Here is a 57,671-nt window from a genome sequence, read left to right as displayed (position 1 = left end):
GCTAATTTGTTTTTTAATAACCGTTGAACTGCTTGATGCCATTGAGTTTCTGATCTCTTTTTTGATGGTTCCAGTTTATGTTTATTAGCTAAAAGCATATATAGTTATCCTCCTTTCTTATTTTAATCTAATTCTTGGATCTGCCACCGCATATAAAACATCGGCAAAAAAGTTCCCCATAATAGTTAAAAATGACAGAAGCATTGTAAATGTCATTAGTACTGGATAATCTCTAAAACTAAGTGCCTCAAGTTGCAACCTACCAATACCTGGCCAATTAAATATTTGCTCTGTTATAATAGCTCCAGAAAAAAGCCCAGGAAGTTCAAATGCTAGCAAAGTAATTGCTGGTAAAATGGCGTTTTTTAAAGCATGCTTAAATACAATAGTCCTCTCCTTTAACCCCTTTGCTCTTGCTGTTCTTATAAAATCTAATTTAAGAGCATCAATCATTCCCGATCTAAAATATCTTGTAAGTGAGCCTATACTTAAAAAAGTAAGTATTCCAACTGGAAGTATCATGTGCCTTATAACTTCTAAAACATATGATAAACCGGTAGATGTACTACCAGTATCTATCATTCCGCCTAAAGGTAAGATCTTGAGATCTACTCCAAAAAACTTAATCATCAAAAGACCTAGAAAAAAAGATGGAAAAGACAATGATGCAAATACTCCTAAAGTCACCAATCTATCGAAAAGCGAATGTTGTTTAGTTGCTGTATAAACACCAATCACCAATGCTATTGACCATGTAAGCGCTAGGGTAACTATGGCGATAATAAATGAGTTCCATATATATTGATTTATTAGTTTTGTTACTGATTCTAGGTACTTTAGCGAAAATCCAAAGTTACCTTCCATTGCATTTTTTACCCATATAAAATATCGCATTATTATAGGCTTATCTAACCCATAAAGCACTCTAAGTTCATGAGCTCTTTGAGCTGTAATTTGTCTATTTGAATCAATATAATCTCCTGGCATTAAGGCAAACAAATAAAAAATTATTACTGAAACACCTATGAGAGTTGGAATCATATGTATAAATCTACGCAATATATATTTTTTCATATAAACCTCCTAAAAATGTCTAGCTAAAAGCTAGACATTAAATGTTTTAGTTTTCAATTTTTAGTTTTGATAAATTAGTTGAAGAAACTCCAGAAAAATTATTATTATCTAATCCCTTAATTCTACTATTCCAAGCTTTTACACTTTTTCTATAATCAATTAATATAACTGGTGGATTATCTGTTAACTCTTTATATAATTTTTGGTAAATTACTTTTCTCTTTTTAATATCAACAGTACTTACGCCTTCACTGATTAATTTATCAGCTACAGGATCTGAATATCCCGAAACATTTTCAGAAGTTTTTTTCGATGAGAATTCTTCTACTGAATCATTTGGGTCAACTAAACCACTTGTGCGAACAGAGGCTAAATCATAATCACCTTTATTAAGTTTACCAACCAAAGTATTAAAATCCATAATTTCAGGTTCAAAATCCACACCAATAGCCTTATAATCTTCTTTTGCTATGGGAATAATTTCATCAGTGCTTTTTGTAGTTAAATATGAAAGTCTAAGTTTTTGGCCATTTTTCTCACGTATACCGTCACTACCAACTTTCCAGCCTGCTGCATCCAATAGTTTTTTTGCTTTTGATTGATCAAATTTGTATTTATTTATACCATCTTCATTATATGACCACACTAGTGGTGATGTAGGAATATTAGCTACTTGTCCATAACCTTTATACTTTACGTCAATAATTTTTTGACGATCAAGCCCATAAGTAAGAGCCTGCCTAACTGATTTATCTTTTAAATAAGATTTTTTATTATTAAAATAAATATAACCATAATCACTTACAGTACTTATCCTTACATTAGCAAAACCAAAGCTTTCTAATTCATCCACAGTATCCTTGTCTGTAGTAAAACCATCCTCATCCGTTTCTCCAGTTTGGAATAACTGTAAATTTGTGTCCTTTGATGTAACTTTGTAAATAAGATTTTCAATTTTAGGTTTTCCAGCATAATAATTATCATTTGCTGTATAACGAACTTCTTGTCCTGGAATATACTTATCAATCTTATATGGACCGGCTCCTAAAGGCGCTGCATATAAAGCTTTTAAATAATCTAGACTGCCCCTCTTATAGTCCTTACCATAATATGTCTTTGATAAAACCTGCCCTCCTAAAATAGTTAAATTAAGTGGGTTTACTTTTTCAGTAGTAATCTTAATTGTAAGTGGATCAACAACCTTAATACCTTCTATTGAATCCGATTTACCATCTTTATATGCCTCACTACCCTTTATAAATGAAGTTGAAATATCAATATATCCACTATACGCCGGATCATCCAAAATTGTTAATGTGAATGCAACATCATCTGCGGTTAAAGGTGATCCATCACTAAATTTTAATCCTTCTCTTAAATGGTACGTATAAGTCAAGTTGTCTGATGATATATTCCAGCTCTTAGCAAGATCTGGAATAGGATTACCTTTTGGATCTTGGCCAACGAGTGATGCAAAAATAGGATCAGTAGCATTTCCATCCCAGCCATTATCATAAAAATATGGTAAGAAAACTCCTCCTGGCTCCGATATAGCTGCAACGAATGTATCTGTACGTTGTTTTGCTTTATCTGGACTTTTGCTAGGATCCGTTGCCTTAATGTATTGATCTCCAATACTTGATACTTTTGATGCCTTCACATTTTGGTTTGAAGCTACTTTTGTCCCACATGATGATAAAAACATAACTGCACTAACAGATAAAATAATTGCGCTAATAAATCTTTTTTTCAATAAAAACACCCCTTTTTTAATATGTTGAACCTTGAATTATATATTGTAATTTTTTGGGCTAATTTTCCTTCCCGTAAAAATGGCAAACAAATAAACTAAAAAAAAATCTTCTCATAGATAAAACTAAGAGAAGATTTTAAAATTCTTTTAGTCTTATCTTTCAAAACAATCTGCTGAAATTGGCACCGATAAACTACTAGTTCCGGTTGTCAAGGATTCATAGGGTCAGTCCCTCATCCTTTCTTGATAAGAATTATATGTTATATTCAATTATAAAATATGCTAGTTTACGCCTCTAAATATTATAGATTTTATACCAGTTGTTCTTTTCCTACTATTTGTATATGTTTTGTATAATTTGCTATGTTTTTATACTACCTTAATTGTTTAATAAAGTCAATATCAATAGTATAATTTAAGCAATGGACTTTCTAACCCATATGATATACAATAAAATCTGTATAAATATAATAATATATTGTGTTTTACACACTAATATATTCCCTAGTAGGAGGTGTCTGTGATTAAAATTAAATCTTTACTTAGCATTTTGATTTCAAAAGTAATAATTAAATTATCCAAAACTTTGTTTAAAGGTGGCTCTAATTTTCCTGGAAAGGTGGCACTAAAATTAGATAAAAACATCCTTAGCACCGTTGCAAAGGATTATAAAATCATACTGGTAACTGGTACAAATGGAAAAACAACAACTACCAGTATGATTTACAATATGATTAAAAGTAACAATAAATCTGTTATTACAAACAGTACTGGTGCTAATCTTGAACCTGGAATAACTTCTTGTTTTATTGACAATTACAGATTTAATAAGGATACTTCAGAAAAATATGCAGTAATAGAAGTAGATGAAGCTAATCTTAAATTTATTACTGAATATTTAGTGCCAAAAATAATAATAGTAACTAATTTATTTAGGGATCAGCTAGATAGATATGGTGAGGTTTATACAACCTTAACAAAAATATTAGAAGGTATAGTTAAATCACCTGAATCTACTCTATTATTAAATGGTGATGAATCTCTACTTGGAGATTTAAAAGTTCCAAACCCACAACTATTTTACGGTTTTGAATGTTCTCCAAACAAAAGCACAGTAGTAGATATAAATGCTGATGCAAAATTTTGCAAGAATTGCAAAAATGCTTATTCCTATGAATTCATTACATATAATCATTTAGGAAAATTTTATTGTGAAAAGTGTGGTTATAAAAGACCAGCTCTTGACTATTTTGTTAATTCCATAGATGAACTAACTACTTCAAGTTCCTTAGTTAAAATAAATGATTTCCAGTACACAATTAATCAACCTGGAGTTTACAATATATATAATGGACTCTGTGCAGTGGCGGCTGCTAAAATTTTAGAAATAGATGAAGAAGTTATTAGTAGCGCTCTCAAAACTACCGCTAGTAGCTTTGGTAGACAAGAATCCATTCAAATAAATGGGAAAGAAGTTAAAATAATATTAGTTAAAAATCCAGCTGGTTACAATGAAGCTCTTAACACCGTTTCAATAGACCAGAGAAGTTTAAACTTATGTATGTTATTAAATGATAACTATGCAGATGGACGAGACGTTTCTTGGATTTGGGATGTTAATTTTGAACAACTTAAAAACCTAAATATTGCAAATACAATTGTTGGTGGATCAAGATTATATGATATGGCTGTTAGACTTAAAGTGGCAGGTCTTGATTACAGTAAATTTTCAGTATGTGAGAACCATGAAACTTTATTAAAAAGTATAGAAGATTGTCCTGGGGAAATTGTATACATACTTGCCACTTATACAGCTATGATTAATTTTAGAAAATTCTTACACGGCAAAAAGCTTATTAAGACTCTCTGGTAAGCTACATTTTAAATTGGTGGTGAAAATAATGGAACTTAACATTTGTCACTTATATCCTGATCTTTTGAATGTTTATGGTGATGTAGGTAACATATTAATACTAAAATATAGAGCTTCTAAAAGAAATATCGATGTGAATGTATATAATGTATCTCTTAATGATTCTTTTAAGGCTGATGACTACGACATAGTTTTTTTCGGTGGTGGACAGGATTATGAACAGTCCATTGTTTCAAATGATTTAATACAAACAAAAAAAGATGAAATTTTCAAATATATTAATGGGGATAAAGTATTCCTATCAATTTGTGGAGGGTATCAGCTTTTAGGTACTTACTACACAACACCTGATGGTGAAAGGCTAGATGGTCTAGGTATTCTTGATATACGTACAGACGGTGGAGATACAAGATTCATTGGAAATACTGTTATTAAAAATGAAGAGACTGGTGAAACCCTTGTTGGTTTTGAAAACCATTCTGGAAGAACTCACATTCATGATTCAAAACCCCTAGGTAAAGTTATTTCAGGCTTTGGGAATAATGGTTTTGACGGTTTTGAAGGTGTTATTTACAAAAATACTTATGGAACATATTTTCACGGTTCGCTTTTATCTAAAAACCCTGAACTTGCAGATAAATTAATTAAGACAGCTCTAGAATTAAAATATGGTGAAGTGGAACTAGAACCTTTAGATGATGAATTTGAAATTAAAGCAAAAGAATTTATCATCAATCGAGAAAATCAAAAATAACTAAAAATGCGGTAGCGCTTAGATGCATCTAAGTGCTACCGCATTTTATTCATTCTATCATTGGAACTACAAATTCGAATCTTGTAAACTTGCCCTTCTGTGTGTACATTTTCACAGTTCCACCTATGTTTTCTATTTCACCTCGCACTGCAGCGAGTCCAACACCTCTACCTGAAAGCATGCTCACTTGATTCTTCGTGGAAAATTTATCCATAAAGATAATTTCTAGTATTTCTTCTTGTGTAAATGTATCTATCTCATTTCTGGAATATATACCTTTTTCTATTGCTTTTTCTCTAATTATTTCATAATCAATTCCATTGCCATCATCTGAGATATTCATAATAAATTTACCTTCTGCTTTTTCTATGTAGCAACTTATTTCACCATATTCAGCTTTGCCAGCATAAATCCTGGCATCCGGTTCTTCAATCCCATGATCAATAATATTTTTAAATATATGTACAAGCGATCTTATGAATTTTGTGTACCTTTTCTTGTCAATATAAACATCATCACCATATATCTTAAAATCATCAATAACTTTATCAAGCTTTTCTGCCATGCTTTTAGTATAATCATTGTAACTGCCTATAATATGCTTTACATTTGTAAATTTCAAGTTGTTTATTATCACCAGCATGTCCTTCTGATCCTTACCCTGATATTTTCTCTTTATTTCTTCTTCTATATCGTTTAATCTTTCCTCACTAACAGCAATTAAATCCTCCTTTTCAAAATATCCGTCACCTAATGAACTATCAATGGTTTTAATATCTTTGCTTATAATCTTGTCACCGTTAACATTCTTTACAAATTCAACTATATCATAAATATTAACATTTTCCATATTGTCTAACATTACAGATAATCTGTCTTCTAGTTTATGTAACCTTTTAGATGTATTGTGCACGGAATACAATGCAAAATCACCTTTCATAGTATGCACAATCCTATATATCTCATATAATATTTGTTTTTTATCATTACAGCCATTTATTATTTCATAGGCTCCATCAGTGAAAAATTTCTTTAAATTTTCAAACGCACTGTTTACCTCTTCTTTGTGCTTTATTGTCTCAATTATTAATTTCACATTATTTTTTTCCTCGATATTTTTATTTTCTAAAATTTCTTTTTCTGTTATATCTGTTAAAATAATCATTATTGATTTTTGTGAAAGATTATTTATTACTTTCCACTGAATCTCAATGGACTTTTTGTTTATCTTTATTATTTGGGGTAATACAGATAGGTAGATTTTGTTTTTTGCCTTACTTGGCTCATTAAAAACATTTGAAAATACATCTCTCATAATTTGTATATTTTCATCTTCCATTGATAATGCTAGCATATCCAGTATATTTTTATTTTCAATTTTATTTCCGAATATTTCAATGCATTCCCTACTATACTCTGGGTATATATTAAGATCTTTACCAAACAAAAGAAATCCTTGCCCTGCATTATTTAGCAAATTTTTAATAGAAGAATTTTTTTGTTCTATTTCCATTGAGTGAATTTTTTCTACTTCATTTGCTTTTTTCAGTATTAACTGTTGCTTGCTTAAAAGTTCTATCTCTCGTTCCTTTGTTTTAGACATCTCTATTAATAACTCACGTATACTAACTACTCCAGCACATTTATCATCTTCTAAAACTACAATAAAATCATACAAATCATCTTTGCTTCTATTCATAGCAATAAAACCTATTTTAGCCATATCACAAGAAATATCAACACATACAATATGGGATTTCATAATCAATTGAATATTCCGGTTCATATAAAGGGAATATCCGAATTGTCTTCCAACCTTTTGATAAAAATCAGTTCTCATTAAAAGTCCAACCGGTTTATCCACATCAGCTATTACTATGCCTTCTACTTCTTTATTGGCTTCAAAGTATTCATGAACAACATTTCCTTTTACTTCTATGGAAAATATAGATACATCCTGAACTAATTTAGCAATTGTTTCTCTCATAAAATCACCCTACCAATTTATTCACTAGTTAGAGCCTCTTCAATTGAAGTCAATACTTTTTCTTCATCAAATGGTTTTGTAATATAATTTTTTGCCCCATTATTTAAAGCATCAAGAATTTTATTTCCTTGACCAAGTGCTGTAATCATAATTACCTTAGCATCATCATAGCTATTCATTATCTTTTTTAGAGCAGATATCCCATCTAAATTTGGCATTGTTATATCCATAGTAACTATATCTGGTTTCAATTCTTCATATTTTTCATAAGCTTCATTACCATCTGCTGCTTCACCTATAACTTGATGACTTGATGTTTCGATTATTCTCTTAAGCTTCATTCTAGAAATTAAAGAATCATCAACAATTAGTATATTTGCCATTTTTAATTACCTCCATTATATAACTATTTATTTTTTCAAACTATTATTCTTTGCTTAAAATATAACTTGGGTAGAAATTATAATATCTATCTTACCGAAGCTTAAATGACATGGAATTTTGTACATTTTTTCCACACTTACTATTTTCCCTTTTTCACGAATTTCCTGAGGACATAATTCAAGTTCCATACCTACATTAGATAGGTTTGATAAAAACAAACCATTTTGGCAATTAATAAATTCACCTAATGAGTCCTTTGCCATATCATTCATTTCAGCACATTCTTCCTCTGCATAAATAGAAGCAAATTTAGACATTGTTTTTTCATCTCCAGCAAACCCAGTAAATATATGCAGTGGACCCTGAATTTGTTGCATAGCAATATATTCGTAATTATAGGATGATATCATTTCTGACTTTTCAATCATAATTTCTCCATCGACGAACCTAATTAAATTCCTAATAAAGAGTTCTAAATATTCATAGTAGGTTTCTTTATTTAAATTATCTTCTACTTTAAAAAACATACTAACAATTTTATCTATGTCATTATTTTTTAATATTGCTATCTCCTCAGAAGTAAAACGCGAGTCTTCTTTATATTTAATTAAAACATCTTCATATTTTTCAAAAGTAAAATACCCTTTGTCAATTAGTCCTTGTCCTAATAAAACATTGGACTTTTTTTGTGAATGGAGTAGTTCTTCCAATTTTTCTTCTGTTAAATACCCTTCCTCTATAGCTAGTTCTCCAAACCTACTATCTTTTATTGTCTGCATACTAATGACACTGTTAACTTGCTCAGCGCTCATATATCCAAAATCAATAGCCAAAACTCCAAGTTTTACTCTTATAGCTTTTTGAGCTTCCAATACATCTTTAAGTTGTTCACCTGTAATTATTTTTTTCTCTAGCAAATAATTTCCGAAATACTGATTAAACATATTAACGCTCCCTTCAATTTAACCCCTTAAGCATATTTTTTTAAATAGTTAATTGGTATGTTAGTTCCTTTTATATAGACATCTTATGTTATATGTTCACATAAATATTAATGTATTATCATGTTGAGTTATAGCATTAAATTGTTAATTACAAGTAAAGTTTTAATTTACTACAAAATTTTTACTTATTGTTTGATAATTTAAATAAAAATAGCACCAAGATGGCTTTTTAATCCCATCTTGGTGCTATTTTTGTAATTACATCACTATAAATATAAGTTTATGTCACACTATAAGATTCCTTCAGAGTCTTTGTTTTTTTCCAAATCATTTAATGTACTATGTTTTACTCCATAAGTGAAATAAAGGATTATTCCCATTGATAACCATATAAGGAATCCTATCCAAGTTACGAGTTTTAATTTACTCAATAACACTAGACAGCATACTACTGTTATTGCAGGTAAAACTGGTACCCCTGGACAGCTGAATTTTCTTTTAAAGTTTGGCATTGTTTTTCTAAGTACAATAACTGCAAGAGAAACAACTATAAAACTCACTAGCGTACCTGTGCTCAAAAATTCAACAATTATATCAAGAGGTAAAACTCCAGCTATTAAAGCTGCAACAATACCAGTTATAGCAGTTGCTATATAAGGTGTATCATGTTTTTCGTGTATTTTTGAAAATGCCTTTGGGATTAATCCATCTCTAGACATAACCATAAATACCCTTGTTTGGCCATATAAAACCGCTATCATTGTTGAAATCATTCCAAGGATTGCTCCTACTCCAACTAAAGCTGATCCCCAAGTGATTCCCACTCTTGCCAATGCTCCAGGTACTGCATTTTGTAGCAAAATTTCTTTGTATGGAACCATACCTGTAAGTACAAATGCAACTGAAATATAAAGTACAGTTACTACTGCTAAACATATAAGAAGACCTCGTGGTACATCCCTATTGGGATTTTCAGCCTCTTCAGCTGTAGTTGATATTGCATCAAAACCAATATATGAGAAGAATATACTTGCTGTACCTGCAAAAATACCTTTAAATCCAAAGGGTGCAAATGGTTTATAATTTACAAAATTAATATGAGATACTCCAAGAAACAAAAATAAAACTATAACAAATAATTTTACACATACAATAGTATTATTTACACGTGAGCTCTCTTTCACTCCACGATACAACATATATGTTAAACTTAATGTTATCAAAACCGCTGGTAAATCTAGAATTCCACCCTTACTTGGTGAGGCAGTAATCGCATGAGGAATATTAATTCCTACATTTTGTAGAATACCTACTAATGTTCCTGACCACCCAGAAGCTACAGCACTACAGGCAACTAGATATTCTGCAGTTAGACACCATCCAACTATCATAGCTATAAATTCTCCAAATGCTATATATGCATATGAATATGTACTTCCTGATACCGGAAACATAGTTGCTAGTTCCGAATAACAAAGTCCACATAGACATGCAACTATGCCTGCTAAAACAAAAGAAACAATAATTCCAGGCCCTGCCATATGAGCCCCTGTACCCGTTGCTACAAATATTCCAACTCCCACTACTGCTCCAATTCCTAGAGCTGCAATATCTCTTGCCTTAAGATTTTTTTTCAAATGTGATTTTTTTGCACTGTCAAGCATACTTTCCAATGTCTTTTTCCTAAATATGTTCAATTGTAAAGCCTCCTATATTCTTTAAGTTATCATATGTATTATCAAAAGTATAATTTTATTATCATTTTAATAAATTATGTAACTCTCATTATATAAGTATTTTTATGAATTTTAAAGGGTATTTGCACTTATTAGTTAATATTTTCACACATTTTAGTATAAAACGTTTTCATTTTGACATTTTCACATAGATATAACACTTATCTATTATTAATAAATGGGATTAACAATTGGTAACATACCGCTAATTGTTAATCCCATTTATTAAATATATTTTATATTACTCTATCTTCCATATCCATTTTCATGTGAATTTTGCCATTTCCACGCTGTTTCAATTATTGTTTCCAATGAATTAAATCTAGGTTTCCAATTAAGTTCTTCCATTGCTTTCTCTGAAGAAGCTATCAATATTGCAGGGTCACCTGCACGTCTTGGAGCTATTTCAGCATCAATATTAAGTCCAGTTACCTTTCTCGTAACATCCACTACTTCTTTTACTGAAAATCCCTTACCATTTCCAAGGTTATATGTAGCACTATCTTTGCCACTTTTTAGTCTTTTAAGAGCTAGTAGATGTGCACTTGCTAAATCAGTTACATGAACATAGTCTCTAATACATGTACCATCAGGAGTTTTATAATCATCTCCAAAAATATATATTTTTTCTCTCTTTTTAAGTGCTGCTTGAAAAATTAATGGTATAAGATGAGTTTCAGGATTATGATCTTCACCAATTTTTCCATTAATATGAGCTCCTGCAGCATTAAAATACCTTAATGCTGTATATTTTATTCCATAGGCCCCATCGCACCATTTTAATATTTTTTCTACAGTAAGTTTTGATTCACCATAAGGATTTGTTGGGAATGTTTTATCACCTTCTAAAATAGGAGTATTTTCTGGTTCTCCATAAGTAGCTGCTGTAGATGAAAATACTATGTATTTTGTACCGTAATCTCTCATAGCCTCCAATAAACTTATAGTTCCTCCTACATTGTTAGCAAAATACTTTAATGGATTTTCTACGCTTTCACCAACAAGTGAATCAGCTGCAAAATCAATAACTGCTTCTATTTTATTTTCTTTAAATACCTTATCTAGTATTTTTCTATCCCTAATATCACCTACATATAACTTGCCACCTAAAACTGCATCAATATGACCTTTTTGAAAATTATCAAGAACTACTACATCTTCGCCATTTTCCAAAAGCTCTTCTACCATATGACTTCCTATGTAACCCGCTCCGCCACAGACTAATATAGACATGTTTTTTCCTCCTCAAGCTAACTAAAATATAGCTATACTTATAATTAATAGTACAAACTATTATTATAAGTATAGCACAATTTAACATATTTTCTTAATTCTAATTAGTTAAGCTTTTGTAACTTTCTATCAATAAATCATTGTCTTCTCCTGAAACTTTTATGGTCATACCATCGTTAATATTTCCAGATATAATTTCTCTGGCAATTTTAGTTTCAAGATTATTTTCAATATATCGTTTTAGTGGTCTTGCTCCATATACAGGATCATAACCTTCATCAGCCATAATTCTTTTTGCACTATCTTCAATTGTAATTTTTATGTTTTTCTCTCTGAGTTTTGTTTTTATATCTTCAGTAAATATATCAATAATTTTTACTATTGCCTCTACATTTAATGGTTTGAACATTATTATATCATCAAGCCTATTTAAAAATTCAGGTTTAAATCTGGACTTCATGTCATTCATTATGTTCTTTTTAACTTCTTCACTAATACCATCCCTAACATCATCATTAGTCAAATATCTGCTTCCTATATTAGAGGTCATTATTATTATACTGTTTTTGAAATCTATAGTTTGCCCTTTACTATCGGTAAGCCTTCCATCATCTAAAATTTGGAGAAATATATTAAATACATCATCATGAGCTTTTTCTATTTCATCAAATAATATTACACTGTATGGTTTTCTTCTTACAGCCTCTGTAAGTTGCCCACCTTCTTCATAACCAACATATCCTGGAGGTGCTCCAATAAGCCTTGACACAGAATATTTTTCCATATATTCTGACATATCAATTCTTATTATATTTTCCTCACTATCAAAAAGTGTTCTAGCTAATGTTTTGGCTAGTTCTGTTTTCCCAACGCCTGTAGGTCCAAGGAATATAAATGAACCAATAGGTCTTTTTATATCTTTAAGTCCAGCCCTCGCCCTTATAACAGCATTTGCTACAGATGTTATGGCTTCACTTTGACCTATAACTCGTTTGCTAAGCTCATCTTCAAGTCTCAGAAGTTTTTTCCTCTCACCTTCCAAAAGATTTGACACAGGTATTCCCGTCCATTTTGAAATAATATCTGATATTTCAACTTCTGTTACTTCTTCTTTTAAAATTGAATTTTCTTTTTTATCATGAATTAGATTTTGTTTTTCTTCTATTTCCTTTGTAAGCTTTGGTACTACTCCGTATTTAAGCTCTGCTGCTTTATTTAAATCATATTCTCGTTCTGCTTTTTCGATAAGCCCATTTGCTTCCTCGAGTTTTGTCTTTAATTCTTTGATCTCAGTTATTTTGGATTTTTCTTTTTCATATTTCGAAGTAAATTCTTTATCTTTTTCTTTTAGCTCACTTAACTCTTTTTCGATTATTTCTAGTCTTTTTCTGGAAGCCTCGTCGCTTTCTTTGCTTAGAGCTTCTTTCTCAATTTCCATTTGAAATATTTTTCTTTTAAGTGTATCCATCTCCGCTGGCATACTGTCTATTTCTGTCCTAATCATGGCCCCCGCCTCATCAATCAAATCTATGGCCTTATCTGGCAAAAATCTGTCCGTTATATATCTATTAGAAAGCTTTGCAGCTGCTATAATTGCTGAATCATGTATTCTTACTCCGTGATAAATTTCAAACCTTTCTTTTAATCCTCTTAAAATAGAGATTGTATCCTCAACAGTTGGTTCTGAAATTACAACAGGTTGAAATCTTCTTTCAAGTGCTTTGTCTTTTTCTATATACCTTCTATATTCATCAAAAGTAGTAGCACCAATACAATGCAAATCTCCTCTGGCAAGAAGTGGTTTTATTATATTTGCTGCATCCATTGCACCTTCACTTTTTCCTGCTCCAACAATAGTATGAATTTCATCTATAAATAATATTATTTTCCCGTTACTACTTTGTACTTCCTTTAAGACAGCCTTTAGCCTCTCCTCAAATTCTCCCTTAAACTTTGCTCCTGCTATAAGTGAACTCATGTCTAAAGAGAAAAGAATACAGTCTTTTAAACCATCTGGAACATCCCCCTTTACAATTCTCTCTGCAAGACCTTCAACAATTGCCGTCTTTCCAACACCAGGCTCTCCTATCAAAACCGGATTATTTTTGGTTCGTCTTGATAATATCCTTACAGTTCTTCTTATTTCCTCATCCCTTCCAATTACAGGGTCTAATTTATGCTTTTTTGCCTCACTTACAAGATTTATCCCATATTTATTTAAAGCGTCATAAGTTCCTTCTGGATCTTGTGAGTCAACTTTTTGGTTTCCTCTTACTTTTGATAGAACCTGCAGAAATTCTTTTTTGGATACATTATTGTTTTTTAGTATAACTGATATAGGCTCACTTCTACCAAGATTTAAAATTGCTAAGATTACATGTTCTGAACTTATATATGAATCTTTAAAATCCGTGGCTATTTTTTCAGCATCAACAAATAATTCATCATATTTTCTAGTTATATATATTGAAGAATTATCAGCACCTTTGCCAAGTACTTTAGGCATTCTATCTAATTCCTTTTGAATATCTATTTTTAATTTTTCTACATCCACACCCATTTTACTGAAAATATTAGGAATAAGACCATCTTCCTCAGAGACTAGTGCCATAAAAAGATGTATAACCTCTATACTCTGATGATTATTCTTTATAGCCACCTCTCTAGATTCATTTATTGCCTTTCCAACCTTAACTGTTAATTTTTCACTATTCATATATTCCATCTCCTAAAAAAATAATTTACAAAAAAATTAATTAAAGGTGTTAAACTAACACCCTTAATTATATACTAACCATTAAAATATAACTTAATAATTTTATTTTATTATAATTTTTCACTTAATTTTATTGCAAAAGAAAAATATTTTAGTGCTTCAGGAGTGTTTTCATTTTTGTAATATAAATTACCTAGTTCTAAATACCTATTATAAACCTGCTTCTTAGTACCTATTTTCAATAAAATATCTAAGGATAAATTCATATACATTTCAACCATTTGAAATGTTTCGGTACTACTTATTGTTACTGCCTTAAAGTAGTAGGCTTTCTCAATAAAAACATGATTATCCAAATCAATTGCATAATTTAATATCTTATCCGTAAGATCCCTTGCCTTATCAATTTTATTTATATCTATCAAAGTTTGTATTACATCAATCATAAAATTCACATAACCAAATTTATCCTCATCAGGATATAAATCCATTGCTTTGCCTATATATTCATAGGCATTTTCGCTTTTTTTTGTACCAATCATTGCTGATCCATATCTGTACAAGAAAATTGCTCTTTTTCTAACGTTATCTTCGCATAACTCCAAAGATAGCTTTTTATATTCCTCAAATTTATCATTATTCACTTTAATACAAAGAACAGCCAATAAATTATAAATTTCAGCCTTATAATCATCTCGATTCAGTTCATCCATGTAATCCATTAGCTTAACAACTATTTCATAAGATTTTTCATACTTTTTTATAAGTAAATAGCAGTTTGCCTCCTGATAAATGGCATTTGTAATCATCTTGTAATCTTTTGATCCGTTTAAAATTAAGTCTTTACGTACATTATTAAAATAACTTGCTGCTTGAAAATATTCATTTCCCATGTACAAATATCTTCCAATATCAAGATAATAAATTAATCTATTACTATCTTCGCCAGTTTTCCCACATAAATTATAGTATTTAGCAGTGTAACCTTGGCATGAATTAACATCTCTTATATCCAAATAATAATTAAATAATAAATGCATAATATTAAAAGCGATTGAATAATATCTATATTCTTCTGCGTATTCCAAGTTATATTTAAACATTTTTTCATGTTCAGATTTAATAGAATTAGAAAAGATATTATTCAAGTTTTCTTTTAATTGTTCTTTAATATCTTTTGTTAAATAGTCGATATCAATCTCCAATCTTTCTGCAACTAATTTTATTACCCAATCTTCTGGAACTATTTTTCCATTTTCAATGCAACTCATTTTAGAAATTGATATTTGATCAGAACATACATCCTTAAGAGTATATCCCTTGTATATACGTGATCTTTTGATTTTTTCACCAATAGATAGTATTTCCATGCCCCACTCACCTATCTTTTCCGCTTATATGTATTTAACTACTCCAAGTTGTTTAAATGCTTCAACGCCCTGGCTCAAATATTCAGCTGCTTGTTTATCATCACCATTGTCCATATAAAACTTACCAATAGTTATAGAAAGTTCACCTACATATTTTGTAAGGGATACTTCTTTTGCATAATCTAACGCCATAAGTAAAGTTTTTTCTGCATCTTTAATATTTTTATCCAAAATGTCCACTCTATATTTTAGTAAATAATATTTTATTAAGCTATCTGCGTTTTCCGTAGATATATTTTCCATTATCTCTCTAAGTACTTCTCGTGCATTTTCAACGTTTTTTAGCTTAATATAGTTATCACATATATTTGAGAGTGTTTCAATAATTGAATTTTTGTCACTTTTTATCCTGATTTCTTTGGCATTATTTAAGTGAATAAAAGATTCTTCTAAATTATCAAATTCATAAAATAATCTACCCAAATCATTTTCTATATCACCAACATATGCCATATCTTTATTTTTCTTAAATACATCAAGGGATTTTTTTGAATATTTTATTGCATTGTTTATATCCTGCTTTTTGATATACTCCTTAGATAATAGCAAAAGTGATTTGCCATACTCTTTGTTATTGTTTATTTCAAAAAATTTTTCTTTTGCAAGATAGCTGTAATTTATTGCCTTATCCATATTATCTAGCTTAAAATAAATAAGAGCTATATAATAATATATCTCACCAAGTAAAAAATCATTTCCAATATCATTTTCCTGGAAAACCTTTTCCGCCTGCTGAAAGTAACTACAAGATGAGTGATATGCTTTTAAATCAAGTGTTATCTTGCCAAGCTTCACATATGTGTTAATTACATCTTCTTGTAGACCGATTCTAATAAAAATAGCATTCGCGGCTAAAAAATACTGCTGTGCTAGTCCCATTTCATTTTGTTCTGTACTTATTATTGCTCGTAGATATAAATTTTTGGCCTTTCGACTATCCAAAGAATACTTTTCTGCATAATACATAGCACTTTCCAAAAATTGCTCACCTAGTTGGAGTTCATTGTTCAAAATATGCGATTCTCCGACATTTTCATAATAACTACATATTTTTTCCGCTTGAGTTTCTTCAGATTCCATTAAATATTCCACGGAAGTATTTAATGCTCCTGCTAAATATTCTAATAAATCCATACTCGGATTAGACTTACCTGATTCCACTAGGCTTATTTGACCTGGTGTTATTCTATCTCCAGCTAAGTCTTTTAGCGTCATACTAAGATCTTTTCTTCTTGATTTGATTTTTTCACCTAAAGACAGCATTTCCATATTTTATCTTCCTTTACCTTGGTATGCATTTGTAAAAAATAAGCATATTTTTTTATATCACAATAATATGTTCTATTATATCATAATTTCTTTGCTATTTACAAAACAAACCATGAATTAAATTAAATTATTTTTTAAAATATTTTACAGCTTATTAGTATTTTATCTATATTTTTACTAATATATTTAATATAATTATAAATTGTTTTTATAGAGTTATCTTAATATAATCAATCAATTATTTGATTATATTAATAAATTTAAATATTATTATTAAATTATTTAATTTAAGTATTGATTTATTTAATATATCATATTATAATAAAAATATAGAAAAGGAGATAGTAATTATGACCTATAAAGTAATAACTAAATGTCCTATATGTAGTTCAAAACTACATATTATTAAACTTAAATGTAACAAATGTGGTACTGTACTTGAAAATGACTTTGAGTTTTCTAAGTTTGAATGCTTAGAAGAGGAACATCTTAATTTCATGGAAGTTTTTCTAAAGTGTAGAGGAAATATTAAGGACGTAGAGAAAGAGCTTGGCATCTCATATCCCACCGTAAGATCTAAATTAGATGAAGTGGTTGCTGCACTTGGCTATTCTACTGAAGTTAAAAAGGCCACAACTAACAACAAAGAAATACTAGATATGCTAGAAAAAGGCGATATATCAGCCCAGCAGGCCATAAATTTGATGAAGGAAAATTAAAATTTGAAAGGATGTATTAAATATGAAAGAAGAAATTAAAAGAATTTTAAAAATGGTTGAGGATGGAAAAATCGATTTAGATAAAGCAAGTGAGCTCATTGAAGCTATTAACAACTCTTCTGATGTACCACAATTATCTGCATTAGGTAACCTAGATAAGATGCTAAAAGTAAAAGTTTTGTCGGCTACAAAAGACATTGTAAATGTGAACGTTCCTGTTAAATTTTTAAAAGCTATTGGAAATGCTGTTAATAACATTAAAATTCCAGGCATATCTGATGCAGAGGGTATAGATATAAAAATGATTATGGAAGCAATTGATTCAGGGCTTGAAGGTAAAATCGTGGATGTAAAAAGTAGCAATGGTGACATAGTTGAAGTGTCTATAGAATAACTATTTAAAACATGCTTAACTACAATGTTTATATGTATATGGGGGTAAGAATAAAGTTGAAAATATATATAAAATTAAATAGTGGAAAAAGTTTCAAAATACCAGCCCCGATAATCCTAGTAAAAGCCGCCCTGAGCTTTGGAGGCTTTGGAGTATCAATTGCCAGAAGATATATTCCAGAAAATCAAAAACAATACATTGATTGTATAGACTTTAGAGAACTAAAAAAAGGTTTTGATGTATTACGTAATTATAAAGGTTTAACCCTTTTAGAAGTACATGCCAGTGACGGAACAGATGTAACTATAATTATTTAAATTAGAATATCATGAAATTTTTTTAAAATTATTTTTATTGTTTGGAGTGTTTCTTTTCCTCACTTGAAAAATACACTCCAAACAATAAAAATAATAAACACCAAAACAAGAAACAAGGAAATTGGATTTGCAAAATTAACCGTCCAGCCAATTCCGCATAGTTATTGAAACTCCACTAGCTACGCTCCCTGGGTAAGTTCTTCCTCTAATCTATTGAAATATTCTTCCATAAATTCTAGCCGCTGCACTCCTATTTCTTTTGCTTTTTTTGTGTACAATTTATCAGGAATCTTTTTGAACTTCAATTCATATTCAATAAAAGGTGTATGTTTTGAAACATCTTTTAGCCTTCCATTCTCCACAGTATTACTATTTAAATAATCTTCAAGCGATTCATCTATTGTTAATCTTTGTCCAAATTGTCCTGCTAGCATAAATGTTCGAGCAATTCCAGTTGCACCAATAACATCAAGTTTATCAGCATCAAAAAGTATTTTTGCTTCTATGGTATTGGGTATGTTCCCTGTTCTAAATCTATGTGTTTTAATACAATGTTTTATCCTTTTGATTTTTTCTTTTTCATATTCTAAATTTCTTAATATTTCACCAGCCATGTCACTACCTAAAACGGCATGGTCAATTTGTCCTGTTTTATCCCCACTTTCTTCTACTCTTGCAATATCATGTAGTAATGCTGCAGGAAGCAAGATCTCTAAATCAACATTTTTCTCATATTTTGAAATTAGTAAGCATAGATTATATACCCTAAATACATGGTCTAAATTATGAGCTGAACAAGTTAATTTATCTTTAACAATTTCTATAATTTTTTTATGTTTCATCTCTGCATTCATTTGTATTTTCCTCCTGATGTTTGTATAATGTTTTTCTTTTTCTAATATACACTTTGTAGCTAGAAAATCATATTTTTTTAACGGAAACTCGACTCACGGAAACTCGACTCGCTGCGCTCTCTGAGTAAGTTCCACTATATCAAACATATGTTCTGTTGTCAAATTATTCTTATTTTGTGTTTTTTTATTTTAGTTCCACAAACTAATAACAAATAACAGAGTTAATATTGTCATAGCTATAAGTTTAAAATTTGAATATAATTATGTTATATTTATTAATGCAGTATACATAAATTTTTATTGATTGCTACAACAACATTATATTATGGGGGCTTATACTATGGATAAAAAAATTATTTTTCTAGATATTGATGGAACTTTGTTAGATGAACACGACGTCATTCCAGAGTCAGCAAAATTGGCATGTATTATGGCTAGAAAAAATGGACATTCAATTTATTTGTGCACAGGTAGATCTAAAGCAGAAATTTATGATTTTATCATGGATGTTGGATTTGATGGAATAATAAGTGCCGGCGGCGGTTATGTTGAAATTGGTGATAAAATGTTATATCACCAAAAAGTTTCTGATGAAAGTGTGTTGCATATGGTAAGTTACTTTAATGAACATAATATAGATTTTTATTTAGAATCAAATGGTGGTTTGTTTGCTAGCAAAAATCTGCTACCACATGTTGAACTTTGTATATACGGTGATTTAGATAACGATCCTATTGCCCAAGAAAGAAAAAATAAGCATCCGCATCCATTCGTCTCAGCACTAATATTAGGAGAAGAAAATTTATATCACGGTGATATAAATAAGGCTTGTTTCCTAGAGAATAAAGAAGTGTTATTTGAAGATATAAAAAAAGAATTTGAAGGTGAATTTAATATAATACAATGCACCATGCCTATTTTTGGACAAGGTAGTGGTGAGCTTATGGTTCCAGATATACATAAGGCATCAGCCATTAAAGTATTAATATCACATCTAGGAATTTCACAAAAAAACACAATTGCTATTGGTGACGGTATGAATGATGCAGAAATGCTAGAATATTGCGAGTTAGGTATTGCTATGGGTAATGCACAAAAAGGACTAAAATTAATTGCTGATGAAATCACAGATTCTGTTAATAATGATGGTATTTATAATTGCTTTAAAAAACATAGTCTAATTTAAAAACTATTTAATTTATATCTTACCAATATTAATATTCGATATCACCTTCTTAGTTCACTATATTGAATATTGATCCTATTTTCCTTCGAAAATAATAACACTTTATTACAACACTCTATAAAACCAGCTGTGAGATCATAAAAATGTTAAAATGTATTCACATAGCTGGTACAATTGATATGTGCTATAAAGGAGATGATATTAAAATGAGTGACAAAAATACTAATACCGAAGATACTACTGCTACCATAGAGATAGATAAAATTATAGAAAAAGATGCTACTATTAGAATGGATAAAGTTATAGAGAAAAATACTAAATTCAATGGGCTTAAAAAATGGTTTGGCAAATATATTATTACTTTTTCAAAAAAAGCTACAGAATATATTACTGCTTTAGCAAATTCAGTTGCTATAGGTGCTAGTTCTTCCTCAAAACAAATTAGCAAGTACACTACTACTTGTTCAAAGCAAATATCTAGAACTAAGTTTTCAGCTATAATGAATGCTAAGTATAATGAGATCTACGGTGAAATACGTAATGAATTAATGAAAATTACTAGTAGATTAGTTATTAAAAATGGCCCTGAAAAAGTGGACAAATTCAAAACATCGGATTACTCTGATACTACAGGAACTAAGACTCAAACCATAAAAAAAATTTGTGCTTCAATTGTATTTATTTTTAAAAAGATACTTGCCTTGGTTAAATGTGTTGTTGTGTTTATTTTAAATGCTGCTACTATACTTATTGTTTTCGTGGCAAGAATTGTTTATTTTACTGCTAAAGAAATTATTTTTTCCTGTAAGGAAATAATGCTGGCATTAAAAGATGCTGTTTATAATTTCAAGCGTTTTTAAAACCAATATTAAAACTCTCCTCCTCTAATCTTTAGGGATGCAAATAGACTTATACAAACAACTCCGCTCGCATCCCTAAAAATTTTAACTCTTAACTTATCATTTGATTTTCTATCCAACAGTTGTCAAATCCCATTTTTCATAAATCTTAGGCACATCACTTATGAGCCTTTTAGTGTAAGTTTCTTTTGGATTTAATATAACTTCATCTGCACTGCCATGCTCCACGAATTTACCATGTTCCATTATATATACAGCATCCGATACGTAATATGCAAGACCAATATCGTGTGTAATAAATACAATAGTCATATTATTCTCATCACGTAATTTTAACAGCATATCCAGTATGGTCGCTCTTGAACATGCATCAACCATAGATGTAGGCTCATCTGCAATTAGAATTTTAGGCTTCAATAAAAAGATTCTTGCAATCATTAGACGTTGCATCTGCCCACCTGATAGTTCAAACGGATACTTATTAGTAAGTTCCTGGAATTTTAAATTTACAAAGCCACAAGCCTCTGTCATAAATTCAGTCTTTTTCTCCTTTGACAGATGTTTTCCCCCCCTCATATTTATGCAGTCTAAAAGTACGGCATCTATCTTATAAAACATATTGAAAGCGGCGAATGGATCTTGAAATACCGCTTGTATTCCCCTCCAGTAATCCTTTTTCTTTTTATGGGAAGAGATATCTCTTATCTTTCCATCAAAGTATATCTCACCTTCTGTCACACTAGTAAGACCCAATATCATCTTAGTTATTGTGGTTTTACCACTTCCACTCTCCCCTACAATAGATATAACCTGACCTTTACAAAATTCAAAATCCACATGATCTACAGCAATTGTTTTTGTCTTTTTATTCCCAAATATTTTAGTTATACCTTTTCCACTTAGACAAGTAGCAGCTTTTTCGTTACTCATAAGCATACGCCTCCTTAAGTTCCTCTATTGAATATAAACAACGATACATTCTGCCATCACTAAAATTCCTTTCCTCAACCTTTTGAATGCTACATTCCGTTCGTGCAAGTTTGCACCTTTTCGCATATCTGCATCCCTCTGGCGGATGCTTTAAATTTGGTGGAGTGCCAGAAATCACAGTAAGTTTTCTATTTTTAATACCTGCTTCAGGAACGATGATTGCACCCATTAGTCCCTTAGAGTATGGATGCCTAGGGTCAAATACCATTTCCCTAGCGCTCCCTTTTTCCACCATTTGTCCTGCATACATAACCATAATATCATTGGTTACATTATAAAGAAGAGGAAGTTCATGGGTAATAAAAATCATAGATTTAATCAATCCTTTTTCCATAAGGTTTCTCAGCATCTTAATAACCATCTTCTGAGAACTAACATCTAGGGCTGATGACGGTTCATCTGCAATAAGTACTTTTGGTGAAAGGATAGTTGAAATAGCAATAACAGTACGTTGCTTCATACCACCGGACAATTCCACCGAATGCTTTTGCAATACTTCAGAAGGTAGCCCCAAAAGCTCAAATCTTTCCTTAGCAAGGTCGCTTATATCTTTTTTTGATGCCTTTGGATTATGAGCATAAATGACATCTTGAATGAGACTTATAATCTTTTGTGTGGGATTTAGTGCATTCATAGCAGCCTGTGGAATATAGGCAATTTCGTTTCCTAAAACCTGCTTTCGTACATCATCTGGATTCATGCTTGAAATGTTCCTTCCATCTATGATAATGTCCCCGCTTATATAATGAAGAGGTGAGAAATAATACCCCATCAAACTAAGTGCCAGAGTAGATTTCCCACATCCAGATTCACCAGCAATGCCAAGGGATTTTCCTTCTTCTATTTTTAAAGATACGTCATTAACTGCATATACCCCCTCTCGTTGCCTAGTTATATATTTTGTATTTAAATTATTTACTTGAAGCATAATTTTCCCCATATTTTACTCCTTAATCTCTTAATTGTGGATTGAACACCTGATCAAGCCCTGTATTCATCAAATTAAGTGAAAATGATATCAAAGTGATTGCCAAAATCACTGGCACAAAAGCCCACCAAGCTCCAGTAAGAGGTGCTTTGTATGCCATAGCCCAATTCATCATAAGCCCAAGTGTTGAAACTTTAGTTGTAGCTGGCCCTAGACCAAGCATAGAAAGCTGTGCTTCAGCAAGAATACCAGAAGATATCTGAAGGATAAATGCCATTACTACGTAGGAAGCCACATAGGGCAGTATATCTGTAGAAATAATTCTGGGAAGGCTATGTCCTGACAATTTTGAGAGATTAACGTGGTCACGGTTTCTTAAAGAGATTACCTGAGATCGTACTGACCTTGTGGTCCATGGCCAAGAAGTAATACCGATAATGCATGCTGTAAGCATAACACCTCTTGCATTTTGCCCTACACTAAATGATATCAAAACTAATAGAATAAAAGAGGGTATAACTGTAAATATATTTGTGACAAACATAATAAAATCATCTAATGTTCCTCCTACGTATCCTGAAAGTAGTCCTAGTACCAATCCAATAAGTGTAGCTGTAATACCTGCAACTAATCCTATTTTTAGTGATGTGCCCATAGCCGATACAAGTTCTGTTAGCACATCCCGTCCAAAGTTATCAGTTCCCAAAATAAATGTTTTTTCATTTAAAATATCATTAGTGTTAACAAACGCCTGTGAATCAAGTGGAGCTTTTGACTCTAATTCTCCGTTATTATCTTTAGTTGCAATATACACATCAGCATTGCTCATTAGTTCTTTTATTTTGTCATTAAGTCTCATATATCCTTGCTTCTGAGCAGCAAGCAGTCCTGTTTGCTCCGCAGCTTCCTTATAATTCTCGTTCCATAAATCAACAAGAGATGTTGCATTATTAATATTTATTTCAGACTTCTTTACATTCCCAAATCTAATAAGCCAGTCAGCCATACTCTTTTTATCTTCTTCTGATATAGAATTAAGTTTTGCTGAAACTGTGTTTATCTTCAAGCTATATTCATTTGTCTGAACTACATCTTTTACCGATATATACGTTCCAGGTTTATTGAACAGCCCACCTATCATATTTAAAGGATCTGCTCTTACTATCAATGGATAAAATATGATTGTAAGTAACATAAACATGAAGATTATAAACCCTATAATAAATTTAGGAGAATGAAATACTTGTTTTATCATATTTTTCATAATATCACTCCTCCTGCGCTGCCTTGACTCTTGGATCGATAAAACCATAAAGTATTTCCACAGCCAAGTTTGCAATAAGTACCATGATGGTAATAATTAGTGTACATCCTGAAATAAGCGGATAATCTCTTCCAGTTATAGCTGCTAGCAAAGTAGTCCCAAGCCCTGGATAACTGAAAATAATCTCAGCTACTAATGCACCACCTACCATAGTTCCTAATGATAATGCAAGTCCTGTAATTTGAGGAAGCATTGCATTTCTAAATACATATTTTACAACCTTCCTGTCCTTGATACCAAGGAAACGACTATATTTAACATAATCTGCATTAAGTTCATATATTGACATTGAACGCATACCAATAGCCTGCCCTCCAATGGTAATAAGTACAATTGACCAAAATGGAAGTTGATAATGATAAATAACTGACCCAATAAATTGGAGGCTAACATTTGGATTTAAATCGTATCCATATCCCAGTGATGTTGGAAACCATTTTAAATAAACTCCAAAGAAAAATAGTAATAGAATAGCCATTCCAAATGCAGGCATATTACTTAAAAATAAAAAAGTTGGAAGTATAGCTTTATCCCAAACTCCTTTTATATATGCTGCCACAGCACCTAAAATATTACCCAAAAACCAACCTACAAGAATAGCCGGCAGTTGCAAACATACTGTCCACCATACAGATTTTGCTAATATATCTGATACCGTTCTTGGGTAATAAGTAAATGACACACCTAAGTCACCTCTAAATAAATTCTTAACAAATTGTAGAAACTGCACATACAAAGGTTTGTTTATTCCAAAAGTTTTTACGTATTCTTCATAAACTTTCTGTATAGCTGTTTGGTCAGTCATACCATTTGATGCTCTTACTGCTATGGCTGATACTGGGTTGCCAGGCATTAGGCGTGGCAAAAGAAAGTTCAAGCCCACCGCAACAATAAGAGTTAACACATACCATATTACCTTATTAAAATAATATTTTTTATAACCTTTCAAGACACCAACCCCTCTAGTATTCCTTCAGATAAATAAATATTCTTTTTCCTTAGCCTTAATTCTGTTTAACATAATTTATAATAAATGAAAATTAGCCACATCTTTCATTTGTTAACAGGAAAGTATGGCTAATTTTTATGCACAATCTTTGAGTGATTTATTTACTGGTTAATTTAAGTGAATACAATCCTGCAATACCATACCCATCTGTTAAATCATATGGAGGTATCTCAATCCCTTGCTTAGATTTTGACCCTTGCTGTGGAAAATTGGTCCATACACTTTCATTAACTGTATAAAATACTTCTGGTCGATACATTAATGCAAATGATGGTACTTGTGTTAAATAAATATTAGATAACTCTGTGTAGTATGATTTAAGCTTTGCTTGATCGGTCTCATGGGGAATTAATTCTAAAAGCTGATCCGCCCTTGCATTTGAGAATCCGCCATAGTTTCCTAGCATTTGAGTTTTCATTGAGTTATATGAACTTGATAGTATGCCGTAAGCACGTGTCCAAGGGTTTGAGATACCTGCCCCTGATGGACTCCACATAGCTATATCAAAGTTCTTGTTTGATAAATCATCATAAAATGTATTTGCATCAGGGAAATACGTTTGAATATCAATACCAATCTTCTTTCCAGCTGCTGCTACAATTTCAAGTGAAGCATTCCAATCTGACCATCCCTGTGGACATTCTGCCTTAAATGAAAGGTTTTTCCCATTATATTCACGAATCCCATCACCATTTGTATCTTTTATGCCTGCAGCATCCAAAAGTTTTTTTGCTCCATCAATATCATTTCCAGCCCACTGAACGCTCTTTAATGCACTTTGATCCACTAATGCCTGTTCTCCTTTTGTTGGATTCATAAGACTTCGTGGTACATCTGTAAATGATGGTGAATAGCCACCCATAGCTGTTTTAATAATCTGGTCATAGTCAACTGCCATAGCAATTGCCTTACGCACTGCAACTTGATCAAGTCCTGGCTTTTTTAAATTATACCAAGCAGTTGGCATTGTAGCCGCTACATAATATGGAGATTCTGGCAAATAAGTTGATATTTTTCCGCCTGACATCATACTTGCTACATTACTTATAAACTGCTGAGAAACATCAACTTCTCCAGCCTTGAAAGCTGTATCTCCAGAAGCGTTATCTTTGAACAAATTTTGAGCAATATATTTAGGAACTGGAAGTTTACCCCACATTGAAGTTGCCTTTCCCCAGTAACTATCATTTCTCTTAAATACAACCTTTTGGTCATTGGATATATAAGGTTTATATGGTCCAGATGCAACGAAATCATCCATCTTATCAGTCTTAATTTTGGTAGCATCATTATTATCTCTTGCTTCAACTTTCTTAATATATGCTTTTTGCATTACAAATTGTTTTGGTAAATATTCTTCAAGCTTTAATGGGTTGACTGCTTGACCTGAACTATTTAATTTTGCTGTAAATACAACTGTGGAAGCATCTGGTGCTTTTACACTTTCGATATATGTTGAATAGTCTAAACCAGCTGAACTTTGGTATTTAACATTTGTATCAAATGTGTAGACTACATCATCAGCTGTAACTGTGGTCCCGTCACTCCACTTTGCATCTTTATTAATTTTAACAGTAAGTATGGTATGAGCATCATTCCATACAGGATTTCCCTTTGCTAATAATGGATACATTTTGGCATCCAACATATTATACATGTAAAGGGTTTCATAACTTAGTGTTCTGGATGAATCCTTTTGCGTAACACCTAATGCATTGTTTGAATTACTAGATAATGGATTCCAATCATTAATTGCTCCCCACTGCTGTCCATTAAAATACAGTGTTTCATCCCTAGGCGTTGAGTTCTTATCTGTAACTGCTTTGCTGTCACCTGTTTTGGTGGAATTTCCAGTAGTGCCACTTGATCCACAACCAACAAACAATGATCCCATCATTGCCGCTACTGCAACAACCATAAAAATTTTTTGTAAATGCCTCCTCATCTAGAATCCCCCTCTTAAATATATTTTATTTCTGTGATTTATTATGATATTAAAATATAGTCCTGTTATAAATATTTTATGATAACCTTTTCATATAATGTTTATTTTTTTATCTTATGAAAATTATGATGTTCTCCAAATTTCCGGTTCAAAACCTTTTATAAACATGCTAAGTTCAAAAGACATCTCCTCAGCATGCCATACCCTTGTGCAAAATGGCGTACCGCGTCCATTAAATGAGTAAATAAAGTGTACTATTTTTTCATCATTTATCTCCATGCATATAGCTCCTATGGCACGATCCCAGGATGAATCATGTTTCATGATAGTGGTAGTAAGCACTATCAAAGCATGAGGATACTTTTTGCGTATATTTAAAACAAAGCTCCTGTAATGTTCCTTCCAAATTTTTGCCTTCACTCCATCTTTATCCGCCTTCATATAATCTTCGGGATATGCATCATTTTGCCCAATATCAATTACTACTACCTGGGGAATATATCTTTTAAAATCCCAATTAATTACATCCCCAAGATCTGGATTGAAATGAAGTTTATCATAAATACTTTCCATTCCAATTCTATCTGGTGAATGGAAATATCCCGTATTATTAAGAAGAGATATGCCGCCCTGTGCGATAATACTCACACAAGCCTTCAAATTTCTCGCTGTCATCATTGCATAGGAGTACCAAGCATTTGAATATTGTCCATTATAATTACTCTCTTTTGTTACTAAATAATCTGTATCCTCAATTTGCTCTCCTGCCGCCGCGGAGTCCCCATAAAATTCTATACATCGCCCTGACTTTTTAGGTGTCATGATTACCTCACTATCTTTATCTATAATAAAACCGTAGAAAGTGAATTCATGACAGGAATCTTGTCTTTTAAAAACTATTACTTCATGGGCTTTAACCTCTCGTGAATCATTTTTCAATATTATTTCCTGTATACTGTTATCATTTGAAAGCAGGAATTTTTTCTGTATTCCATCTAAAATACAACCTATATAGTTATCATAATAGCTATGATTATTTTTTATTAATATTTTAAGTTTTGAACCAGTAAATGCCATTGAAACTGAACTCCCGGGAAATATAAATACTGGTGACAAAGAATGTGAAAAATCAATTCTTCCGCTGTAAGTAAGTTTTTCTGTACCTCCATTAACAAACTTTTCAGTCTCTTCTAAAACCAATTGCTTTCACCTTCTTATTTTATAGAGCGCAACAATTTAGGAACTTCAAAGTTGTCAGCTTATTTTCTAAAGTTCCTTATATTGATTTCAAAACTAGTTTTCAGTGTTTTGTAAATGTTTTTATATTATAGTTTATTGTATCATATTTGCATTTATGTATATACTTTCTATTGCCAGTATGCTTTATTTTTATATCAACTTTGAAATTACTTTTTACAGGATTTCTGAATAATAAGTATTTTATCCATTTCATTCACCTAATGCCATTCCTGCAAGCACATCTGCCCGCTCATTATATGTTACACCAGTGTGTCCCTTTATCTTAATGAAATTAATTTTAATAAGTTTTGAATTTTCTTGCATGAACCCATGATAATGTTCGGCAATAGGCGCCTTCCTATTCCAAGTTCCAAGTGCCCAGCATTCTATGCCTTGATAGTCATAACAAAGGTTGATTTCTTTATATCCATTTTTCACAGCATAAGTAACGGCCTTCATAGCACCTGTAAGTTCCCCCGAAATATTTCTTAATGCAACTGCCTCTGGTTCTTTATTACCAGCACCACTTTCCTCATAAACTACTTCATCATTCAACACAGCTACTACCCCGTATGAATAATTACCTACTACCTCCTTAAAACTTCCATCAACATATATAGTAAGCAAAGTATGATCAGCTGTTTCCAATGTTTTGCAGTTGCTAGTTTGCATATCGAGAAAATTTTGAGCTAATTCTCTTGTTGTGAAGCTTTTATAGATAACACCTTTAACTCCCTTTATTTCTTTCTGACACTCAGGCCAGCTTTCATATATATTTGGTGTTCCACTTGCACCATTTGCTACAGCATAAAATTTCGACATGTATTTGTTTCCCCTTCCTATGCATCTTCAAAAAAATAGCAAATTAGTATACTAGTCTATTTTCAAGAAGTTGCCTTATGTAATATATATTTTTTAGCCTTTTTTCTTTATTATAACTTTTAAACGCTATAATTGTATATAAATATTCTAGCTAAAATTTCCGAATTTCCATTAAACATTCTAACCTTCGAATATTTTATCTAAATAGTTCTCTTATGTCAATTATTTGCCATTAGACATTTACATAACGTAGTGTATAATGATGTTATGTAAACAAATAATCTACACACTTAAGCTAATGATCAATTTATAATCATTTAAATTTATAGAGAAATATAGGAGGTATGTTTGTGAATAAGGTAAAAAATAAATATATATTAATACCTGTTACAATAAGCATTATATCGCTGATTATATTAGGTATAATTAATTTTTCAGGTCTTAACACAGCTAGCAAACAATACTTATATTTTCGTAAAGATGTGTCAAGTAATCTAGTTGATGAAGTATTTGTTACTAATTCACCAAAAATTAATGTAAAACTTAAAAATGGTACAATTTATCAAACAGATAATCCTCGACTAGATAATTTCAAAGAACAATTACTAGAAGCTAATGTTCAGGTATCTGAGACACCATATTTCCCTAGAGCTGAAATATTACCAATAGCTAGTCTTGTAATTTGTATAATAGCATCAATACTTATGATGATAAAATCTAAAGCTTTCGGTGCAAAAAAAGCATTTGCGGTAGATTCTTTAGATGTAAACCCAGAGGCGAGTGCTACTTTCGACTTTAACTCTGTGGCAGGCAATGAAGAAGCTAAGGAAAGCGTCAATGACATTGTAGATTTTCTTAAGAATCCGGAAAAATATTCTCGTTACGGTGCAAGAATGCCAAAAGGAATCATCCTTTATGGAGAACCCGGTACTGGTAAAACTCTTTTAGCAAAAGCCGTAGCCGGTGAAGCTAAAGTTCCCTTTTATGCCATGACAGGTTCTGATTTTGTTCAAATTTATGTTGGTGTTGGCGCAAGTAGAATAAGACAGCTTTTTAAAAAAGCCCGAACAAATGGTAAAGCCGTAATTTTTATAGATGAAATAGATGCCATTGGAAAAAAAAGATCTGGAAGCACTTCTGGTGGTTCAGATGAGAGGGATCAAACCCTTAATGCATTATTAACAGAGATGTCTGGTTTCAATGAAAAAGAGGGAATAGTTGTTATTGCTGCCACAAACAGATTAGATATGTTAGACTCCGCTCTTTTAAGGCCAGGTAGGTTTGACAGACATATCGAGATATCACTTCCTGATTTATGTGCAAGAAAAAAAATAATAGAACTTCATCTGGAAAATAAGCCACTTGGAAAAATAGATATAGAGGACTTAGCGCGTAAAACTGTATATTTTTCAGGTGCCAAGCTGGAAAATCTTATAAATGAAGCTGCTATTATAGCTTGCAAAGATCAAAGCGAATTTATTGAAGACAGTCATATTGATAAAGCATATTCAATAGTATTAGCAGGTCATGAAAAAATAAATCGCTCTAGTATAAATGAAAAAGATAGAAAAATAACAGCTTTTCACGAAGCCGGACATGCTTTGTTGTCACTTAAGCTCCTCCCAGATGATAAAGTTTCCAAAGTTACAATAATTCCAAGTACCAAAGGTGCTGGTGGATATACTTTAAGTATTCCTCAGGATACCATGTATCAGAACAAAGATTATATAAAGAAAAAAATCATGGTTCTACTTGGTGGAAGATTAGCTGAAGACCTTATATTTTCTAAGGATTTTATAACTACTGGCGCCTATAGTGACCTTAAAGAAAGTACAACTCTTGTTAAAAATATGGTTACTCAATATGGAATGGGTGATAGTTTAGGTTTACTTAATCTTTCAGAACTTTCAAATATAGATTGTACTATTGGCAATGACATAACTTTAGAGTGCAAAAATATTCTTAACTCACTTTATGAGGAAGCTAAAACTCTTTTAACTTCAAACCTCAATCATTTGTACATGCTTTCAGAAGAACTTTTGGATAAAGAAACACTACTTTCGGATGAGATTTATAAAATAGTTTCAAGTGATAATTTATAAGTTACAAGCTAGTTTAGGAAAATTTTTCTGCTACGCACAAAAGTGGATTAAAATAGGAATGCAGGCAGATTTATTACACAAATCTACTTGCATTCCCTTTTAACGTGTTTGATTATTTTGCCCCTAGGCAAAATCTCCATCACTTGTAACTTACCTCTAGGCTTTTTAGCTTAATTTGCTAACTTTTCTTTGTACAATAGCCATGATAAAATTGTTCCACTAATAAATCCACCTAGATGCGCAAATAAGTCAATATTCGGTACTGAAACAGAAAAGATAAGATTTATTACTATTACGGCTATAACGTTTTTTAAAAATCCTTTTCCAATCCTGTCTCTAAGTTTATATGCCATAACAAGTGTTGCCCCCATTATGCCAAATATTGCACCCGAAGCTCCTATTGACATAGAATTACTAAATAAATAACTTAGAGTGGATGCACCTATAGCAGAAACAATATAAATCACTATATATCTTGATTTTCCATAGATTTTTTCAACCAGTTTTCCTACTATGTACAGGGAATACATATTCATTGTTATATGTACAATACCTGCATGCAAAAATTCACTGGTTAATAGTCTATAATATTCACCATTACTAATAAGCGAGTTTTCCTTTGCTCCCATTGAAATCAATACATTAGAATCTATATTAAATATATTACCGGACAAATACGCAGATATTAAAAATACTACTATATTAATCCCTATAATAATATATGTAAATAAATAATCAGATTGATTTTCATAAGAAACCCTGGAATTTATAATGGTTTCTATTTCTCTAGATCTACCATCCATGTCTGATGAAATATATAAAATTTTATTTTTCTTAACATTTAATGCTATGAGCCTATTTTCATTTAGGTTAACATCAGCATTACTTTTTGTTACTAAAACCTTAATATAATCTATACTGTCTTTATGATTAATTTCCAAATCATTTACGACTAAGTCTAATTGTTTTCGTTTATTATTTTCAAAAAATATAAAAAGTTTTTTAGGAAACATTTCACTATTTATAACTCCCCATAAATAATCACTTCCACATTTAAGCTCTGTTATTTGATAATTGTTATTCCTGCAAATACTTTCAATAAGTGATCTTGTATTTTTATCCATAATATTCTCCATTTTAATAGATAGTTTATTATTTTTAAATATTTCACTACAACTAAAGGACTATTTTTTATTATTTGCTATAATTAATCCATTTTTAACATTAATCAAACTACATCTTCTATTGTAATATTAACATTATATATTAAGTCAATCTCATAAAATCTTTCTGAACGTTCTATTGACATGGCATTCAAAACCCTTATAATTGGTCTATCAGGAAATCCGCTATTTTGCCTTACTACATAACCTTCTACCTTATTTGATAAAATCACATGACTACCTAATGGATAAACTGAAAAAGTATTTTTAAATTTATTTACAATGTTACTGTCAAACATACTACCGCTACCCGCCAATATAAGTTCATAAGCATCATTAGGCTTAAATCTCTTCCTATAGCTTCTATTACTTGCAACTGCAGCATATACGTCACATACACAGGCAACCCTTCCAAATTTAGATATAGAATTACCACTTAATCCGTATGGATAACCTTTTCCATCAAATCTCTCATGATGTTCTGATACAACCTTAATTGTATTGTCGGATATTGTATAATTTTTCTCTAGAATTTCTTTTCCATAAATAGGATGCTTTCTTATTATCCTATACTCAGCATCAGTTAAAGCTCCTTCTTTATTTATTATAGAGTAAGGTACCTTTGTCTTGCCTATATCATGTAAAATTGCCCCTGTACCAAGTTCTCTCAATTCACTTGAATTAAAATTCATATTAAGTCCTAGAAATGTTGACATTACACATGTATCGATGCAGTGAAGATACGTGTAGTTATCATATGTCTTTATATCGAAAAGACAATTGTTCACATCTCCTGTTTCCACAATATAGTCAATTAACTCTTCCAATACTTTTACTGATTGTCTTATACTTGTTTTGTCATTATTACAAATATTTTTCGTTATTTGTGACATATTTTTCATAGTCAAACTTTTAAGTTCTACCAATTTTTCATCGTGAGTAACTACATCTTCAAACCTATCGTCCTCTATATAAACATAAGAAACACCTATTTCTTTAAGTCTTTGTATAAATATACTATTTAATTTAATACCCACTCTTAGTAATATGGCACCTTCATTAGTATATATATTTTTTCCTAAAACATCATTTTCTTTAACATTATCCATAAACTCTAATCTCATAAAGTTCTCCTTATTAATCAAAGACTAAAATTCCCGATTATTTATTATAATATTACATCATTATGTAATAATTAACAAGATACTTTATTTTGATTTTATTTTAAATTGATTAATGAAACCATTCAATTCTTAATTTAATGCATCCATGGATAAGTTAAATATTATGGACTAGCATATAAGTTGATAAATCCTCAGTTTTAAGAAATAAAACTGAGGATTTATCAAATAACTTGCAACATTATCGTTTGAAACTTGTCGCTTTTAGTTTTCTAGCATATCCAATAACTTATTGAAGGTATCTATTGTATCCTCAAGAGGTTTTGGTGTTGTCATATCAACTCCGCCTCTTTTTAATACTTCAATTGGATAATCACTAGATCCACTCTTCAAAAAACCTTTATATTTAGATACCGCATCTTTTTCTTCACCAAGCATCATATTACAAAATGAATTTGCTGCGGAGTAACCAGTGGCATATTGATAAACATAAAAATCACTATAAAAATGAGGTATTCTTGCCCATTCCATATCAATTTCTTTGTCAACAACCATGTTTTTTCCAAAATATTTCACATTAAGTTCATGCCATATTTTGCAATAATCATCTCCTGAAAGTGGTGAACCATTTTCTATACTTTCATGTATTACTTTTTCAAATTCTGCAAACATAACTTGCCTAAACACTGTAGTTCTTATTTGTTCAAGTTGTTGATTTATAAAATATAATTTTTTTTCTTTGTTTTGTTCCTTATTTATCAAGTGATTAATAAGTAAGCATTCATTGGTAGTTGAAGCAACCTCTGCACAAAACAATGAGTAATCTGAATATATAAAAGGCTGATTTTCCCTTGAGTAATGCGAATGTATTGAGTGACCCATCTCATGAGCTAAAGTTGATACATCATTCAATTCGTAATTGTAATTTAATAGTACATATGGCATAGTATCATAACATCCAGAAGAATAAGCTCCCCCTCTTTTGCCCTTGTTTTCAAATACATCTACCCATCCATTATCAATACCTTCTTGAAAGATTTTTAAATAATCTTCTCCAAGAGGTTTCAATCCTTCTTTTACAATTTTCACAGCATCTTCAAACTCAATATGTTCTTTTGGAACATCAACTATAGGAACATATAAATCATACATATGAAGTTCATCTAAGTTTAAAAGCTTTTTTTTGATTTCCACATACCTGTGCATAGAAGCTTGTAGCCTATCATTTATAGTTGCCACAAGATTTGTATATACAGCTACTGGAATATCATTTGGCATTAAACTAGATTCCATAGAATTATTGTACTTTCTTACCTTAGATTGAAATACAAAATTTTTAACAGAAGATGATAGTGCCTCGGCAAAGGTATTTTTGTATTTTCCATAAGTATTAAATAAAGTAGTAAATGCTTTTTTCCTAACTTCTCTATTTTTAGATTTTATATAATTACTATATTTTACTTCCGTTAGTTCAACCTTTTTTCCATCCTCATCAGTTATGTTAGGAAATGTCATATCCGCATTTGAAAGCATACTAAAAATATTACCTGGTGCTTCTAGACAATCAGAAACTCCAGCTAAAAGTTTTTCTTCACTTTTTGAAAGTATGTGTGGCTTCATTTTCAAAATATCATTAAGCGCAAATTCATACATTTTTAATTCTGGTAGCTCCTTAATTTCTCTTTCAATAGTGCCTTCTGGGAGTGCTAATATTTCTGGAATAAAAAAAGCCTCTGCACTACTAAATTCTGAAAAATAAGAATCTATTTTGCTTCTTAAAATTTGAAATTCATTATTTCCAGTATCTTCATCACTTCTTTGATGTGCATAGACAAGTAATTTTTCTAATATTCTTGAAGCCTTTTCATCTAATTTGTAAAATTCCAACAGCTTTGTGCTTTCGCCAAATTTTCCACTGAAATTACCTATTTGTGATACATAATTTTTAACTTTTTTTAAATCCTCTTCAAAGGCTTGGTTGTTCTTGTATATTTTATCTATTTTCCATTTATATTTTTCTTCAATCATATCTCTTGATTTTGTTTTTTCTATTTTATCCATATATTTTTCTCCTCTCGGATTCGATGTGTTTTTATTACAATCACTCATAAAAAATACTTTTAACACTTTTTTAGTATAAACTCTCTTTATCTTTAATTTCCTCAAAAGCATCCTTAATGGCTTTTTCAACAAGAATACATGTTTCTACAAGCTTAGCTTTCATATCCATATGTTCTGATAAAAAATCAAATTTCAGTTTCCAAGTGGGATTATATTCATCATCTACATCATCTATTTCATAACCTTGTTTTGTAAATATATCATAGTTAAAAACATCAAAAATAGCTGAGTATTCCCATTCTTCAACATCTTTACATGTATCAAAAAACATATTAACCTTTTCACCATCGTAGTACATTTTAGACACATATTCTGCTCCATCACTCACTTCATAGCTACCAAGCTCTCTTACAAAAAGATTACTGGCTTTATCCTTTTCCATTAAAACTAAAGACGAAAAATTCATTATAACACTCCTTTATTTATATCAAAATTAAAGTACATTGAGTCTTTACAAATGGTTCTATATTTATTATAATATATTTACATTTTATGGATATTAATTTAAGGCGGTGGTTTCTTTGAAAAAAAATTCTAAACATAAAAATACATTGATAGTTTTTTTCTGCATTTTAGTTTTTATACTTATTATAGTAATACATAATATTCAAAACAGCAAAAATACAGATATTAATTATTCTGCAAAGCATTATTTAACTACTGGATTTTTTAACAATTATAAATTGTACAATGTGGATTATTACCACCTTGTATTTTCAGACACAAAAATTGCAATACTTGAGGTACAGGGCATGGAATATAAAGTTCCACATAAGACTGTTAAATATAGAATGATTATGCAGAAGAATAGCGAAGGTCTTTGGAGTGTTAAAACACTTGAACCACTTTCATATTTAGAAAATGTAAATAAATCCAATTAATATAATCATTTTTCATTGTTTTCAGATATTTTTTTCAAGCAATCCTGACAAACAGCCTTCATATTAAGTTCATGCTCTAGAAGAACAAATCCAGTTTTGTTCTTAATTAATTCTTCTATTGGAATCATAGGGCAATCTATCTCTACCTTTTTATGACAACAACTACATTCAATTTTATGCTTATGTTTATATTCTTTTATTTTATAATTATATTTTCCGTCACCTAAATCAAATTTATCCACAATATCTTTGCTTGCAAACAGTTCTAGACTCCTATAAACTGTGGACAGGTCAATATTATTCCCTTGATCAACTGAGGTTTCATATATAAAATCCGCAGTTATTGGTTGAAGAGAATTATATATAATATTTAAAATAACTACTCTTCCTCTGGTTATTTTAATTTTTTTTTCTTTTAAACAAGATTCATAATTCACCATATCACCTTATAATAATTTTTATTTTAATTATATCACATATATATCATTGTATAATCTCTGATGCAAATATAATCATTAAAAAAGCATCAATTTTATTCCAAATACTATAAGTATAACTCCACCCATAAAATCTGCATATTTGGCTATTACATCAATTTTAGAAATAAATACTGAAATAATAAACCCAATTGAAGAAATGATCAATGTAACTACTCCAATGAAAACAGTTTGAACAAGTAGTGAAACTAAATCTAGACTATGTCCTAAAATAGTGAATCCAATAACCAATGCATCTATACTTACAGATGCACCAAGAATAGCATACATCTTATTCTTCAGCAAAAAAGTATTATCTTTATGTTCAAAACCATCTCTAATCATAATTATTCCAACAATAGATATAATTGCTCCCCCCATTATTTTAGGTATAGATATAATATATGTACTAAAGAAAAATCCTAGATATGCACCTATAAATGAAAATAAAAATTGAAAAAAGCCAAATGATATTGCAAATAATATTTTATTTTTTATTCTAAGTGACCTGTTTATACCAATACTTATAGCAACACCAAATGCATCTAATGACAATGCCAGTGCTATTATAAAAATATAGTTTATATTCATAAATTCCTCCTGTAAATAATTATTATACATCTTAGTCATATCTTTAATATATATTTGAATCCATAACTAATATATGTTAAAATACTTTCGGGTAGTATCGTTTCGAACTGCACCAAAAGTGTTATTTTAAAATAAGATTATTATTCTGCTCATATCAAATTGAATGGGACAGCTTATACGGGAGCTACGGGGTTGTCTCAAAATTAGAAAATTGCTTTGCAATTTCTCTTACTTTTGAGATAGCCCCTTTATTATTATAAAAAGCTGGTGATGCCATGGATTTTAATATTGGTTTTATAGGTGCTGGAAGAGTTGGAGTAAGCCTAGGTAAATATTTTAGTATTCATAAACTAGAATTATCTGGTTACTACAGCAAAAATCTAAATTCTGCTAAAAAAGCTGCCAGATTCACAAATAGCTTTTTTTACTCAGAATTAAAAACCCTAATTCAAAGTTGTAATGTAATATTTATAACTACTCCCGATGATGTAATCCCCCAGATATGGTCTGAAATTAAAGAATATAATCTAAAAGATAAAATCATTTGCCATACAAGTGGTTCCTTATCCTCATCAATCTTTTTTAGCATAAACACTTTAGGAGCATTCGGATATTCTATTCACCCAATGGGTGTTTTTTTTGATAAATTAACCACCTATGAATCGTTAGACAAAATATATTTTTCAATAGAAGGAGATGAACAATATCTATCTGCATTAAAAAATGTTTTTAATGGCTTAGGCAATAAAGTTATTCTAATAGATAAAGATAAGAAACCACTATACCATCTTGCTAGTGTTACTGTTTCAAATTTGGTACTCTCACTTTTAGATATAGGATGTAGATATCTGGTTGATTGTGGCATTGATAATGAAACTGCCTTAAGTGCACTTATGCCATTAATAGAGAACAATATAAATAACATAAAGAAAAGTGGATTTATTAATGCTTTAACCGGCCCTGTGGAGCGCATGGATGTAGATACAATAAACCATCACCTATCCGTTATACCGGATAAAGATGCTGAATTGTATAAACATTTGTCTTTGAACTTAGTAGATTTATCTGAGAAAAAAAATATCCAAGTTTCCTACGATCAATTAAGAAGAATACTAAATAACATGAGGAGGTAATAAACATGAAGAACAGTGTATCAACTTTCATGGATGCAAAGGGGAAAAATGAAAAACTAACAATGCTAACTGCTTATGATTATTCTATGGCAAAGATTATAGATAATGCTGGCGTTAATGGGATTCTAGTTGGTGACTCTCTTGGAATGGTATGCCTTGGATATAAAGACACATTAAGTGTAACAATGGAGGATATGCTTCACCATATAAAGGCAGTTACTCGTGGCAGCAAAGACGCCCTTGTAGTTGGTGATATGCCCTTTATGTCCTATCAAACTTCTGTATATGATGCAGTTAAAAATGCTGGAAGAATAATTCAAGAGGGCTGCGCTGGTGCTGTAAAGCTTGAAGGGGGAGCTACTGTATATGAAGAAGTTAAAGCTATTGTTAAAGCTCAGATTCCAGTAATGGGGCATATTGGACTAACACCTCAATCTGTAAATATGTTTGGTGGTTTCAAGGTTCAAGGTAAAGATGAAAACAAGGCTAAACAAATAATAGATGATGCAAAAAAATTAGAAGATGCTGGAGTATTCTCTATTGTGCTTGAAGGCATACCTTGGAAACTTGCAAAAATCATAACCGAAAGCGTCACTGTGCCAACTATAGGGATTGGTGCTGGCAAATTCTGTGATGGACAAATTCTTGTATATCAGGATATGCTAGGATTATTTACAGATTTCACGCCTAAATTTGTTAAGACCTATGGCAATGCTGGTGAAGTTATGAATACTGCATTTAAAGATTATATTGATGAAGTAAAAAATGGTGTTTTTCCTTCTGAGGAACACAGTTTTAAAATTGATGATGAAATTATCGGCAAATTGTATTAGGGGGAAACTAGTAATGAACATATTAAATTCAATAGATGAAGTAAGAAATCAAATAAAAACATGGAGAAAAGAAGGTCTCAGTATTGGTCTTGTACCCACTATGGGTTTTTTACATGAAGGTCATGAGAGTCTTATTAGAAGAGCCGCAAAGGAAAATGACAGAGTTATAGTAAGTATATTTGTAAATCCAACTCAATTTGGTGCAAACGAAGATTTAGAAACTTATCCTCGGGATATGAAAAATGATGAATCTTTATGTTTTAGTGCAGGTGCTAATCTTATTTTTAATCCATCACCTTCAAGTATGTACTTTGATGATGCATGTACAACAATAAACGTAGCTGGGTTAACTGATGGTTTATGTGGTGCAAAACGTCCTGTCCACTTTGGAGGTGTTTGCGTGGTAGTTTCTAAGTTATTTAATATAGTAACGCCTGATAAAGCTTACTTTGGTGAAAAGGATGCCCAACAGTTAGCTGTTATAAAAAGAATGGTAAGGGATTTGAACTTTGACATTGAAATAGTTGGCTGTCCAATAATAAGAGAAACAGATGGACTTGCCAAAAGTTCTAGAAATACCTACCTATCAGAAAATGGCAGGAAAGCTGCTCTAATACTAAATAAAAGCCTTAATTTATCTAAAGAGGCCCTTAAAAATGGTGAAAGAAAGTCCAGCATTTTTAAAGATATAATTAAAGAAAAAATTAATTCTGAAGTCTTAGCTAAAATTGATTACATTGAAGTTGTGGATAGTTTAACATTAAAACCCGTAACAAATATAAAAGCTTCTATTTTAGTTGCCATAGCTATCTATATTGAAAATACAAGGCTTATTGATAATTTTACGTATAAAGCATAATTTTATTAAATCATCAAAGAAAATAGATTAATCCATTACCCTAGTCTATTTTCTTTGAGATTGCCCTACTAAGGAGGATACTATGTTATTAAATATGTTAAAATCAAAAATTCATAGAGCAACAGTCACAGAGGCAAATCTAAACTACGTGGGAAGCATAACCATTGACAAGAATCTTATGGACAAAGCCAATATTGTTGAATATGAAAAGATACAAGTTGTGGATATAAATAACGGAAGCCGCCTTGAAACCTATGTTATTCAGGGAAAAAGAGGTAGCAAAGTTATTTGTTTAAATGGAGCTGCTGCAAGATTTGCTGAGCCAGGTGATAAGGTTATTTTAATGACATACTGCCAATTAGATGAAGACGAAGCTATAGACCACAAACCAATAGTAGTTTTTTTAGATGATAACAATTCAATTTCTCAAATAACTGATTTTGAGAAACATGGAGAGATTAAGTAAATATGTTACAAATTTCAGGGAGGTAAGTAGATTTATTTAACAAATCTACTTACCTCCCTATTTTATTCATTTTTCGTCTTCTCAGAAAACTCTTCATTACCTAACTACTTGCTACTTTTAACTTGTGATTTTTTCCTTGGCTTCTTTATCAGCAATTTGCATAGTACTATGCTTTCTACTATATGCAAAGTAAACAACAAGCCCTAGTGCAAACCATATAATGAATCTAATCATTGTTAAAACTTGAAGTTGAGCGATTAAATATGCACATGCAGCTGCTGATATGATAGGTGTAAAAGGAACTCCTGGACACTTAAATGCTCTTTTAAGATCCGGTCTTTTAATTCTCAATGCTATTACTCCTAAAGAAACAATTATAAATGCTGCAAGTGTACCGATGTTAGTAAGTTCTGAAACGATACCTATTGGTAAAAAACCTGCGATTACGGCTGCTGCTATTCCTACTATAACCGTACATGTTATTGGTGTCTTTGTCTTTTCATTTACATTACCAAGTGCTTTAGGTATAAGTCCATCTCTAGACATTGCAAAGAATATTCTAGTTTGACCAAACATCATAACTAATAATACTGAAGTTATTCCACATATAGCACCAACGGATACTAAAGCTGAACCCCAGTTAATACCTATTTGCTGAAGAGCAAATGCTACTGGAGCTGAAGTACCTTTAAATTTAAGATAAGGAACTACTCCTGTTAATATAGCTGAAACTACTATATAAAGTACTGTACAAATTACAAGTGAATAAATAATTCCCTTTGGTAAATCTTTTTGAGGATTCTTAACCTCTTCTGCTGCAGTAGACACTGCATCAAAACCTATATATGCAAAGAATACATAAGCTGCACCTTTAACTACTCCACTAAAACCATAAGGCATAAAAGGATGCCAATTAGCAGGTTTTACATGACCCACTGCTAAAATTATGAATAATACAATAACTGAAAGTTTTATTATAACTATAATATTATTTAATCTTGTACTCTGCTTAACCCCTGTAATTAAAAGCAAAGAAATTAAAGTAACAATAATAACTGCTGGTAAATTAACAAAACCACCCTCCAAAGGTGCAGATGACAATTTACTTGGAATGGTAATTCCTAAGTTTCCTAGTAAACTTACTGCATATCCTGACCAACCAATTGCCACCGTACCTATACAAACAGTATATTCAAGTATAAGATCCCAACCTATAATCCAACCCCATATTTCACCAAGAGCAGCATAGCCATAAGTATACGCACTTCCTGCAACTGGTACCATTGCGGCAAATTCAGCATAACAAAGTGCGGCAAAAGTACATGCAAAACCGGCTATAACAAATGATAGTACAAGTGCTGGTCCTGAAAAATTTGCTGCTGCCAGACCTGTTATAACAAAAATACCAGTTCCAACAATGGCTCCAATTCCAAGTAAAGTAAGTTCAAACGGTCCCAAAACCTTAGCCAGGGATTTTTTACCCTTCGTTTCTGCGATTAAGACATCAATTGATTTTGTATTAAATATTTCTTTCAAGTAAAAGTCCCCTTTATTAATATTTTCATAACAACTCAGATATATAATTGCTAATTTAATAACAATTATACCATTTTGATATATATATTCAATACCTAATTATCATTTTTACAGCTTAGATGTATTTATGTATTTATTTTAATATATTACGCTAATTGTAAAATTTATATTTCAACAATTTATTAATGATTTTGCCAAAAAAGGACATCATATGATATCCTTTATCCGTATAAATCTTTATATATTATTTTAAATACTTCAAGAGCTTCACTGATATTACCCTTTAAAAGTATTTTTTTATTTTCTAATTCTATAATTCCACCTTCAGTTAAAGAATATACCTTTTGTGTTTTTCTAATTTCATCGTTCCACGTTCCAATTATGTGACCGCTTTTTTCCATTTTTTTTAATAAAGGATATATTCCACCTGTGCTAGGTATCCAGAGGCCATGAGTCTTTTCTCCAATTTTATGTGCTATATCATTTCCATTGGTAGCTCCCAAACTTAAAATATAAAGCGCATATAAAGGAAGTAGTCCCTTTGTAAAAACTTGACCAACTGACTGTTCCTCTTTTTCAATTTTTTTTAGTTTAGCTAATTTTTCTTTGTATTCCTTGTAAAGCCTTTTTTCTTCCTCTTTAACATCAAAGCCTTTAAAGCTACCCATATTTTATTCTTCCTCTACCAGAACAAGCCCTACAAGTCCCGGTCCACTGTGAACTCCTGACACTGGACTTATGCATCCGCCCCAATGCATTGATGTTACATTCTCAAATCTTTCTATAACATCTTTAACCTTTAAGGTGTCTTCTTCTCCATTTCCATGCATAGCATAAGCAGTACATCTTTTTTTGTCCGTTATTTCTTTTGCTATCTCAACTAATTTAGACAAAGACTGTTTTCTACCCCTAACTTTTGCATAAGTAAAATATTTGCCATCAATATCCACTGATATTATAGGCTTTAAATTTAACAATGTACCTATTGTACCTGATACCTTACCTATTCTTCCACCTTTAATTAAGAATTCTAATGTATCTACCACAAAAAACAGGTGTATTCTTTTTTGCAAGGAAGGTATTTTTTCTACAATTTCATCAAGAGTTTTCCCTTGTTCTATAAGCTTTGCACATTCTATCACAAGTGCGCCTTCCCCAAGTGATATGGATTTTGAATCACAAATATATGATTTAACTTCAGGATGATTTTGGCTCACTAATGTTAATCCATTATGAATTCCTGAAAGTCCTGTTGATAATGTTATACCAAGAACTTGTGTATATCCTTCTTTTTTTAATTCCTCGTAAACATCTTCCATATCTTGAAGTGCAGGCATTGAAGATGTTGGTATCTCTCTGGCAAAGCCATCATAAACCTGTTGCGAAGTTATTTCGATTTTATCCTTATACTCTCTGTCCTTATATATAATTCTAAATGACAGCACCTTTATATTGTATTTCTTAACTAACTCATCCGGTAAATCAGCTGTTGTGTCAGTAATTAATGCTACTCTTTCCATTTAGACATCACTCCCAAATTTTTTATATTTCTATAATTTATTATACCAATATTATATCACTACTGAGTATATTATCAATAGTGATATATATACTCAGTAGTGATACTAAGTAATAAAAAAAACTCATCTTATTAATATTAAAGTACATATAAAAGTATGCAAAGAAAATGACAAGTGCTTCCTGCAAGTACAAATAAATGCCATATAGCATGATTGTATGGTATTTTGTCGAATAGAAACAAAACAGCGCCCAATGTATATATTATTCCACCAATTACTAGCAATGCTACTCCTGCTGTAGGCAAATTAGCAATTAATGTTTTTAAATAAAATACTATTAACCATCCCATTACAACATAGACAATTGTAGAAACCACTTCAAACTTACCAGTAAAAAACACTTTTATTGTAATCCCTATTACTGCTGCTACCCAAACTACTCCAAAGATTATCCATCCACCATGGTTTCTAAGTATTGTTAATGCAAATGGTGTATATGTCCCTGCAATTAGAATATATATGGATGCGTGATCAAAAATTCTAAGTACCCTTTTAGCCCTTTTATTAATTATACTGTGATACAGTGTGGAAAATAGGTAAAGTAATACAAGACAAGCTCCATAAATTGTATAACTAACTATGTACCAAGTATTCCCATAATGTGTAGAGAAAACTATAAGGAGTACTAATGCTGAAATTGCAAGAAGTGTTCCTATACCATGGGTGACTGCATTTGCTATCTCTTCACCTTTACTATAAAAACTTTTTTTAGGCATAATTTTCACTCCAATCTTAATATTTTATCTTTATAATAATATTATAGACCAAATTAAAAGACAATAGAACAAATTTATGTATCCTAACAATTTTCAATTTTTATTTAATCGTTGTTAATACCAGTTAAATATCTTATAATATACTTTGGATATACAAAATGTAACATTAATACTTTATACGTAATAACCAAATATTATAATTAAAAAAAGGTGATATTGTGAAATTCAAAGAAATATTTACTAACTTTATGGGCATGAGAACTTTAAAAACAGCTATTGCGGTATTTATATGTATATTGGTCACAAGACTACTGGGCATAGAATATCCCTTTTATTCTTGTATAGCAGCAGTTATTTCCATGCAAGGTTCAGTTTCCTCGTCCTTCCATACTGGTAAAAATAGAATGCTTGGTACATTTGTAGGTGCCTTTACTGGACTTATATTTGCGCTTATCGCACCTGCAAATATTTTTCTAATAGGATTAGGAATTACAATTGTTATATCCATATGTAGTCATTTAAAATGGAATAAATCTGTAAGTATTAGTTGTATAGTATTTTTGGCTATCATGACCAACCTAAATGGGAAAAGTCCCTTTATCTACAGCTCAGGCAGATTAATTGAGACTTTTATAGGTATAGTTATTTCAGTAGCTGTTAATTATGCCATATACCCTCCAAAATATTTGAATAGAATAATTTTATCTAGTAACACGCTTGTAGATAATACAATTTTATTTTGTGGAAACAAATTTTGCCATAATATTACCATGGATATCCAAGTTATAATTAAAGAAATTTCTCATTTAAATACGCATATAGAAAATTACAAAAAAGACTTTATAATAAAAGCAAGAGAACTTATAGAAATAAATACAGTTTTAGATATTATAAAAATATGTGACCTAATACTTATAAGTATTAATATTATCAATTCTTTGGGTGATAATTTACATATAAATGATGATAATAAAAAAAGGCTCACCAAATTATATAATTACAATTTAGATGATCTAATCTATGAAAACAATAATTTGAATATAGTCTTCAACTATCATCTCAATATAATAATAAACTGCATGGAAAAACTATTAAAATTCGAAATTAACAAAAAACAAATAGGCAACGTTCACTAACGATTATTGTATGTAAAAGCAGTAATAAACTGCTATGGAGTTTTAGAGTGACAAGTTTCAAGTGACAAATTGTAGACAATTTTTTGCTAACGCAAAACAATCAACCAAATATAATAATATTGGGTTGATTGTTTTTATTTTGCCTAAAGGCAAAATATCCTTAACTTGTCACTTATCACTTAATAACTGCTTCTCTTTCACTATTTGGCTAGTTCAAGAATAGTATTGGCATAAATTTTAGCATTTGCTACTAAATCATCAATTTCAATATATTCATTAGCTTGATGATCTAGATCTGGTTTTCCAGGAAATATTGGTCCGAAAGCAACAATGTTAGGCATTTCCTTAGCATATGTTCCTCCTCCAATAGATAATAACTTAGCTTCTTCTCCTGTTTGCTCTGTATAAACCTTTTGAAGTGTTTTTATAAGTTCATGATCTTCAGGGAAATATAATGGTTCCTGATGTTGCATATTTTCAATAACCATTCCAGTACCACTTATTTTTTCATTAAATGGATTCATGAGTTCTTCATAAGTCTTAGTTACGGGGTATCTTATGTTTAAAGCAAGTATTGCTTTATCTTCATCAATATTTACAACTCCTAAATTAAATGAAAGTTTACCTGAAATTTCATCTTCTAGCCCTATTCCAAAAGATTCTCCGTTAGTTTCAAGTCCAACATATTTATTAAAGAAATTGATCAAATCTAGTATATCTGATTTTCCAAGATCAAGTTCGCCTAAGAATGCAAAAAGTTCCATAATCGCATTTTTACCTAGTTCTGGTAAACTTCCATGAGCCGAAATTCCGAAAGCTTTTATTATTACCAAATCATCTTTTTCTTCTGCTTTTAAATCATATCCTGTTCTTTCTGCAAAATGGTAGCAACTTTCAATTACGCTGCTTTTTAAATCAGCTTTAACTCCTGCTTCACAATAATCAGGAACCATATTTGATTTTTGTCCACCTCTTATATATTCAATGGATATTTCGCTTTCTGACTTAACTGAAAGCTCCTTAACAAGGTCAAAAGTAGTAATACCCTTTTCGCCATTTATTATTGGATATTCAGCATCAGGAGTAAATCCCGATATTGGTGGTTTCTCTCTTGCAAGATAGTATTCAAGTTCTTTGCTACCAGATTCTTCGTTAGTACCAAAAATAACTCTTACCTTTTTTGAAAGAGTAGCGCCTGAATCTACAAGTGCCTTAAGTCCAAACAGTGCAGACATTATAGGTCCTTTATCATCTGTTGTTCCTCTTCCATATATTTTACCATCATGTATTTCAGCTGCATAAGGTGGATATTTCCAACCAGAACCCTCTGGTACTACATCAAGATGTCCTAAAACACCAACATATTCTTCTCCAGTTCCATATTCAGCATATCCCACATAATTATCTAGGTTTACAACCTTAAAACCTAGGTCACTTGCTATAGTCAATACTAATTCAAGTGCATTAGCTGGTCCTTCACCAAAAGGCATACCCGCTTTAGGTTCCCCCTCTACACTTTTTACTCTTACAACGTCTTGAACAGCTTCAACTAATTTTTCCTTAAGCAAATCTACTTTACTATTAATGTCCATATATTTTCCCTCCATTATGCTAGTCTTTATATTACTAGTAACTGCTTATATTATAAGCTTTATTAGTAAAATTTATCAACTATTCAGATACAAGTCATCAATTTATTTTTAATCGCTCCTAATATAAAACGGCACTGGTATATATTTCTTACTATAAAAAAACTAATTTATCACAAGATATCTTTAGATACTTTCACATTCACATTCACATTCATGATCATAATATAAACAAAATAATTCAAAGAGGTGAACCTATGAATAAAAAAGTTATTTTATCTTCATTACTTTTTTTCACCATGTTATTTCAAAATACAGTTTATGGTGCAAATTTAGCATATACTGTGAAGCCTGGCGATAGTCTATGGAAAATATCCGTGAAGAATGAAACTGGTATAAGTGAATTGATCTCCTTAAATCCGCAACTGAAAAATCCAAATTTAATATATCCAGGTAATGTTGTATACATACCCAATATACAGGATATAAAAACAGCAGAAAATGAAGTTATTAGGCTAGTGAATATCCAAAGAGTAAATAATGGTTTGCCAAAACTTACAGCCAATTGGCAACTATCAAGAATAGCCAGATACAAATCTCAAGATATGATAAACAAAAATTATTTTTCTCACATTTCACCAACCTATGGCTCTCCTTTTAATATGATGGAAACCTTTGGGCTTAAATTTTCTGCCGCTGGTGAAAACATAGCAATGGGACAGCAAACTCCTTCTTCAGTTGTAACAGCCTGGATGAACTCCCCAGGTCATAGAGCCAACATTTTAAATCCATCCTATACTCAAATTGGAGTTGGCCTTGCAAAAAACAAAAGCGGAACTTGTTATTGGACTCAAATGTTTATTAAACCCCTATAACTAATTTAACTTGTTATTTTCTGGATTCTACCTTAATTAATTCACATACGCAGCATGGCATTATATGTGAAAGAGGCTATTCGAGCGGACTTTAGAAAGACTTAGGCTTACGTTTCTTGAATCCCGTTAAAAAACCTTTACTGTTTGAGCATAGCGAGTTTAAAGGTTTTAGGGATTTGAGAAACGTAAGCCTTAGTCTTTCTAAGTTTAGCGAGTAGCATCCGAACATATAATGCCATGCTACCATGAGCTTTATTAAGGATATAATTCGTGCTAAATTGCCTTGTTTCTTAAAGCATTTATCTTATCCTTATTTTTTAAAGACATATAAATATAAAATGGTATGCCTGCCAATATTAAAAGGAAACCATACATAACAATTTCTGCTCCAGAACCATATATAGCCCAAACTGCATATATAAATCCAAGAAGCGGAACAATGGAATTTTTAATAAATGTGAGTAAATTAAATTTATCTCCTCTTTTGGATATTAGCATAATTTCTGATGCAGCTGTCATTGCATAAACTGGCAAAAACGACAACGTTGCAAGTAAAGCCACAAATGAAAATGCTGATGTAAAACTTTTATTATAATTCATAAATAGAAGTATATTTACAAGTACGGACCCAATAATTAATGATGCATAAGGTGTCTTGAATTTAGGATGTACCTTAGAAAAAACGCTTGGAAATATTTTATCATTTCCAGCAGCGTAAGCTACACGTGCTGTAGACAAAATCCATCCTATAGTAGTTCCAAGTATACTTATTACTGCTCCAATAGTTACAAATGTTACAACGCCGCTTCCAAAATATTTTGAAAGTATATCAGCTATTGGCGCTCCACTTTGGGATAGATCAGTATTTGACTCTGCTCCCATAGCTGCTATATTTATACCCATATACATAACTGTTGCAATAATTATTCCAAGTATAGTACTTCGTTTAACATTTTTTTCTGGATTTTTTATTTCTCCAGCAGTAATTGAAGCACTCTCAAGTCCAACAAAAGCCCAAAGAGTAGACGTTGCAGCAATGGGCATAGTTCCTATACCCTTACCTTTTGGAAATAGCGGCATCATATTAGCAATATGAAAATGCATTCCTGCGGCTACAATAAAAAATAAAAATAAAAGAATCTCAAATACAGTTATTGTAGTTTGAATTTTTCCTGCAAGTCTAACTCCTACTATATTTACTATAGTAAATATCCAAAGTATTCCACTTGTAAATAAAAGACCTGCAATATGACTAGTACTTAGTATTGGAAATAACATTCCCGCATAACTTGCAATAGCAATCACAACCGCTGCATTTCCAATCCAGGATCCATTCCAGTACAACCACGCACTTAAAAATCCTGTAAAATCCCCAAATGCACTCTTAGAATATTCATAGGGACCACCAGTTTTAGGTATTTTAGATCCTAGCTTTGCAAATGACAATGCCAAAAAAATGGATCCAACTGCAGTTAGCACCCATGCAAGCATTGTTGCACCAGGCCCTGATTTTTTTGCAAGGGTTGCTGGAAGCATAAAAATACCTGACCCCATAATATTACCTGTAACTAATGCTGTTGCAATAAAAAGCCCTATATCCTTTTTTAGATGTGTTTTTTTTTGTTCCATAAATTTGCCTCCTTATCGGTAATTTCCGATAAGCGAATTTCACTAAGATGAGCATTAAAAAAAGCCCTGAGTATTGATCACTCAAGACTTAACACATATATATAATATATATGAAAATTCATTTTGAATGATAGCTCTCCACAAAATAGTTGTGACAGTTTTACGCATATTCTACATAAAACCAGTTATATAGTATTTAAGCTTTTACTATAAACTTCGGCGAAATTTCCTTTTTATCTGTCTCATCTTGCTTTTATCCACAGATATACTATTAAATAACGCACCTCTACCTCAGTTATTCACTTACGATTCCTTATTATGCACTATAGCAAACTTTATGTCAACTAGTTACCTTTCAATTGACATTGATTATTAATTAAATAAGCATATAATTAACTTAGGACATGAAATAAATTTATTCACTATGAAAGATGTGATTTGTGTTTTTTTATGTTGATTAATATAATTTTAAACAAAAGGTGGTGATATCATGAATAGTAATTTAAAAAACCTAACAAGAGCAGCTTTCCTTCTAGCCATTGCTATAATATTTCAATTAATAGGAAGAACCTTTCCTGGTATAGGTCAAATTCTAGTTGGTCCAGCTGTTAATGCCATACTAATTCTAACTGCTACAATATGTGGCTTATGGCTAGGAGTTGCTGTTGGTATTCTAACTCCACTCCTGGCTTGGATACTTGGACAACTTGCTGCTCCACTTGCCCCATTTATACCATTTATAATAATAGGTAATCTAATATTTGTTATACTCTATTATAACTTTACAAAAATCAATAAATATGGAGATATTATTGGAATAATTATTGGTGCGCTATTTAAATTTTTATTTTTATTTTTATCAGCAACAAAAATAGTTATTGCATTAAAACTCTTTACTAATCCTAAAATAATAAAAACCCTTTCAGTTGCTATGGGTGCTCTGCAGCTTATAACGGCTATAGTTGGTGGCGTGATTGCGTTGTTACTTTTAAAACTTTTAAAAAATAAAATCCTCATAAACAGTTAGAGGTTTAAAGTTAAGACCAATATAGGACTAACTCCCATATTGGTCTTAACTTGTTACTTACTATAGGTTTTCTATTTTAACTACATCATATCCAGCATCTTCAACGGCAAGTTTAATTTTTTCATCGGTAACGCTGTCCTTTATGTCCAGTTCTGCTGATTTATTTTCAAGACTTACATCTATCTTTTCTGCACCTATTTCCTCTAATGCCTCTGTTACATGATTAACGCAGTGGTTACAACTCATTCCTTCTATTGATATTAGTTTTTTCATTTAAAATCCTCCTCAGAATTATTTATTAGTTAGTTGCCTAACTTCACCCCCGTGGGGTTGTTCTTTGTTAAAATTAATCTCTCATAGTTAAATGAGAGTAATTTGCTGTTGATTTTGATTTTCATTTATATTATAACATAATATTGTGTAGATTTTATGTGGATTTTAAAAACATATTCACATTCTTTTTACGCATCCACGGCCTTCTCATTTCTATGTGAGAAGGCAATTTTAAGTAAAACTGGCGTTATTACAGTGGTAAGAATAACTACAATTATGGTTGGAAGAAATATTTCCTGAGAAATAATATGTTTCTGTAATCCTATATTTGCAGTAATTATAGCCACCTCTCCCCTTGATACCATCCCTACTCCAATCTGCAGTGACTCACTTTTACTCATCTTTAATAATCTTGCAGCTCCTCCGCATCCAACTACTTTTCCAATAACAGCTACAACAAACATAACTAAAGTTATTTCCAAAACCTCTAAATTAAATCCCTTTAAATTAGCTTCAATACCGACACTGGCGAAAAATATAAGTGATAAAAACCCTGATGAAATTGCCTTAACATTTTTTTCTATATATACTTTATGTGCCGTAGCAGAAAGCACTAAACCACATATATATGCGCCAGTAATACCTGCTATTCCTATTTTCTCTGCAATAAAAGCTATTATAAATGCAGCAGCTAGGGAAAAGGTCAATAGTTCCCTTCCTGGTTTCATTATTTTTGTAAACTTATTTAAATATCCTGGTAAGTATACTATTGTAGCTATTGATATTATGCAAAATAAAAGTATTTTACCTATAGTTAATAAAAGACTTAATGTTTGTGCTCCGGAATCTGCATTTGCTCCAGAAGTTTGTGCTAATGCAAGAACTACAGATATTAATACAAGCCCTAAAACATCATCAATTACTGCCGCACCAAGAATATTAATACCAGACCTTGTATTTAATTTTCCAAGTTCAGTAAGCGTCTCTACTGAAATGCTCACACTTGTAGCTGTTAATATTACTCCAACGAATACATTTTCCCATGCATTGTTAAAGAACATATATGCACTTCCAATTCCTAGTATAAGCGGTACTAGCACACCTACCATTGCGATTACAAATGATGTAAAACCAGCTTTTTTAAACTCCTCAATGTTTGTTTCAAGTCCCGCCAAAAACATAAGCATGATTACTCCTAGATTTGCTAATAGCTTTATATTGTCATCGTATTGTACAATATTTAATACCACTGGTCCAAGAATTACTCCTGCCACAAGTGCACCAAGCACCTCTGGCATTTTTAGTTTTCTACTAATAATTCCTCCTATCTTTGTAAACATAAGAATTAATGCAATATCTAATAGTGTTTTTTCCATATTAATTCCTCCTATTTTTAATTTGAATATAAATAATTATTACATATTAGGTCCGCTACAAAAAACAAAAAGAGTGGGAATCCCTAAAAAAGGACTTCCCACCCCAGAAGACACAAACTCTCTTGAATACAGACAACTTCTGCCTGCTCAACCGTAAAACCGATATAAATTACGTTAAGTGTATCACACTTTAATTAGCAAATCAATAATTTCTAGTAGGTAAAATTATAATAAATTCACTTCCCTTTCCTTCCTCACTATAAACTTTTATTTTTCCACCATGAGCTTCCACCAATGCCTTTGTTATAGTTAGACCTATTCCTGAACCACCAGTATTCCTACTTCTTGATTTATCACCTCTATAAAATCTTTCAAAAATATAAGGCAAATCCTTCTGTGAAATTCCAAATCCATTATCCTTGACTTCAATAACAATGTCATCTTCTACCTGTTTTAATATTATATTTACCTCACCTTTGTCTTCTAGATATTTATATGCATTTGAAAGCACGTTATCCATAATTTGTATTATCTTATCTTTATCCATAAACACAATGACCAATATTGTATTTATGGTCAATTTATAATTTTTTTTGCTATACATAGGCTCAAAATTTTTTATGATATTAACTAATAGGTCTTCAATGTTAAATTTGCTCCTGTTTAAAACCAAATTTACTTCTTCAAGTTTAGAAAGATTACGTAGATTATTAACTAACTTAATAAGTCTTTCTATCTCCTCATAAAAGCTTTCAAGTCTTTCCTTTGTTGGCTCCCATATTCCATCAAGCATTGCTTCAATATGAGCCTTTAAAATAGAAAGTGGAGTTCTAAGTTCATGTGCCATATCTGAAGTCACACTTTTTCTAAGCATTTCTTGTGCTTTTAGAGTACTACCTAGAAAATTCATGGAGCTTGATAATTCAATAATTTCTTTTGTATTTGTTTTTACTTCACATCTAGCATTCAAGTCACCATTTCGTAGTTTGTTAGCAGCATTAGTTATTTTAACAAGTGGTTTTGACAGTTGTCTTGAAAAAATCATACTAATAAAAAAACCCAGTACTAAAGCGATAAGTGCTGATAAAGCAAAAGCCTTATTTAACGTGATTTTAAATTTTAATGCATCACTATTTATATAGGAGTCATCAAAATATCCAACAACTATATTGCCAATCTTTTTATTGTTTTTTTGTAAATTGTATTTTACTTCGGTGTAATTTCCCTTCTTACCTTCATCATTGTTTTCCATCATTGAACCCATCATGAAATGTTTTTTTGATTTATCTTTAGTGCTTGTATTATCATAGGATGAAATTGTTTTTCCATTTATATCTTTAACCTCTACAAATAATTTTTCCATAGATGAATATCTTTTAATATCCTCCATATCTACATCCGAAAATCCAGTTTTTTCATTATATAAACCCTCAGTGATTTTTGTCATTTTTTCTATTTTGCTTTTCTGCTCAGCTACAAGGTAGTCATTAAACCTTGAACTAATCATTAAATTAGAAATAATTGAAGTTGATACTATAGCTATAATAACAGATAAAAGAAAACCAAAAGCTAACTTTTTAAATAAAGATATCTTCATCTCGTTTCTCACCCTACCCTACAAATTTATATCCCATCCTATATATTGTGATAATATATCTAGGTTCTTTAGGATTGTCTTCTATTTTTTGTCTTAGATTTTTTATGTAGGTATCTATGGTTCTATCCACACCGTCATAATCCATCCCAAAAGCTCTCTCTACCAATTCCTCTCTAGAAAGAACTTGTCCTGGACTAGTTAGTAGTGCTTTTAAAATCTTAAATTCATAAGTTGTCATATTTAAAATATTGCCATTCTTAATAACTTGAATTTTTTTTATATCAACTTTTAAATCTCCACCATTAAAAACAAGAACATCTGCTAATGGTTCGGTATTCCTATAGGATCTTCTAATTAGTGCACCTACCCTAACTACTAGTTCTCTCACGCTAAAAGGTTTTGTTAAATAGTCATCTGCACCTATGGATATTCCTTCAATCTTATCCTCTTCCTCACTCTTTGCTGTCAGCATTATTATTGGAACTGTAGACCTAGCCCTTATCTTATTACAAAGCTCTATTCCTGATATTTTGGGAAGCATTAAATCAAGAACTAAAAGGTGTACTGTCTCATTTTTAAATATATTTAAAGCACTTTCTCCATCCAGTGCAGTTATAACCTTATAATCTTCTTTTTCAAGATACGCTCTTACCACCTCTAAAATTTTTTGCTCATCGTCCACCACAAGTATGATTTTTTGTTTTCCCATAGTATTCACCCCAAACGTTTCTTTTAAGCATTATGTACTATTTTACATAAGTAATCAAGCCCCGTAATTTACGAGGCTTGATTACTTATGTTATATCATATTATTTTTTCTTTTTATTTGAAAGAATAGTTCGTCTCTTAATGTACTCTTCTTCAGTTATCTCTCCACTGGCATATTTTTCATCCAATATGGAAAATACTTTAGATTTATCTGTACCACTCACATATTTTTTATATAACTTAACACCTACTACTATAAGTGCAATTAATACAACTAGATTAAATATCATTGTCATTGGAAAGATTCCACCGCCAAAATTACCATGCATTCCATAACCACCATATCCATTCATCATAATTATTCCTCCTTCAAAGCTTTATTCTATACACTTATTATAAAATAAAATTGTGGAGGATTTGTGGAGATTATAAATTTCTGCCTTACAAAAATTATATTTATCCTTGAGTCCTTAATAAAGTACTAACTTTGTCTATCTGTCCGTGAATCTTCTCAATAATAATCCCAAAACAGAACCAAATTGGTGCAAAATCCAGTCGTACTAGACCATTAATAGTGAGTGGTCCTGTATAATTCCATGGACAAACTCCTAGAACGGATCTCAAAAGTGAACCACTAATATATTCAGTAGCAAAAATAATAACTGTATAAACACCCCCCCTTAAAACAAGTGGCCACTTCTTAATCCTATGTTGCACTGGTTCGAGAAACACGATAAGACCATATATAGGAAACATCCATATATACGTAAAACCTCTTAGTCTTATATCCCCTTGAAGTAGTGACGACATTCCAGTCCAAAATATTTCTGTGCAAATCCCAAATAAACCGTATAATAAAAATCTTTTCACCATGAATATATGTTTTGCAAATATACTTTATATATTCCTTTAATCTATAATTTCTTTTAATTTCTCTATAGTATTATAATCAGTTAAATCATAATGAAGTGGAGTCAATGTTACATAACCATTATTTAGAAATTGTACGTCTGTACCTTCATCATAAATTTCATTTTTTATTCCATTAGCAATATACATTACTTCATCACCATTTCTACCTGATTCTTTATAACGATCTTCATATAGTCTTCCACCACTTTTGCATACTTTGATTCCCTTTATTTTACTATTATCAATTGAAGGGACATTTAAATTTAAAACCATATTACTTCCCATATAATTTTCTTTTGCTAGTTTCAAAACTTTTCTAGCATACTTTGCCGCTATTTCATAATTTATTTTTTCACCATCTAGATGGGCTGAAACTGCAATTGAAGGTATTCCATTAATTGCACCTTCAATTGCCGCCGAAACTGTTCCTGAATAAAGAATATCTCTACCTAGGTTTACACCTCTATTTATTCCTGATATTATAATGTCTGTGCCTTCACTATGGAATAATTTGAGAACCCCTATTCGAACGCAATCTGCTGGTGTTCCACTAACACTATAAGCTTTTGATCTTATACCAATAATTTCGATTTTTTTTACAACTAGGGGATGACCTAGGGTAATTGAATGTCCACATGCACTTCTTTGATCATCTGGTGCAACAATAATAACCTCATTGTCTTTTTCCAATTCTTTTGCTAAAATATGCAAACCATCTGCATGAATACCATCATCATTCACCAATAATATTTTCATATATTACACCTCAAAATATAATTTTTTTATAATATTATAGCATAAATGCTCACATTTTCACCTGTATATCTCTGTGAAAATGTGAGCATTTATGGTCTCCGTGGTATATAACTTTGTATTATACTATTGTGCTTACAAAATTAGTATAACCCTTTACTTATATATCTGTCGCCTCTGTCAGCAAATAAAGTAACAATATTGGCATTTTCTACTCGTTCTGCAATTTTTAGTGCTGCTACTAGTGCTGCACCTGAAGAACTTCCAACTAGAATTCCTTCCTTTAAAGCTATTTCTCGTGCCATGCTAAAAGCTTCATCATCAGCTATCTTTATTACTTCATCTATAAGACTGACATCCATGGTTCTTGGCATAAAATTATTTCCAATGCCCTCTATCTCATAGCAGCCTTCAAGTCCTCCACCAATGGTTGAACCTTTGGGATCTGAAAGTATACCTTTAATATTAGGATTCTTCT

Annotated in this window: 55 protein-coding genes, 1 pseudogene, 2 riboswitches and 1 other annotated feature (2 of these 59 cut by a window edge); of the genes and pseudogenes, 16 read left to right on the top strand and 40 right to left on the bottom strand. The window is 31.1% G+C overall.

Translation table 11 applies throughout. The features are described from left to right. The 3 genes in view from opp4C to BR66_RS0109565 are tightly spaced (at most 46 nt apart) and all read right to left on the bottom strand, a layout consistent with a single transcriptional unit that may run on beyond the window. Positions 1-98, bottom strand: partial view of an oligopeptide ABC transporter permease gene (opp4C, locus tag BR66_RS0109575; protein ID WP_035795900.1) — the 5' end (the start) only. Its footprint begins 820 nt before the window's first position; 98 of the gene's 918 nt are visible here — the first part of the coding sequence; it begins with the start codon at positions 96-98; the stop codon falls past the left edge of the window. A gap of 19 nt (positions 99-117) precedes the next feature. Next, positions 118-1,074: an ABC transporter permease gene (locus BR66_RS0109570; protein ID WP_026882742.1), complete on the bottom strand. Its 957-nt coding sequence runs from the start codon at positions 1,072-1,074 to the stop codon at positions 118-120. A 46-nt stretch (positions 1,075-1,120) separates the two neighbouring features. Then, positions 1,121-2,827 (bottom strand): ABC transporter substrate-binding protein, encoded by a 1,707-nt coding sequence (locus BR66_RS0109565; protein WP_026882741.1) that lies wholly within the window; start codon positions 2,825-2,827, stop codon positions 1,121-1,123. Between the two features lie 150 nt (positions 2,828-2,977). Next, positions 2,978-3,080: riboswitch (SAM riboswitch) on the bottom strand. A gap of 261 nt (positions 3,081-3,341) precedes the next feature. On the opposite strand from BR66_RS0109565, the gene BR66_RS0109560 reads away from it, so the two are divergent. Both BR66_RS0109560 and BR66_RS0109555 read left to right on the top strand, forming a co-directional pair. Next, a complete protein-coding gene (locus BR66_RS0109560) occupies positions 3,342-4,700 on the top strand; it encodes a Mur ligase family protein (RefSeq protein ID WP_156946270.1) in 1,359 nt (452 codons plus the stop codon). 28 nt (positions 4,701-4,728) lie between these two features. Beyond that, positions 4,729-5,454: a type 1 glutamine amidotransferase gene (locus tag BR66_RS0109555; protein ID WP_026882739.1), complete on the top strand. Its 726-nt coding sequence runs from the start codon at positions 4,729-4,731 to the stop codon at positions 5,452-5,454. A 49-nt stretch (positions 5,455-5,503) separates the two neighbouring features. On the opposite strand, the gene BR66_RS0109550 is transcribed toward BR66_RS0109555, so the two are convergent. From BR66_RS0109550 to BR66_RS0109515, 8 genes are all read right to left on the bottom strand, one after another. Next, positions 5,504-7,441, bottom strand: coding sequence for an ATP-binding protein (locus BR66_RS0109550; RefSeq protein WP_026882738.1), 1,938 nt, complete (start codon positions 7,439-7,441; stop codon positions 5,504-5,506). 17 nt (positions 7,442-7,458) lie between these two features. Further along, complete coding sequence (locus BR66_RS0109545) at positions 7,459-7,824, bottom strand: response regulator (protein WP_026882737.1); 366 nt, start codon at positions 7,822-7,824, stop codon at positions 7,459-7,461. 54 nt (positions 7,825-7,878) lie between these two features. Beyond that, positions 7,879-8,769 carry a cyclic di-GMP-binding domain-containing protein, MshE-related gene (locus BR66_RS0109540; RefSeq protein WP_026882736.1) on the bottom strand — a complete coding sequence of 297 codons (891 nt, stop codon included), beginning with the start codon at positions 8,767-8,769 and terminating at the stop codon, positions 7,879-7,881. A 290-nt stretch (positions 8,770-9,059) separates the two neighbouring features. Further along, the gene (locus BR66_RS0109535) at positions 9,060-10,466 is read right to left on the bottom strand and encodes an amino acid permease (protein ID WP_026882735.1); all 1,407 of its coding nucleotides are present in this window, start codon (positions 10,464-10,466) and stop codon (positions 9,060-9,062) included. A gap of 285 nt (positions 10,467-10,751) precedes the next feature. Further along, on the bottom strand, positions 10,752-11,738 hold the full coding sequence (gene galE / locus BR66_RS0109530) for a UDP-glucose 4-epimerase GalE (RefSeq protein WP_026882734.1): 987 nt from the start codon (positions 11,736-11,738) through the stop codon (positions 10,752-10,754). Positions 11,739-11,838: 100 nt separating this feature from the next. After that, positions 11,839-14,454, bottom strand: coding sequence for an ATP-dependent chaperone ClpB (gene clpB, locus BR66_RS0109525; RefSeq protein WP_026882733.1), 2,616 nt, complete (start codon positions 14,452-14,454; stop codon positions 11,839-11,841). A gap of 110 nt (positions 14,455-14,564) precedes the next feature. Continuing rightward, positions 14,565-15,824: a helix-turn-helix domain-containing protein gene (locus BR66_RS0109520; RefSeq protein WP_026882732.1), complete on the bottom strand. Its 1,260-nt coding sequence runs from the start codon at positions 15,822-15,824 to the stop codon at positions 14,565-14,567. Positions 15,825-15,848: 24 nt separating this feature from the next. After that, the gene (locus BR66_RS0109515; RefSeq protein ID WP_026882731.1) at positions 15,849-17,153 is read right to left on the bottom strand and encodes a helix-turn-helix transcriptional regulator; all 1,305 of its coding nucleotides are present in this window, start codon (positions 17,151-17,153) and stop codon (positions 15,849-15,851) included. Between the two features lie 350 nt (positions 17,154-17,503). On the opposite strand from BR66_RS0109515, the gene BR66_RS0109510 reads away from it, so the two are divergent. Genes BR66_RS0109510 through BR66_RS0109500 form a run of 3 tightly spaced genes read left to right on the top strand, consistent with a single transcriptional unit; the run spans position 17,504 to position 18,583 of the window. Further along, positions 17,504-17,872, top strand: a complete 369-nt coding sequence (locus tag BR66_RS0109510; protein ID WP_026882730.1) for a DUF2089 domain-containing protein — start codon at positions 17,504-17,506, stop codon at positions 17,870-17,872. Positions 17,873-17,894: 22 nt separating this feature from the next. Next, positions 17,895-18,266 carry an SHOCT-like domain-containing protein gene (locus BR66_RS0109505; RefSeq protein WP_026882729.1) on the top strand — a complete coding sequence of 124 codons (372 nt, stop codon included), beginning with the start codon at positions 17,895-17,897 and terminating at the stop codon, positions 18,264-18,266. Between the two features lie 56 nt (positions 18,267-18,322). After that, positions 18,323-18,583: a hypothetical protein gene (locus BR66_RS0109500; RefSeq protein ID WP_026882728.1), complete on the top strand. Its 261-nt coding sequence runs from the start codon at positions 18,323-18,325 to the stop codon at positions 18,581-18,583. 59 nt (positions 18,584-18,642) lie between these two features. Here BR66_RS0109500 and BR66_RS26795 read toward each other — a convergent pair. Next, positions 18,643-18,738 (bottom strand): annotated as a pseudogene (locus BR66_RS26795) (DUF5808 domain-containing protein); the annotation flags it as partial. Positions 18,739-18,762: 24 nt separating this feature from the next. Continuing rightward, positions 18,763-19,437: an HD domain-containing protein gene (locus BR66_RS0109495; protein WP_026882727.1), complete on the bottom strand. Its 675-nt coding sequence runs from the start codon at positions 19,435-19,437 to the stop codon at positions 18,763-18,765. 340 nt (positions 19,438-19,777) lie between these two features. Here BR66_RS0109495 and BR66_RS0109490 point away from each other — a divergent pair, with 340 nt between their 5' ends. Both BR66_RS0109490 and BR66_RS0109485 read left to right on the top strand, forming a co-directional pair. Beyond that, positions 19,778-20,623: a Cof-type HAD-IIB family hydrolase gene (locus BR66_RS0109490; protein WP_026882726.1), complete on the top strand. Its 846-nt coding sequence runs from the start codon at positions 19,778-19,780 to the stop codon at positions 20,621-20,623. 206 nt (positions 20,624-20,829) lie between these two features. After that, positions 20,830-21,483, top strand: coding sequence for a hypothetical protein (locus BR66_RS0109485; RefSeq protein WP_156946269.1), 654 nt, complete (start codon positions 20,830-20,832; stop codon positions 21,481-21,483). 111 nt (positions 21,484-21,594) lie between these two features. Here the strand turns inward: BR66_RS0109485 and BR66_RS0109480 are convergent, their stop codons facing one another. From BR66_RS0109480 to BR66_RS0109445, 7 genes are all read right to left on the bottom strand, one after another. Then, positions 21,595-22,413 carry an ABC transporter ATP-binding protein gene (locus tag BR66_RS0109480; protein ID WP_026882724.1) on the bottom strand — a complete coding sequence of 273 codons (819 nt, stop codon included), beginning with the start codon at positions 22,411-22,413 and terminating at the stop codon, positions 21,595-21,597. Further along, entirely contained in the window at positions 22,406-23,413 is a 1,008-nt protein-coding gene (locus BR66_RS0109475) for an ABC transporter ATP-binding protein (RefSeq protein WP_026882723.1), read from the bottom strand. The genes BR66_RS0109480 and BR66_RS0109475 overlap by 8 nt, the downstream gene beginning before the upstream one ends. Positions 23,414-23,423: 10 nt before the next feature. Then, positions 23,424-24,665 (bottom strand): ABC transporter permease, encoded by a 1,242-nt coding sequence (locus tag BR66_RS0109470; RefSeq protein WP_026882722.1) that lies wholly within the window; start codon positions 24,663-24,665, stop codon positions 23,424-23,426. 4 nt (positions 24,666-24,669) lie between these two features. Beyond that, positions 24,670-25,674 (bottom strand): ABC transporter permease, encoded by a 1,005-nt coding sequence (locus BR66_RS0109465; RefSeq protein ID WP_026882721.1) that lies wholly within the window; start codon positions 25,672-25,674, stop codon positions 24,670-24,672. 157 nt (positions 25,675-25,831) lie between these two features. Further along, positions 25,832-27,679: an ABC transporter substrate-binding protein gene (locus tag BR66_RS0109460; RefSeq protein ID WP_026882720.1), complete on the bottom strand. Its 1,848-nt coding sequence runs from the start codon at positions 27,677-27,679 to the stop codon at positions 25,832-25,834. A gap of 123 nt (positions 27,680-27,802) precedes the next feature. Then, entirely contained in the window at positions 27,803-28,879 is a 1,077-nt protein-coding gene (locus tag BR66_RS23500) for an SGNH/GDSL hydrolase family protein (protein WP_051624166.1), read from the bottom strand. A gap of 249 nt (positions 28,880-29,128) precedes the next feature. Further along, the gene (locus BR66_RS0109445) at positions 29,129-29,740 is read right to left on the bottom strand and encodes a ribonuclease H1 domain-containing protein (RefSeq protein WP_026882719.1); all 612 of its coding nucleotides are present in this window, start codon (positions 29,738-29,740) and stop codon (positions 29,129-29,131) included. Between the two features lie 350 nt (positions 29,741-30,090). Here BR66_RS0109445 and BR66_RS0109440 point away from each other — a divergent pair, with 350 nt between their 5' ends. Next, a complete protein-coding gene (locus BR66_RS0109440; RefSeq protein ID WP_026882718.1) occupies positions 30,091-31,842 on the top strand; it encodes an ATP-dependent metallopeptidase FtsH/Yme1/Tma family protein in 1,752 nt (583 codons plus the stop codon). Positions 31,843-32,012: 170 nt separating this feature from the next. Here the strand turns inward: BR66_RS0109440 and BR66_RS0109435 are convergent, their stop codons facing one another. From BR66_RS0109435 to BR66_RS0109420, 4 genes are all read right to left on the bottom strand, one after another. Then, entirely contained in the window at positions 32,013-32,966 is a 954-nt protein-coding gene (locus BR66_RS0109435; protein WP_026882717.1) for a rhomboid family intramembrane serine protease, read from the bottom strand. A gap of 104 nt (positions 32,967-33,070) precedes the next feature. Continuing rightward, positions 33,071-34,129 carry an HD-GYP domain-containing protein gene (locus BR66_RS0109430; protein WP_026882716.1) on the bottom strand — a complete coding sequence of 353 codons (1,059 nt, stop codon included), beginning with the start codon at positions 34,127-34,129 and terminating at the stop codon, positions 33,071-33,073. A gap of 261 nt (positions 34,130-34,390) precedes the next feature. Beyond that, the gene (gene pepF / locus BR66_RS0109425) at positions 34,391-36,187 is read right to left on the bottom strand and encodes an oligoendopeptidase F (RefSeq protein WP_026882715.1); all 1,797 of its coding nucleotides are present in this window, start codon (positions 36,185-36,187) and stop codon (positions 34,391-34,393) included. Positions 36,188-36,257: 70 nt separating this feature from the next. Next, positions 36,258-36,653 (bottom strand): DUF6762 family protein, encoded by a 396-nt coding sequence (locus BR66_RS0109420; RefSeq protein ID WP_026882714.1) that lies wholly within the window; start codon positions 36,651-36,653, stop codon positions 36,258-36,260. Between the two features lie 115 nt (positions 36,654-36,768). Here BR66_RS0109420 and BR66_RS0109415 point away from each other — a divergent pair, with 115 nt between their 5' ends. After that, positions 36,769-37,128 carry a hypothetical protein gene (locus tag BR66_RS0109415; protein WP_026882713.1) on the top strand — a complete coding sequence of 120 codons (360 nt, stop codon included), beginning with the start codon at positions 36,769-36,771 and terminating at the stop codon, positions 37,126-37,128. Between the two features lie 5 nt (positions 37,129-37,133). Here BR66_RS0109415 and BR66_RS0109410 read toward each other — a convergent pair whose 3' ends face one another. Both BR66_RS0109410 and BR66_RS0109405 read right to left on the bottom strand, forming a co-directional pair. Further along, the gene (locus BR66_RS0109410; RefSeq protein ID WP_026882712.1) at positions 37,134-37,565 is read right to left on the bottom strand and encodes a Fur family transcriptional regulator; all 432 of its coding nucleotides are present in this window, start codon (positions 37,563-37,565) and stop codon (positions 37,134-37,136) included. Positions 37,566-37,643: 78 nt separating this feature from the next. Beyond that, positions 37,644-38,195 carry a manganese efflux pump MntP gene (locus BR66_RS0109405; RefSeq protein WP_026882711.1) on the bottom strand — a complete coding sequence of 184 codons (552 nt, stop codon included), beginning with the start codon at positions 38,193-38,195 and terminating at the stop codon, positions 37,644-37,646. A 275-nt stretch (positions 38,196-38,470) separates the two neighbouring features. On the opposite strand from BR66_RS0109405, the gene BR66_RS0109400 reads away from it, so the two are divergent. From BR66_RS0109400 to panD, 4 genes are all read left to right on the top strand, one after another. Further along, positions 38,471-39,328, top strand: a complete 858-nt coding sequence (locus tag BR66_RS0109400) for a Rossmann-like and DUF2520 domain-containing protein (RefSeq protein ID WP_026882710.1) — start codon at positions 38,471-38,473, stop codon at positions 39,326-39,328. A 5-nt stretch (positions 39,329-39,333) separates the two neighbouring features. Continuing rightward, the gene (gene panB, locus BR66_RS0109395) at positions 39,334-40,161 is read left to right on the top strand and encodes a 3-methyl-2-oxobutanoate hydroxymethyltransferase (RefSeq protein ID WP_026882709.1); all 828 of its coding nucleotides are present in this window, start codon (positions 39,334-39,336) and stop codon (positions 40,159-40,161) included. Positions 40,162-40,174: 13 nt separating this feature from the next. Continuing rightward, positions 40,175-41,020: a pantoate--beta-alanine ligase gene (gene panC, locus BR66_RS0109390; RefSeq protein ID WP_026882708.1), complete on the top strand. Its 846-nt coding sequence runs from the start codon at positions 40,175-40,177 to the stop codon at positions 41,018-41,020. An 82-nt stretch (positions 41,021-41,102) separates the two neighbouring features. After that, positions 41,103-41,486, top strand: a complete 384-nt coding sequence (panD, locus tag BR66_RS0109385; RefSeq protein ID WP_026882707.1) for an aspartate 1-decarboxylase — start codon at positions 41,103-41,105, stop codon at positions 41,484-41,486. Positions 41,487-41,603: 117 nt separating this feature from the next. Here the strand turns inward: panD and bcaP are convergent, their stop codons facing one another. The 4 genes from bcaP to trhA all read right to left on the bottom strand — a co-directional run bounded on the left by bcaP (position 41,604) and on the right by trhA (position 45,318). Continuing rightward, complete coding sequence (bcaP, locus tag BR66_RS0109380; RefSeq protein WP_026882706.1) at positions 41,604-43,022, bottom strand: branched-chain amino acid transporter BcaP; 1,419 nt, start codon at positions 43,020-43,022, stop codon at positions 41,604-41,606. A gap of 221 nt (positions 43,023-43,243) precedes the next feature. Continuing rightward, positions 43,244-43,690 carry a PadR family transcriptional regulator gene (locus BR66_RS0109375; protein WP_026882705.1) on the bottom strand — a complete coding sequence of 149 codons (447 nt, stop codon included), beginning with the start codon at positions 43,688-43,690 and terminating at the stop codon, positions 43,244-43,246. A gap of 3 nt (positions 43,691-43,693) precedes the next feature. Continuing rightward, a complete protein-coding gene (locus tag BR66_RS0109370) occupies positions 43,694-44,542 on the bottom strand; it encodes a DegV family protein (protein ID WP_026882704.1) in 849 nt (282 codons plus the stop codon). A 137-nt stretch (positions 44,543-44,679) separates the two neighbouring features. Further along, positions 44,680-45,318, bottom strand: coding sequence for a PAQR family membrane homeostasis protein TrhA (trhA, locus tag BR66_RS0109365; protein WP_026882703.1), 639 nt, complete (start codon positions 45,316-45,318; stop codon positions 44,680-44,682). A gap of 218 nt (positions 45,319-45,536) precedes the next feature. On the opposite strand from trhA, the gene BR66_RS0109360 reads away from it, so the two are divergent. Then, a complete protein-coding gene (locus tag BR66_RS0109360) occupies positions 45,537-46,454 on the top strand; it encodes an FUSC family protein (RefSeq protein WP_026882702.1) in 918 nt (305 codons plus the stop codon). A gap of 200 nt (positions 46,455-46,654) precedes the next feature. On the opposite strand, the gene pepV is transcribed toward BR66_RS0109360, so the two are convergent. Beyond that, entirely contained in the window at positions 46,655-48,046 is a 1,392-nt protein-coding gene (pepV, locus tag BR66_RS0109355; protein ID WP_026882701.1) for a dipeptidase PepV, read from the bottom strand. A gap of 254 nt (positions 48,047-48,300) precedes the next feature. Here pepV and BR66_RS0109350 point away from each other — a divergent pair, with 254 nt between their 5' ends. Then, positions 48,301-48,918 carry a CAP domain-containing protein gene (locus tag BR66_RS0109350; RefSeq protein ID WP_026882700.1) on the top strand — a complete coding sequence of 206 codons (618 nt, stop codon included), beginning with the start codon at positions 48,301-48,303 and terminating at the stop codon, positions 48,916-48,918. Positions 48,919-49,191: 273 nt separating this feature from the next. Here BR66_RS0109350 and BR66_RS0109345 read toward each other — a convergent pair whose 3' ends face one another. After that, positions 49,192-50,547, bottom strand: a complete 1,356-nt coding sequence (locus BR66_RS0109345) for an APC family permease (protein ID WP_026882699.1) — start codon at positions 50,545-50,547, stop codon at positions 49,192-49,194. Positions 50,548-50,670: 123 nt separating this feature from the next. Further along, positions 50,671-50,844: riboswitch (Lysine riboswitch) on the bottom strand. A gap of 193 nt (positions 50,845-51,037) precedes the next feature. On the opposite strand from BR66_RS0109345, the gene BR66_RS0109340 reads away from it, so the two are divergent. Then, positions 51,038-51,574, top strand: a complete 537-nt coding sequence (locus tag BR66_RS0109340) for an ECF transporter S component (RefSeq protein WP_026882698.1) — start codon at positions 51,038-51,040, stop codon at positions 51,572-51,574. Between the two features lie 60 nt (positions 51,575-51,634). Here BR66_RS0109340 and BR66_RS0109335 read toward each other — a convergent pair whose 3' ends face one another. The 8 genes from BR66_RS0109335 to cysK form a co-directional block, all read right to left on the bottom strand. Continuing rightward, positions 51,635-51,847, bottom strand: a complete 213-nt coding sequence (locus BR66_RS0109335; protein ID WP_026882697.1) for a heavy-metal-associated domain-containing protein — start codon at positions 51,845-51,847, stop codon at positions 51,635-51,637. A 188-nt stretch (positions 51,848-52,035) separates the two neighbouring features. Beyond that, the gene (locus BR66_RS0109330) at positions 52,036-53,223 is read right to left on the bottom strand and encodes a cation:proton antiporter (protein WP_026882696.1); all 1,188 of its coding nucleotides are present in this window, start codon (positions 53,221-53,223) and stop codon (positions 52,036-52,038) included. A gap of 92 nt (positions 53,224-53,315) precedes the next feature. Then, positions 53,316-53,376: a sequence feature (sodium ion sensor (DUF1646 type); this cis-regulatory element may regulate processes involved in with the transportation of sodium ions), on the bottom strand. 49 nt (positions 53,377-53,425) lie between these two features. Beyond that, complete coding sequence (locus BR66_RS0109325) at positions 53,426-54,820, bottom strand: HAMP domain-containing sensor histidine kinase (protein ID WP_026882695.1); 1,395 nt, start codon at positions 54,818-54,820, stop codon at positions 53,426-53,428. Between the two features lie 13 nt (positions 54,821-54,833). Beyond that, positions 54,834-55,529, bottom strand: a complete 696-nt coding sequence (locus BR66_RS0109320) for a response regulator transcription factor (RefSeq protein WP_026882694.1) — start codon at positions 55,527-55,529, stop codon at positions 54,834-54,836. 100 nt (positions 55,530-55,629) lie between these two features. Then, positions 55,630-55,884: an SHOCT domain-containing protein gene (locus BR66_RS0109315; RefSeq protein ID WP_026882693.1), complete on the bottom strand. Its 255-nt coding sequence runs from the start codon at positions 55,882-55,884 to the stop codon at positions 55,630-55,632. A 100-nt stretch (positions 55,885-55,984) separates the two neighbouring features. Further along, a complete protein-coding gene (locus BR66_RS0109310) occupies positions 55,985-56,401 on the bottom strand; it encodes a putative ABC transporter permease (protein WP_026882692.1) in 417 nt (138 codons plus the stop codon). Positions 56,402-56,437: 36 nt separating this feature from the next. Next, positions 56,438-57,196: a 5'/3'-nucleotidase SurE gene (surE, locus tag BR66_RS0109305; protein ID WP_026882691.1), complete on the bottom strand. Its 759-nt coding sequence runs from the start codon at positions 57,194-57,196 to the stop codon at positions 56,438-56,440. Between the two features lie 140 nt (positions 57,197-57,336). After that, a protein-coding gene (gene cysK, locus BR66_RS0109300) for a cysteine synthase A (protein WP_026882690.1) crosses the window boundary here: on the bottom strand, positions 57,337-57,671 show its 3' end. It continues 574 nt past the right edge of the window; only the last 335 of its 909 coding nucleotides appear in the window; its start codon lies off the right edge, out of view — the gene reads right to left on this strand; it ends in the stop codon at positions 57,337-57,339.

It is taken from the genome of Clostridium akagii DSM 12554, from assembly GCF_000686725.1.
Taxonomy (GTDB): domain Bacteria; phylum Bacillota; class Clostridia; order Clostridiales; family Clostridiaceae; genus Clostridium_I; species Clostridium_I akagii.
The sequence above is the reverse complement of the archived record's forward strand: the minus strand, read 5'-3'. Positions and strand labels throughout refer to the sequence as shown.

Bases quoted from the DNA above. Each gene is read 5' to 3' on its own strand.
- BR66_RS0109570 (WP_026882742.1), bottom strand. From the start codon at position 1,074: ATGAAAAAATATATATTGCGTAGATTTATACATATGATTCCAACTCTC.
- BR66_RS0109555 (WP_026882739.1), top strand. From the start codon at position 4,729: ATGGAACTTAACATTTGTCACTTATATCCTGATCTTTTGAATGTTTAT.
- BR66_RS0109550 (WP_026882738.1), bottom strand. From the start codon at position 7,441: ATGAGAGAAACAATTGCTAAATTAGTTCAGGATGTATCTATATTTTCC.
- BR66_RS0109545 (WP_026882737.1), bottom strand. From the start codon at position 7,824: ATGGCAAATATACTAATTGTTGATGATTCTTTAATTTCTAGAATGAAG.
- BR66_RS0109540 (WP_026882736.1), bottom strand. From the start codon at position 8,769: ATGTTTAATCAGTATTTCGGAAATTATTTGCTAGAGAAAAAAATAATT.
- galE (WP_026882734.1), bottom strand. From the start codon at position 11,738: ATGTCTATATTAGTCTGTGGCGGAGCGGGTTACATAGGAAGTCATATG.
- clpB (WP_026882733.1), bottom strand. From the start codon at position 14,454: ATGAATAGTGAAAAATTAACAGTTAAGGTTGGAAAGGCAATAAATGAA.
- BR66_RS0109520 (WP_026882732.1), bottom strand. From the start codon at position 15,824: ATGGAAATACTATCTATTGGTGAAAAAATCAAAAGATCACGTATATAC.
- BR66_RS0109515 (WP_026882731.1), bottom strand. From the start codon at position 17,153: ATGGAAATGCTGTCTTTAGGTGAAAAAATCAAATCAAGAAGAAAAGAT.
- BR66_RS0109510 (WP_026882730.1), top strand. From the start codon at position 17,504: ATGACCTATAAAGTAATAACTAAATGTCCTATATGTAGTTCAAAACTA.
- BR66_RS0109505 (WP_026882729.1), top strand. From the start codon at position 17,895: ATGAAAGAAGAAATTAAAAGAATTTTAAAAATGGTTGAGGATGGAAAA.
- BR66_RS0109495 (WP_026882727.1), bottom strand. From the start codon at position 19,437: ATGAATGCAGAGATGAAACATAAAAAAATTATAGAAATTGTTAAAGAT.
- BR66_RS0109490 (WP_026882726.1), top strand. From the start codon at position 19,778: ATGGATAAAAAAATTATTTTTCTAGATATTGATGGAACTTTGTTAGAT.
- BR66_RS0109485 (WP_156946269.1), top strand. From the start codon at position 20,830: ATGAGTGACAAAAATACTAATACCGAAGATACTACTGCTACCATAGAG.
- BR66_RS0109480 (WP_026882724.1), bottom strand. From the start codon at position 22,413: ATGAGTAACGAAAAAGCTGCTACTTGTCTAAGTGGAAAAGGTATAACT.
- BR66_RS0109475 (WP_026882723.1), bottom strand. From the start codon at position 23,413: ATGGGGAAAATTATGCTTCAAGTAAATAATTTAAATACAAAATATATA.
- BR66_RS0109470 (WP_026882722.1), bottom strand. From the start codon at position 24,665: ATGAAAAATATGATAAAACAAGTATTTCATTCTCCTAAATTTATTATA.
- BR66_RS0109460 (WP_026882720.1), bottom strand. From the start codon at position 27,679: ATGAGGAGGCATTTACAAAAAATTTTTATGGTTGTTGCAGTAGCGGCA.
- BR66_RS0109445 (WP_026882719.1), bottom strand. From the start codon at position 29,740: ATGTCGAAATTTTATGCTGTAGCAAATGGTGCAAGTGGAACACCAAAT.
- BR66_RS0109435 (WP_026882717.1), bottom strand. From the start codon at position 32,966: ATGGATAAAAATACAAGATCACTTATTGAAAGTATTTGCAGGAATAAC.
- BR66_RS0109430 (WP_026882716.1), bottom strand. From the start codon at position 34,129: ATGAGATTAGAGTTTATGGATAATGTTAAAGAAAATGATGTTTTAGGA.
- pepF (WP_026882715.1), bottom strand. From the start codon at position 36,187: ATGGATAAAATAGAAAAAACAAAATCAAGAGATATGATTGAAGAAAAA.
- BR66_RS0109420 (WP_026882714.1), bottom strand. From the start codon at position 36,653: ATGAATTTTTCGTCTTTAGTTTTAATGGAAAAGGATAAAGCCAGTAAT.
- BR66_RS0109405 (WP_026882711.1), bottom strand. From the start codon at position 38,195: ATGAATATAAACTATATTTTTATAATAGCACTGGCATTGTCATTAGAT.
- BR66_RS0109400 (WP_026882710.1), top strand. From the start codon at position 38,471: ATGGATTTTAATATTGGTTTTATAGGTGCTGGAAGAGTTGGAGTAAGC.
- panB (WP_026882709.1), top strand. From the start codon at position 39,334: ATGAAGAACAGTGTATCAACTTTCATGGATGCAAAGGGGAAAAATGAA.
- panC (WP_026882708.1), top strand. From the start codon at position 40,175: ATGAACATATTAAATTCAATAGATGAAGTAAGAAATCAAATAAAAACA.
- panD (WP_026882707.1), top strand. From the start codon at position 41,103: ATGTTATTAAATATGTTAAAATCAAAAATTCATAGAGCAACAGTCACA.
- BR66_RS0109375 (WP_026882705.1), bottom strand. From the start codon at position 43,690: ATGGGTAGCTTTAAAGGCTTTGATGTTAAAGAGGAAGAAAAAAGGCTT.
- BR66_RS0109370 (WP_026882704.1), bottom strand. From the start codon at position 44,542: ATGGAAAGAGTAGCATTAATTACTGACACAACAGCTGATTTACCGGAT.
- trhA (WP_026882703.1), bottom strand. From the start codon at position 45,318: ATGCCTAAAAAAAGTTTTTATAGTAAAGGTGAAGAGATAGCAAATGCA.
- pepV (WP_026882701.1), bottom strand. From the start codon at position 48,046: ATGGACATTAATAGTAAAGTAGATTTGCTTAAGGAAAAATTAGTTGAA.
- BR66_RS0109350 (WP_026882700.1), top strand. From the start codon at position 48,301: ATGAATAAAAAAGTTATTTTATCTTCATTACTTTTTTTCACCATGTTA.
- BR66_RS0109345 (WP_026882699.1), bottom strand. From the start codon at position 50,547: ATGGAACAAAAAAAAACACATCTAAAAAAGGATATAGGGCTTTTTATT.
- BR66_RS0109340 (WP_026882698.1), top strand. From the start codon at position 51,038: ATGAATAGTAATTTAAAAAACCTAACAAGAGCAGCTTTCCTTCTAGCC.
- BR66_RS0109335 (WP_026882697.1), bottom strand. From the start codon at position 51,847: ATGAAAAAACTAATATCAATAGAAGGAATGAGTTGTAACCACTGCGTT.
- BR66_RS0109330 (WP_026882696.1), bottom strand. From the start codon at position 53,223: ATGGAAAAAACACTATTAGATATTGCATTAATTCTTATGTTTACAAAG.
- BR66_RS0109325 (WP_026882695.1), bottom strand. From the start codon at position 54,820: ATGAAGATATCTTTATTTAAAAAGTTAGCTTTTGGTTTTCTTTTATCT.
- BR66_RS0109320 (WP_026882694.1), bottom strand. From the start codon at position 55,529: ATGGGAAAACAAAAAATCATACTTGTGGTGGACGATGAGCAAAAAATT.
- BR66_RS0109315 (WP_026882693.1), bottom strand. From the start codon at position 55,884: ATGATGAATGGATATGGTGGTTATGGAATGCATGGTAATTTTGGCGGT.
- BR66_RS0109310 (WP_026882692.1), bottom strand. From the start codon at position 56,401: ATGGTGAAAAGATTTTTATTATACGGTTTATTTGGGATTTGCACAGAA.
- surE (WP_026882691.1), bottom strand. From the start codon at position 57,196: ATGAAAATATTATTGGTGAATGATGATGGTATTCATGCAGATGGTTTG.